Raw genomic sequence first — 41,901 nt, 5'->3', positions numbered from 1 at the left:
GGAGCAGTGAGCACCACCACCGCGCCGAAGCCCGCCCCTGCCGCCCCGCCGCGCCCGCGGGCCGCGTCCAGGGGCCGTGTCCGGGGATCGGGACGACCATGGAAGAAGGCCGGATTTCCCGGCCCGTGCCGTCCCGACTCTGTTAGATTGGTCTATACCACCCATCACTCCAGATCGGCAGGCCACGCGTGGAAGTTGTCATCGTCCCGGACGCCAAGGCAGGCGGCGAGCTCATCGCGGAGGCCATGGCCGCCCTGCTCCGCCGCAAGCCCGACGCCCTGCTGGGCGTGGCGACCGGCTCCACTCCGCTGCCCGTGTACGAGGCCCTCACGCGCAAGGTGGAGGCGGGCGAGGTGGACGCCTCCCGCGCCCGCGTCTGCCAGCTCGACGAGTACGTCGGCCTCCCCGCCGGGCACCCCGAGTCCTACCGCGCCACCGTGCTCCGCGAGGTCGTGCGGCCCCTCGGGCTGCCCGAGGCCTCCTTCATGGGCCCCGACGGCTCGGCCGAGGACCTCCCGGCCGCCTGCGAGGCCTACGACCGCGCCCTCGCCGAGGCCGGCGGTGTCGACCTCCAGCTGCTGGGCATCGGCACCGACGGGCACATCGGCTTCAACGAGCCGTGCTCCTCGCTCGCCTCGCGCACCCGCATCAAGACGCTGACCCGGCAGACCCGCGTCGACAACGCGCGCTTCTTCGACGGCGACCTGGAGCAGGTCCCGCACCACGTGATCACCCAGGGCATCGGCACCATCCTCGACGCCCGCCACCTGGTGCTGCTCGCCACCGGCGAGGGCAAGGCCGAGGCCGTCGCGCAGACCGTCGAGGGCCCGCTGTCCGCCCTGGTGCCGGCCTCCGCGCTGCAACTGCACCGGCACGCGACCGTCGTCGTGGACGAGGCCGCCGCCTCCAAGCTGAAGCTGGCCGACTACTTCCGCCACACCTACGCCGAGAAGCCCTCCTGGCAGGGCCTGTAAGCGACTGAAAGCAGCGGCGCCCCCTCGCGAGGGGGCGCCGCACCGACCGCAGGCCGGAGGCCGGGCCCCCTCCACAGGGCCCGGCCTCCGGTGTCCGTGCCGCCGCCCCGGGCCGCCGGCACCCCACGCGCCGACGGACCGGGGAGCGGCGCTCAGCCCCCCGCGATGACCTCCGCGGCGGCCCGCCCGCACACGCGGGCGGCACCGTGCGTGGCGATGTACAGCGCCCCGCGGGGCTCGGCCCGGGGCAGGCCCATCTCGACGACGACCGTGTCGGGCCGGACCGCGACGAGCCCGTCCAGCACCTCGGCCATCCACGGGTGGCGGTGGGCGTCCCGGACCACGGCGACGACCGTGCGGCCGCCGGCCGCGGCGAGGACGTCCTGGGCGGCGGCCCCTTCCGGGAAGACGCCCGAGGCGGTGTCCGGGAGCAGCTCGGCCAGCTCGCCGGCCAGGCCCCACGGCGTCTCGTCGCCCACCGCGATGTTCGCGACGGGCGCGAGGGTGGCCACGTACGGGGCCGTGAGGGGGGCGGGGGTGCCGGAGACGGTGACCGCGCGGCGGGCCGCCTCCAGGCCGATGCCGGGCGCGCCCCCCTGCGGCGCGCCCGGCACCGCACCGGCCGCGGCGCGGGCGGAGGACGTCCACCCGGCCAGGGCCCGGACCCGGGCGGCGGCGTCCGCGAGCCGCTCCTCGGGCAGCGTCCCCTCGCGGACGGCCGTGACGAGGGCGTCGCGCAGCCGCAGCACGGTGGCCTCGTCGGCGAGTCCGCCGCCGACGCAGATCGCGTCCGCGCCGGCCGCGAGGGCGAGGACGGAGCCGCGCTCGATGCCGTACGTCCCGGCGATGGCGTTCATCTCCATGCCGTCGGTGACGATGAGGCCCTCGTAGCCGAGCTCCTTGCGCAGCAGGCCGGTCAGGATCTGCGGGCTGAGCGTGGCCGGCCGGGTCGGGTCGAGGGCCGGTACGAGGATGTGGGCGCTCATCACGGCCTTGGTGCCGGCCTCGATGGCGGCCCGGAAGGGGACGAGTTCGCGGGCGGCGAGGGTGTCGAGGTCGGCGTCGATGCGCGGCAGCGCGTGGTGGGAGTCGACGTTGGTGTCGCCGTGGCCCGGGAAGTGCTTGGTGCAGGCGGCCACGCCGGTGGCCTGGAGGCCCTCCACGTAGGCGGCGGTGTGCCGGGCCGCGAGGGCGGTGTCGGCGCCGAAGGACCGGACGCCGATGACCGGGTTGTCGGGGTTGGAGTTGACGTCCGCCGAGGGGGCCCAGTTGAAGTTGACGCCGCACTCGGCGAGGCGGCGGCCCAGTTCGCGGGCGACCTCCCGGGTCAGGCCGGTGTCGTCGACGGCCCCGAGGGCCAGGTTGCCGGGGAAGGAGGAGCCTCCCCGGACCTCCAGCCGGGTGACGTCGCCGCCCTCCTCGTCGATGGCGACGAGGACGTCCGCCCGTTCGGCGCGCAGCTGCGCGGTGAGCGCCGCGAGCTGTCCGGGCGAGGCGATGTTGCGGCCGAAGAGGCCGACCGAGACCAGGCCCTCGGAGAGGCGGCGCAGCAGCCAGGCGGGCGCGGTGGTGCCCTCGAAGCCGGGCTGGAGGACGGCGAGCGCGTCGCGGGCCAGGGCGTCGTCCTGCCCGCCGGGGGCCGAGGTGCCGTGCGCAAGGACGGTCATGGCGTTTATCCCTTCACGGCGCCGGCGGTCATGCCGCCGACGGCCTTGCGCTGGAGGAAGACGAAGATGACCAGGACGGGGACCGCGAAGAGCGAGGACGCGGCCATGGTGGCGCCCCAGTCGTTGCCGAAGGCCGTCTGGAACTGGGTCAGCCACAGCGGCAGGGTCTGCGCCGCCTTGTCCTTGTTGAGGATCAGGACCATGGCGAACTCGTTCCAGGCGGTGATGAAGCCGAAGAGCGAGGTGGACATCAGGCCGGGGGCGAGCAGCGGGAAGATCACCTTGCGGAAGGCCTGGCCGCGGGTGCAGCCGTCGATCTGGGCGGCCTCCTCCAGCGTCACCGGGACGGCGGCGATGAAGCCGCGCAGGGTCCAGATGGTGAAGGGCAGCACCATCACGAAGTAGATCGCGGTGAGCAGGCCGAGGCTGTTCAGCATCTCGGCGTCCCGGGCGATCATGTACATGGCGATGACCATGACCTCCCAGGGGGCCATCTGCGCCATCATCACGCCGAGGACGAGCCCCTTGCGGCCGGCGAAGCGCATGCGGGCGATGGCGAAGCTCGCGGCGAGTGCGACGAGCAGGGCCAGCAGCACGGCGCCGACGGTGACGAGGAGGCTGTTGCCGACGTACGTCCAGAAGAGCTCGACGCCGGTGGCCTTGGTGAAGTTCTCCAGCGTCGGCGTGAAGAAGAAGACGGGGTCCTTGGCGAGGATCTCCCCCGACGGCTTGAAGGCCGAGGAGAACATCCAGTAGACGGGGAAGAGGAAGAGCGCCGCCAGGGCCAGGGCGCCCAGGTTCTTCACGACGGCCGCGGGGCGCAGCGGGCGCCGGGTGCGCAGGCGCGGGCGCTGCGGGGCGGCGGGGGCGGGCTTCGGCGCGGTGGTGGTGCTCACTGCTCCTCCTCCTGCTTCAGGATCAGGCGGAAGTAGAAGGACATGACGACGACGAGCATCACGATCGTCAGGACGGAGATGGCGGCGGCGAGCGCGTAGTGGCCCTGGCTCTGGCCCTCGACGAACGCGAAGACGGGCAGGGTCTCGGAGGCGCGGTCCGGGCCGCCGCGGTTCATCGCGTACACCTGGGTGAAGGCCTTGAAGACCCAGATGACCTCGAGGAAGGTGGTGACGAGGAAGAACGGCTTGAGGTTGGGGAAGACGACCTGCCAGAAGGTCTGCCAGCCGTTCGCGCCGTCCATGCGGGCGGCCTCGTAGAGCTCGCCGCCGACCGTGGTCAGCCCCGCGTACATGTTGAGCGCGACGAAGGGGACCGAGCCCCAGACGACCAGGACGGTGACGATCACCAGGGTGGACAGGCCGGTCTCGAACCAGTTGTGCTGCTCGTAGCCGGAGAAGCCGAGCGTGCGCATCAGCCAGTTCATGACGCCGAACTGCTCGTCGAACAGCCACTGGAAGACGGTCACGGAGGCGACGATCGGCATGGCCCAGGCCATGACGAGGGCCATCGACAGCACGAGCCGCATCCACGTGCCGAGGCGGTTCAGCAGGAGCCCGATGAGGCTGCCGACCACCATGATCAGGGCGACGTTGGCGGCGGTGAAGAGGAAGGAGCGCAGGACGACGGTCCAGAACTGCGCGTCGCCGAGCAGCTGGGTGTAGTTCTCGACGCCGTGGAACGGCGCCTTGCGCTGGATGAACTCGATCTTGTCGACCTTCTGGAACGACAGGATCACGTTCTTGGCGAGCGGGTACAGGAGCAGGACGGCCATGCTGAGCACGGCCGGCGCGACCAGGAGGTACGGCAGCCATCCCGAGGGGAGCGCCCCTCTGCGCCCGCGAGGCGCCGGGGCCGCCTCCGGGGCGCCGGCGGGCCGGTGCGGCGGCTGCGGCGCCTTCGGCCCTCCGGGCTCGCGGGGTGCGTCCTGTGGAGCGGTCGCCGCTCCCTGGGAGTGCACGGTCATGTCTTGGTTTCCTCGCGGTTGACGTGGCGACCGGCGGGCGGCCCGCCCGGTCGGCGGCGGGCGGGCGGCGCGCCTGCGTCCCTCCCTGCTCGCCCCGGGGGCGCGGCGGGCGCCGCCGGGGCGCCTGCCGCACCCCCGGGTGCGTTCACTGCTGTGCTGCGCGGGCCGTGCGGCCCGGGCGGGGTGTGGCGCCGCAGCAGGTGCTGCGGGGCGTCACTTGTTGATGCGGTTCGCGATCTCCTTGTCGGCTTCCGCGCCCGCCTTGGCCGGGTCCTCGCCCTTCAGGACCTTCGTCATGAACTCCTTGAGCGGGTTCGGCTCGGTCTCGACGTTGGCCCAGCCCGGGGTGACCGGGGTGATGCGGCCGTTGACGCCGGCCTTGCCCATGGCCTCCGCGAAGGAGCCCGGGGCCGGGGTGAAGTTCGCGGCGGCCTGGTTCGGCAGCAGCGAGCCCTTGACCTCGGCGGCGTACTTGGCCATCTGGTCCTTGCCGGTGGCCAGGGCCAGCCACTCCTTGGCGAGCTCCTTGTTCTTGGAGCGCTCGGCGACGGCGAGGTTCGAACCGCCGAGGAAGACGGTGCCGGGCTTGTCGGCGGTCTTGCCGGGGATCGGGAAGTAGCCGAAGTCGGCTTCCTTGCCCGCGTCCTTCAGCGCCTTCTCCGCGCCGCCGGCCTCCCAGCCGAGGCCGATCCAGGACGCGACCCCGCCCTTGGGGACGACGTCGGTGGACTGCTGCGGGGTGGCCTCGTCCTTGTCCTTGGGGGCGGTGGAGTAGGACTGCAGCTTCTTGTAGAACTCCATCGCGGAGGCGGCCTGCGGGGTGCCGAGCCCGCCCTTCCACTTGCCGCCGTCCTTGACGGCGAGCTCGCCGCCCTCGTCCCAGATGAGGCCGGCGAGGACGTACCAGCTCTGGCCGGGCAGGTAGATGGGCTGCGTGTTCGGGTCCGCGGCCTTCAGCTTGTCCAGGCCGGCGATCCACTCGTCGCGGGTCTTCGGCGGGGTGACGCCGGCCTTCTCGAAGGCCTTCTTGTCGTAGACGACGACGCGGTTGGCGGCGTACCACGGGGCCGAGTACAGCTTGCCCTCGTACTCCGCGGACTCCAGCATGCTCTTGGGCCAGGCGTCGGCGCCGAGGCCGCCCTTGTCCTTGGTGAGGTCGGCGAGGCCGCCGGTGACGGCGTAGCCCGCGGTCTGGGTGTTGCCGAGCTCCAGCACGTCCGGCGGGGTGTTCTCGGAGAGGGCGGTGGTCACCTTCTCCTGGATGCCCTTCCACGCCTGGACCTCGACCTTGACGGTGACACCGGGGTGCTTGGCCGAGAACTCCTTGTTGACCTCGTCGATCCAGGTCTTGGGCGCGGAACCGTCCATCACCCAGACGGTGATCTCCTTGGCGCCGCCCGCGTCGGTCTTGCCCTTGTCGTCGCCACCGTTGCCACACGCGGCGACACCGGCCATCATGCCCGCGACACCGACCGCCGCGATGAGCTTGCGCTTCACGCCACCCTCCTCAGGGATGCTGCCTGCAACTTCCCTTGCCCGCCGCGGTGACATGCACCTATTACTGCCCGTTGGGCCGGGATCTGATCCATATTGGTGTAGACCAGTAACCGGAGCTTGGCCTAGACCTTTAGGGGTGTCAAGGGTCTAATGATCGGGGGCCCGGTCCCGTTATCGGACCGACACCTGGGGGAGGGAGGAGGCCTGCCCTCCCACCCGTGTCACGATGTGACCGCACATATCGGAGGAGCCGGTGACGGCAGTGAAACTGGAGTCGGGAAGGCGGGCGGCGATGGCCACCGAAGGGGCGACCACCGAGCCGGAGGGCGGGGCGGCCACTCGTACCGCGCGCGTGCCCAAGTACTACCGACTCAAGAGGCACTTGCTCGACATGACGGAAACGCTGCCCCCCGGCACGCCCGTCCCCCCGGAGCGCACGCTGGCCGCCGAGTTCGACACCTCCCGGACCACCGTGCGCCAGGCCCTCCAGGAGCTCGTCGTCGAGGGCCGGCTGGAGCGCATCCAGGGCAAGGGCACCTTCGTCGCCAAGCCGAAGGTCTCCCAGCCCCTGCAACTCTCCTCCTACACGGAGGACATGCGCGCCCAGGGCCTGGAGCCCACCTCCCAGCTCCTCGACATCGGCTACGTCACCGCCGACGACACCCTCGCCGGCCTGTTGAAGATCACCACGGGCGGGCGGGTGCTGCGCATCGAGCGGCTGCGCCTGGCCAGCGGCGAGCCCATGGCCATCGAGACGACCCACCTGTCCGCCAAGCGCTTCCCCGCCCTGCGCCGCTCGCTGGCCAAGTACAGCTCCCTCTACACCGCCCTCGCCGAGGTGTACGGCGTCCGGCTCGCCGAGGCCGAGGAGACCATCGAGACCTCGCTGGCCACCCCGCGCGAGGCCGGACTGCTCGGCACCGACGTCGGCCTGCCCATGCTGATGCTCTCGCGGCACTCCCTGGACGCCGACGGCGAGCCGGTGGAGTGGGTGCGCTCGGTCTACCGCGGAGATCGTTACAAGTTCGTCGCCCGACTCCAGCGCCCCGCCGTCTGATCCGTAGTTGACTCTCGTTTCGCCATGCGGACGGGGGCTTACGCACACCGGGCGGCCCCCGTAGATTCCCTGCGCTCACGCAGATGATCAACGAGGGGACGAGGATCATGCCGGAACCGGAAGCGACAGGAACACCACACACCGAGGCGGGTCCGGGCGCGAGCCCGGGCTCGCCTTCCGCATCGGGCCGCATGACCCCCAAGTCGGTCGCCGTGTGGGTGCTCGTGGCCCTCGTCGGGGCCGCCGGCTGGGCCGTGCTGGCCCTCTCCCGCGGCGAGGAGGTCTCCGCCGCCTGGCTGCTCGCCGCGGCGCTCGGCTCGTACGCGATCGGCTACCGCTTCTACGCGCGGTTCATCGCGCACCGCGTGCTGAAGGTCGACAAGACCCGGGCGACCCCCGCCGAACGCCTCGACAACGGTGTCGACTTCCACCCCACCGACCGCCGGGTGCTCTTCGGCCACCACTTCGCCGCCGTCGCCGGCGCCGGCCCCCTGGTCGGCCCCGTCCTCGCCGCGCAGATGGGGTACCTGCCCGGCACGATCTGGATCGTCGCCGGCGTCATCTTCGCGGGCGCCGTCCAGGACATGGTCACCCTGTTCTTCTCCACCCGGCGCGACGGCCGCTCGCTGGGGCAGATGGCCCGGGACGAGATCGGCCCCGTCGGCGGCGCCGCCGCCCTGGTCGCCGTGTTCGCCATCATGATCATCCTGCTGGCGGTGCTCGCGCTCGTCATCGTCAACGCCCTCGCGCACTCCCCCTGGGGCGTCTTCTCCATCGGCATGACCATCCCGATCGCCCTCTTCATGGGCTTCTACCTGCGGGTGCTGCGGCCCGGGCGGGTCACCGAGGTCTCCGTCATCGGCGTCGCCCTGCTGCTGCTCGCGATCGTCGCGGGCGGCTGGGTCGCCGAGTCCTCGCTGGCGTCGGCCTTCACCCTGGAGAAGGAGACGCTGATCATCTGGATGGTCGCGTACGGCTTCGTCGCCTCCGTCCTGCCGGTGTGGATGCTGCTCGCCCCCCGCGACTACCTCTCCACCTTCATGAAGATCGGCACGATCGCGATGCTCGCCCTGGGCGTCGTCATCGCCATGCCGACCCTGCGGATGCCGTCCGTCACGGAGTTCGCCTCCCGCGGCGACGGCCCCGTCTTCGCGGGGTCGATGTTCCCGTTCGTCTTCATCACGATCGCCTGCGGCGCCCTGTCCGGCTTCCACGCCCTGGTGTCCTCCGGCACCACCCCGAAGATGATCCAGAAGGAGACCCAGGTCCGGGTCATCGGCTACGGCTCGATGCTGACCGAGTCCTTCGTGGCCGTCATGGCGATGATCTGCGCGACGATCATCGAGCCCGGACTGTTCTTCGCGGTCAACTCCCCCGCCGGCGTCGTCGGCACCACCGTCCAGAGCGCCTCGCAGGCCGTCGCCGACTTCGGCTTCGCCGTCTCGCCCGAGTACCTCGCGCAGGCCGCGAAGGACGTCGAGGAGAGCAGCCTGCTCTCCCGCACCGGCGGCGCGCCGACGTTCGCACTCGGAATGTCGGAGATCTTCTCGGCCGTCGTCGGCGGCACCGCCATGAAGGCCTTCTGGTACCACTTCGCCATCATGTTCGAGGCGCTGTTCATCCTGACCACGCTCGACGCCGGCACCCGCGTCGGCCGGTTCATGCTCCAGGACACCCTCGGCAACGTGCACAAGTCCTTCAAGGACGTCAGCTGGAAGCCCGGCGTGTGGCTGGCCAGCGCGCTCGTCGTCGGCGCCTGGGGGTACTTCCTGTGGGTCGGCGTCAAGGACCCGCTGGGCGGCATCAACCAGCTCTTCCCACTGTTCGGCATCGCGAACCAGCTGCTCGCCGCGGTGGCCCTGGCCGTCTGCACGACGCTGCTGGTGAAGTCCGGCCGGCTCAAGTGGGCGTGGGTGACCGGCGTGCCGCTCGCCTGGGACGTGGCCGTCACCCTCACCGCGAGCTACCAGAAGATCTTCTCGGACGACGTGAAGGTCGGGTTCTTCGCCCAGCGCGACAAGTACCAGGAGGGCATCGAGGCCGGGCAGGTCCTGAAGCCCGCCAAGAACATGGACGAGATGCACACCATCGTCACCAACGCCACCGTCGACGGGGTGCTGTCGGCGCTGTTCGCGCTGCTGATCCTGATCGTGCTCCTGGACGCGCTGCGGACCTGCGTCAAGGCCGTCCGCAACCCCGCCTCCGCCACGCTCTCGGAGGTCCCGTGGACCGAATCGAAGATCGTCGCGCCGGCCGGACTCATCGCGACGCGCGAGGAGCGGGCCGAACTCGCCGCGGCCGGACTGGAATCCGGCGGCGGCCGGGTGAAGGAGCCGGTGGCATGAGCGGCGGCGTCCGCGGCGCGCTGGCGAAGGCGCGCCACTACGTACGGGAGTTCTCCGGCGAGGCGGCGTACGACCGGTACGTGGCCCACGCCCGCTCCCACGACCCGGACGCCGAGGTCATGACCCGCCGCGCCTTCGAACGCGCCCGCACCGACGCCCGTGAGGCGGACCCCCGGGGCGGCTTCCGCTGCTGCTGAGGGCTGCCGCACCGGCGCACGGACAGGGGCCCCGCCATCCGGCGGGGCTCCTGCGCCTCAGACGGCCTCAGCGCACCCAGTTCTTGAGCGGCTCGGTCTGCAAGGTGATGCCGACGGGCTCGGGCAGAGCGATGTCCGATCCGTACGGTACGACGTGAAGGCTCTCGTACCGGCGGCCGTTCGGCTGGCTGTAGACGGACACCTCGCACTTGGCCCTGTCGACGAGCAGGTAGACAGGGATGCCCGTCTCCGCATAGGCCCGGGGCTTCTCGACGTGGTCACGACGATGCGTGTCCGAATCCCAGGACGTCACCTCGACGGCCATCAGGACCGGTTCGGGGTCGGCCCAGTCGCCCTGCCCTACGAAAGCGTCCTCGTGTGCGAGTACGGCGTCCGGGATCGCCCGCCCCGTCCGGTACTCCTGCGCCTTGATACCAACGCCTTGGTGCAGCCAGAGTTCGGGCTGGTGCTGGATACAGATCCGCGTGAGCCACTGGATGATGCGCCCGTGGTCCCCGTCCGGCATGGCCTTGCTCCTGATGACACCGTCGATGAATTCCAGCCGCAGCCCCTCGATCTCCCGGGCGCCTATGCGCGCGAGGGCCTCGAATTCGTCGGACAGCATGTGGGGCCGGTCGGTCATCACGGTCACGCCTCGCTCGCCTTCCTCGATGGTGCTGTTCTCCTGACGATAGCGCCGGCCACCACCCCCGTCCGGCACTCTCGGCGGAGCTGACGCCCCTCACCTACCGACTGGAGCTGTGAGGACACGCTCAGCGAAGGCAGACACAACATCTAGGGGGTCACACAGAGGGCGCCCACCACATGTATGCTCATCCTCGCTGTCGCCGCAGGGGAATCCGGTGCGAATCCGGAACTGTCCCGCAACGGTATGAAGTACACCCATCGGTGTCACCGAAGTCCGACGACCTGTCGACAGTGCGCCCGGCTCGACCGAACCGGGTGCCGACCACGTCCGGGCCTCGCGGTAGGGCCTGCGGACGACGCGCGGTGCCGCCCTTGCCGGGGCCTGCCCGCGCGCGCCCGCTCGCGCCCGCACCGCCGGTGCCCCGGAGCCGAGCGAGGGAGAGCTCCCCCCGTGACCATCGCGCCTTCCGCACCGCGCGCCGAGTCCGACCCGTCCGACCACGGAGCTGAGGCCGGGGGCCCCGGGGCCGCGCTGCTGCGCACCCTCACCGAGCTGACCGCCGACCTTCCCGACACCGACCCGGGCCGCGTCGCCGCCGCCGCGCTCCGCGGCCGCAGCGCCGCCGCCGACGAGGCCGAGCTGCGCGGGCTGGCCACCGAGGCCGCCGCCGGCCTGATCTCGGAGGACCCGGCGTACTCCCGGCTCGCCGCCCGGCTGCTGACGATCGCCGTCGCCGAGGAGGCCGCGAGCCAGGGCTCGACCTCCTTCTCCGCCTCCGTCGAGGTCGGCCACCGCGAGGGCCTGATCGCCGACCGCACCGCCGAGTTCGTCCGCCTGCACGCGAGCCGCCTCGACGCGCTCGTCGAGCACACCCTCGCCGAGGGCGCCGACGACCGCTTCGGCTTCTTCGGCCTGCGCACCCTGCACAGCCGCTACCTGCTGCGCCACCCGATCACCCGCCGGGTCATCGAGACCCCGCAGCACTTCATGCTGCGCGTCGCCTGCGGCCTAGCCTCCGACGACAGCGCCGCCGCCGTCGAGGAAGTCGCCTCCCTCTACCGGCTGATGAGCCGCCTGGACTACCTGCCGTCCTCGCCCACCCTCTTCAACTCCGGCACCCGGCACCCGCAGATGTCCTCCTGCTACCTGCTGGACTCCCCGCTGGACGAGCTCGACTCGATCTACGACCGCTACCACCAGGTGGCGCGCCTGTCGAAGCACGCCGGCGGCATCGGCCTGTCGTACTCGCGCATCCGCGCCCGCGGCTCCCTGATCCGCGGCACCAACGGCCACTCCAACGGCATCGTCCCGTTCCTGAAGACCCTCGACGCCTCCGTCGCCGCGGTGAACCAGGGCGGCCGCCGCAAGGGCGCCGCCGCCGTCTACCTGGAGACCTGGCACGCGGACATCGAGGAGTTCCTGGAGCTGCGCGACAACACCGGCGAGGACGCCCGCCGCACGCACAACCTGAACCTGGCGCACTGGATCCCCGACGAGTTCATGCGCCGCGTGAACGCCGACGGCCAGTGGTCGCTGTTCTCCCCGTCCGACGTCCCCGAGCTGGTCGACCTGTACGGCGCGGAGTTCGACGCCGCCTACACCAAGGCCGAGCAGGCCGGGCTCGCCAAGAAGACCCTGCCGGCCCGCGAGCTGTACGGCCGCATGATGCGCACCCTCGCGCAGACCGGCCAGGGCTGGATGACGTTCAAGGACGCCTCCAACCGGACCGCGAACCAGACCGCGCTGCCCGGCACCGTCGTCCACTCCTCCAACCTGTGCACCGAGATCATCGAGGTCACCAACGACGGCGAGACCGCCGTCTGCAACCTCGGCTCGGTCAACCTCGGCGCGTTCGTGCTCGCCGAGACCGGCGAGATGGACTGGGAGCGCCTGGACGAGACCGTCCGCACGGCCGTGACCTTCCTCGACCGCGTGGTGGACATCAACTTCTACCCGACGGAGCAGGCCGGCCGCTCCAACGCCAAGTGGCGCCCGGTGGGCCTGGGTGCGATGGGCCTGCAGGACGTCTTCTTCAAGCTGCGCCTGCCCTTCGACTCCGCCGAGGCGAAGGCGCTGTCCACGAAGATCGCCGAGCGCATCATGCTCGCGGCGTACGAGGCCTCCGCGGACCTCGCCGAGAAGCACGGCCCCGTCCCGGCCTGGGCGCAGACCCGTACGGCGCAGGGCGTGCTGCACCCCGACCACTACGACACCGAGCGGGCGTGGCCGGAGCGCTGGGAGGCGCTGCGCGCCCGGATCGCCGAGACCGGCATGCGCAACTCGCTGCTGCTGGCCATCGCGCCGACGGCGACGATCGCCTCGATCGCGGGCGTGTACGAGTGCATCGAGCCGCAGGTGTCGAACCTGTTCAAGCGCGAGACGCTGTCGGGTGAGTTCCTCCAGGTCAACGCCTACCTGGTGGAGGACCTGAAGAAGCTCGGCGTGTGGGACGCGCAGACCCGCGAGGCGCTGCGCGACGCGTCCGGCTCGGTTCAGGGCTTCACGTGGATCCCGGCGGACGTCCGCGAGCTGTACCGGACGGCGTGGGAGATCCCGCAGCGCGGCCTGATCGACATGGCGGCGGCCCGGACCCCGTACCTGGACCAGTCGCAGTCGCTGAACCTGTTCATGGAGACGCCGACCATCGGCAAGCTGTCGTCGATGTACGCGTACGCCTGGAAGCAGGGTCTGAAGACGACCTACTACCTGCGGTCGCGTCCGGCGACGAAGATCGCCCGGGCCGCGTCGGGCGCCGCCGTCCCGGCCGCCGCCACCCCGCTGCCGCAGGCCGTGGACGCCGAGGCACTGGCCTGCTCGCTGGAGAACCCCGAGTCCTGCGAAGCCTGCCAGTAACCCCCTCCCGCCACCCGACCACCACTCCTGGAGGACGGCGCCGCGCGCCGACTGCTATGACCGACAAGAACCTGCTCGACCCCGGCTTCGAGCTGACGCTCCGCCCGATGCGCTACCCGGACTTCTACGAGCGCTACCGGGACGCGATCAAGAACACGTGGACGGTGGAGGAGGTCGACCTCCACTCGGACGTGGCCGACCTGGCGAAGCTGACGCCCGCAGAGCAGCACATGATCGGGCGCCTGGTCGCGTTCTTCGCGACGGGCGACTCGATCGTGGCGAACAACCTGGTCCTGACGCTGTACAAGCACATCAACTCCCCGGAGGCGCGCCTGTACCTGTCGCGCCAGCTGTTCGAGGAGGCCGTGCACGTCCAGTTCTACCTGACGCTGCTGGACACCTACCTGCCCGATCCGGACGACCGGGCGGCCGCCTTCGCGGCGGTGGAGAACATCCCCTCCATCCGTGAGAAGGCGCAGTTCTGCTTCAAGTGGATGGACTCGGTCGAGAAGATCGACCGGCTGGAGACGCAGGCCGACCGCCGCCGCTTCCTGCTGAACCTGATCTGCTTCGCCGCGTGCATCGAGGGGCTGTTCTTCTACGGCGCCTTCGCGTACGTGTACTGGTTCCGCTCGCGCGGCCTGCTGCACGGCCTGGCGACCGGCACGAACTGGGTCTTCCGCGACGAGACCATGCACATGAACTTCGCGTTCGAGGTCGTGGACACGGTCCGCAAGGAGGAGCCGGAGCTCTTCGACGACGAACTGCGCACGCAGGTCACGGACATGCTGCGGGAGGCCGTCGAGGCCGAGCTCCAGTTCGGCCGCGACCTCTGCGGCGACGGCCTGCCCGGCATGAACACCGAGTCGATGCGCGAGTACCTGGAGTGCGTCGCGGACCAGCGCCTGGTGCGCCTCGGCTTCCCGCCGGTGTACGGCTCGCAGAACCCGTTCTCGTTCATGGAGCTCCAGGGCGTGCAGGAGCTGACGAACTTCTTCGAGCGCCGACCGTCGGCGTACCAGGTCGCGGTCGAGGGCACCGTCGACCTGGACGAGGACTTCTGAGGGCTGCGGTCCCCCGCGGCCGCTCCCGCACCACCACCGGATCGGCCGGCGGCTGCCTCGCGCAGCGGCCGGCCGATCCGGCGTTCCCGGGCCTGCCGGGTGGCAGGACCTTCACGGGCTTCCGGATTCCTGCCAGACTTGGTGCCGTGCTGAAGAACGTGGCCGTGGTGCTGATGCCCGGGGTGGCCCCCTTCGAGCTGGGCATCTTCTGCGAGGTGTTCGGCATCGACCGCAGCGCGGAGGGACTGCCGGCGTTCGACTTCGCGGTCTGCGCGGTGGGCGACCGCCGCACCCCCGCCGGCGACGGGCACTTCGACGTGCTGGCCCCGCACGGGGTGGAGCGCCTGGAGGAGGCGGACCTGGTCTGCGTCCCCGCCGACCGCGGCGCCGCCGCGCGCACGTACCCGGAGCCGCTGCTGGCGGCCCTGCGCCGGGCCGTGGAGCGCGGGGCTCGGGTGCTCAGCGTGTGCAGCGGTGCCTTCGTGCTGGGCGCGGCCGGGCTGCTCGACGGCCGGCGCTGCACGACGCACTGGATGCACGCCGAGGCCCTGGCCCGGCGCTTCCCGCGGGCCGTCGTCGACCCCGACGTGCTGTACGTGGACGAGGGCCCGGTGGTCACCGCCGCGGGCACGGCCTCCGGGATCGACGCCTGCCTGCACCTGCTGCGGCAGGAGCACGGCGCGGAGGCGGCGGGGGTGGTGGCCCGGCGGATGGTGGTGCCGCCGCACCGGGACGGCGGCCAGGCCCAGTACATCCGCCGCCCGCTGCCCCGCGCGTCCGGCGACGCGGTCGGCGGGGTGATCGCGTGGATGGGCGGCCACCTGGCCGAGGAGATCACCGTCGAGCAGCTCGCGGAGCGGGCCGGGATGTCCCCGCGGACCTTCGCGCGCCGCTTCCTGCAGGAGACGGGCACGACCCCCTACCAGTGGGTGCTGCGGCAGCGCGTGCTGCTGGCGCAGGAGCTGCTGGAGGCCACGGACGACACGGTGGACGCCGTCGCGGGCCGCTGCGGCTTCGGCAGTGCGGCCGCGCTGCGCCACCACTTCCTGCGGACGCTCGGCACGACGCCGAACGCCTTCCGCCGCACCTTCCGCGGCCCTGGCGGGACGGCGGGCCCGGCCGGGACGGCGGCCTGAGGCCCGGGGGCCGGCCGCCGCCGCGCCGCCGCGGACCGTCTCGGACGTCAGTCGTTCGGCACGGTCTCGTAGCGCGGGGTGCCCTCGGCCATCTGCCGCAGGGCGTCCTTCCGGTCGCGCTTGGAGAGGCGGTCGATGTACAGGTAGCCGTACAGGTGGTCCGTCTCGTGCTGGAGGCAGCGCGCGAAGTAGCCGGTGCCCCGCACCTTGATCGGGTTGCCCTGGGCGTCCTGCCCGGTGACCTCGGCGTAGTCCGGGCGGGCCAGCGAGGCGTACGCGGTCGGGACGGAGAGGCAGCCCTCGTTGGAGTCGTCGAGGACGCGGGAGCCGGCCGGCAGCTCCACGAGCCTGGGGTTGACGACGACGCCGGTGTGGCGGACGCCCTCGTCGTCCGGGCAGTCGTAGACGAAGACCTTGGCGTCCACGCCGATCTGGTTCGCGGCGAGGCCGACGCCCTCGGCGGCCTTCTGGCTGGCGAACATGTCGTCGATCAGCTTGGCCAGTTCGTCGCCGAACTCGGTGACGTCCTTGCACTCGCGGTGCAGCACCGGGTTGCCGACCACCGTGATGGGACGGGCGGTGCCGCGCTCGCGGTGGGCGAGCTCGCGCGCCTCACAGTCCTCGGTGTCCACGACGTAACCGTCGTCGTCCACCGCGATGACCTCGTTCTCCTGCTGCGCCATGTCCGCCGTAAGCCTTCCGTGGGTCGACCCGTTCACCGATTGTGCCGGTACAGCCTACGGTGCCCGGTCAGCAGACTTCTTCGAGATCCCGCCAAGCGCGGGTGTCGGGGCTGTCCGCGACCCAGCCGTCGAGGAGCCCCTGCACCAGGCCGGCGGGCGCCGCGATGCCGCACTCCCGCTCCGGCACCCACAGCGAACCCGATCCGGCCGTGCGGTGGCCGAGCGGCCCGGGGTGGCCCGGCTCGCTGTGGTCGTGCGGGTCGAGGTGCTCCCCGTCGCCCTCGCCGCTCGGCATCGCGCTCTCGGAGCAGGTCCGGCAGAGCAGCCGCACGGAGGAGGACCAGTCCTCGGCGGCGAACCCCGCGTCGGACGCGAGCTGTTCGAGCGCGTCCCGGTCGGACTCGGCGGCGGCCTCCAGCAGCACGACCCAGGTCGGCACCGGCGAGGGCGCCCACAGTTCGATCTCGTCGAAGACGGGGTAGGAGGGGCCCGCCGCGGTGATGCGCTCCCCGTTCGGCACGCCGTCGTGGAGGACGACCTCGCCCCAGCGCCGCCCCGAGGAGGGCAGCGGGATCGAGAGGACCTCGATGCGGGCCGGATCGAGCCTGCGGCCCCAGACGACCTCGGCCTCGCCCTCGGGGGAGAGCCGCACGGCCGCGCTGCCGAGCTCCATGCCGACCGGTTCGCCGCCCTTGCCGTGCGGGTCGCCGGGCACCTTCAGGCCGTACGCCTGCCAGGCCCGCCGGGCCAGCGGCCAGTCCTGGAGGGCGGTCGCCGCGATGCCGACGTTCCACCAGTCCGGGGCGCCGGCCTCCCGGTCCAGCAGGGCGACGGCCCGCAGGCCCGCGGCGCGCGCCTGCTCCCAGTCGTGCCGGAACTTGTGCAGCAGTGCCAGGTTGAACCACGACTCGGACAGCCAGGGCTCCAGGTCGGCGGCTCTGGTCAGCAGCGCACCCGCGTCCTCGTACCGACCGTCGCCGATCAGTGTGAACGCTCGGTCGGTGGCCTGCCGCCACGAGGCGGAGGGCCTGTGCCGTACCTTCCCGAAGATCCTCACGATTCCCGCCTGCCGGTCCAACGGTGCAGCCTTGCGGACACCCTCACGGACGCTCCTACTCGCATCCAACCATGCCCACTCGGACGGCCGCTCATTACCCATGGGTTACCCCGGCGGGAGGGAGGTGACTCCGTCACGTCCGGCCCGGAAAAACGGCTCGGCCCCCTGATGCGGGGGCCGATTTCCGGCGCCGCTCCGTACGCACGCCCACGGATTGGCACCTTCGGGTGAACGGTGGCGGCGGGGCCGCCCCGCGGTCAGCCGGCGGCGGGATCGGCGGTCACGTCGTGCTCGGGCACCGCCTGCCCGGAGCGGATCAGCTCGATCCGCCCCATCACCTTGGCGCGCAGGTCGCTCGGCACGTCGTCCGAGCCGCAGCACCGCTTCACCAGCTTCTTCACGGCCTTCTCCAGGCCGTACTTCTCCAGACAGGGATTGCACTCGCCGAAATGCGTCTCGAACTTCGTGCAGTCGCTGTCGGGCATCTCGTGGTCCAGGAACTCGTACAGGTGGTCCAGGACCTCGGAGCACTCCGTCTCGTGCGGCTCTCCGCAGCTCATGAGCCCGAGCCTTTCAGGTCGTTCGACTCTCCGGCGCCGGCGGGGACCAGTCCGCGCTCGCGGGCGTAGTCCTCCAGCATTCCGCGGAGTTGACGGCGGCCACGGTGCAGCCGGGACATGACCGTACCGATGGGTGTACCCATGATGTCCGCGATCTCCTTGTACGCAAAGCCCTCCACGTCGGCAAGGTAGACCGCGATGCGGAACTCCTCCGGAATGGCCTGGAGCGCCTCCTTCACGTCCGAATCGGGCAGGTGGTCGAGTGCCTGCGACTCGGCCGACCTCAGGCCCGTGGACATGTGCGACTCGGCGCGCGCCAGCTGCCAGTCCTCGATCTCCTCCGCCGCGCTGCGCTGCGGTTCGCGCTGCTTCTTGCGGTAGGAGTTGATGAAGGTGTTGGTCAGAATGCGGTAGAGCCAGGCCTTCAGGTTGGTGCCCTCACGGAACTGGTGGAAGGACGCGTACGCCTTCGCGTACGTCTCCTGGACCAGGTCCTCGGCGTCGGCCGGATTGCGCGTCATGCGCAGCGCGGCCGAGTACATCTGGTCGAGGTAGCCGAGGGCGTCCCGCTCGAAGCGCGCGTTGCGCTCGGCGGCCGTCTCCTCCGCCTGGCCTCCGTCGGTCCCAGCGACAGGACCCACCTCCTCCGACTGCGGTGCGGCTCCGAGTGCGGACCCGCTCGAATCGGAGAATAGTCGACCATCCCGGCCCTCCGCCGCCCGGAGCGGGCCGCGCCTGGGCCCGGGCAGGACCGTCCATTCGAGCCCTTCGGCCTGCGGACGGCTCTGGCTGACGACCTGGGTCATGCGCTTGCTCTCCTCCGACGCGGTCCCCTGCGTTCCGACATCCGGACAACGCCGCGGCCGGGCCGCGCATTCCCCTCCGGGGCGGGCTCTGCCGAATCCGTCAGGTCGCGGCAGCGGCGGCGTCCGGGGCCAGCCGGTCCAGCCAGTCGGCGACCCCCTCGACGACCGCCTCGAGGGCCTCCTCCTGGGTGGGTGCGCCCTTCTTCGGCACCGCGAAGCCGTGGTCGCCCCCCGGCACCTCCAGGAGCTCGTACGCCGGCGGGCCGGCCGCCGGGAACTCCTCGGGGCGTCCGAACGGGTCGCGGCCGCCCTGGACGACCAGGACGGGCAGCCCCGCCCCGGTCAGCTCCGCTGCCCGGGAGCGCTCGGGGCGGCCCGGCGGGTGCAGCGGGAACGCCAGCGCCAGCACCCCGGCCGCGCCGAGGGCGGACCCGGTGCGGCAGGCCACCCGGGCGCCCGCGCTGCGCCCGCCGGCCACGACAGGCAGGCCGGGCTCGGCCAGTGCCGGCCACAGGCCCCGCCAGCCCTCGTCGAGCACCTTGGGGGCGGCCGCGACCTTCCGGCCGGCGACCCTCCAGGGCTGCTCGACCAGGGCGACCGTGGTGCCGCGGCCGGGCAGGGCGGCGGCCAGCGCCTGCAGGTCGCGGGCCTCGATGCCGCCGCCCGCGCCGTGGCCGAGGGCCAGGACGAGCCGGGCCCCGCCCGCCGCGGGGTACCAGGTGATGCGGGCCTCGCCCGCGGGGGTATCGACGCTCCGGGTGCGCGTGCGCGTGGTCATGGCCCCATCCTGCCGCCCCGCGGCTCTAGAACAGGGTCGCCTCCTGCGGCCCGTCCAGTTCGGCCAGCAGCTCGGGGCCGTTGTTGCGGACGCTGCTGACCGCGGTGGACACCGGGTAGGCCCGCATCAGCCCTCCGGGCGGGGGTGCGAGGAGCTCCTGGAGGGCTCCGTCCGCGTCGGTGGCCGCCGGGTCCAGCCAGGCGTCCCACCGGTCGGGGGTGAGCGCGAGCGGCATCCGCGGGTGGATCTCGGAGAGCGAGCGCGGCCCGTCGGCGGGGGCCGCGGCCAGCGGGGCGGTCTCGGCCTCGGTGGTGACCACCGAGCAGGTGGCCCACCAGGCGCCGGGGTCGCCGGCGGGCACGGCAGGGTCGCGCCAGAACTCGTATATGCCGGCCATCGCGAGCACGGAGCCGTCCGCGGGGAGGACGAAGTAGGGCTGCTTGCGGGAGCGCTTCCCGAGGCCCTCGACCTCCAGCCGGCGCTCGTCGTGCCCGGTGGCCCATTCGTAGTAGCCGTCGGCGGGGACGATGCAGCGCCGCTGGGCGAAGGGGCGGCGGAAGGACGGCTTCTCGGCGAGGGTCTCCGCCCGGGCGTTGATCATCCGGGCGGCCCCCTCGGCGTTCTTGGCCCAGGAGGGCACGAGCCCCCACTTCACGACGCGCAGCTGGCGAACCGGACGCGGGTCGGCGGCGTCCTTCAGGGGGCGGTCGAGGACGATGCGGACCTGCTTGGTGGGTGCCACGTTCCAGTCGGGTGCCAGGGCCTCCTCGGGCTCCCAGCGCTCGACGCCGAAGAGCTCCGCCAGCTCCTCGGGGCTGCGACTCGCTGCATACCGTCCGCACATGGCTGCCACACTGCCATGTCACCCGACCACCACCGCAAGGAGCCCGCCACCCCATGGACAGCAGCACGACCGCCGGCCTGTGGGACCGGCTCACCGGAATGCAGGAGGCGCCGGCCACGTGGCTGGTGATCGCGACGGGCGTGGCCGCGCTGGCGCTGGTCGCGCCCGGGCCCGTGTGGCGGGTGTCCCGCAACGCGGTCACCATCGCCCACGAGGGCGGCCACGGGCTGCTGGCCCTGCTGACGGGCCGCCGCCTGGACGGGATACGGCTGCACTCGGACACCAGCGGGGTCACCGTCAGCCGCGGCAAGCCGACCGGCCCCGGCATGATCCTGACGGCGGCCGCCGGCTACACCGCGCCGTCGCTGCTCGGCCTCGGCGGGGCGGCGCTGCTCTCCGCGCACCGCATCACGCTGCTGCTGTGGGCGGCGACGGCCCTGCTGCTGGCGATGCTGGTGATGATCCGCAACGCGTACGGGGCGCTGACCATGGTGCTCACCGGCGGAACGTTCGTCCTGGTCTCCTGGCTGGCCCCGGCGCAGGTGCAGGCGGCGTTCGCCTACGCGGCCGTGTGGTTCCTGCTGCTGGGCGGGGTCCGGCCGGTCTTCGAGCTGGGTGCCAAGCGCCGGCACGGCGGGGCGCCCGATTCGGACGCGGACCAGCTGGGGCGCCTGACGCACACCCCCGCCGTGTTGTGGCTGTTCCTCTTCCACGCGGTGGCGCTGTGCTCGCTCATCGGCGGCGGGCGCTGGCTTCTCAACCTCTGAGACCCCGCCCCGGGCCGAGGCTCGAACACGATCGGGCCCCTCGGGGAGCCACTAAAGTGGTGGCCATGACCGCCACCCCCGCGCTTCCCGCCCTCTGGCCTGCCCCGCACGCAGACGGGACCGTCCACGCCACCGTCACCGTGCCCGGGTCGAAGTCGGTCACCAACCGCGCCCTGGTGCTCGCCGCGCTCGCGGCCGAGCCCGGCTGGGTGCGCCGTCCGCTGCGCTCGCGCGACTCGCAGCTCATGGCGGACGCGCTGCGCGCCATGGGCGTCGGGATCGAGGAGACGGCCTCCTCCAGCTCCGGCGACGCGGCCGGCGGCGAGGCCTGGCGGATCATCCCCGCCGCCCTGCACGGACCGGCCTCGGTGGACGTCGGCAACGCGGGCACGGTCATGCGGTTCCTGCCGCCCGTCGCGACGCTCGCCTCCGGCGACATCCGCTTCGACGGCGACCCGCGCTCCTACGAGCGCCCCCTCGGCCAGGTCATCGACGCCCTGCGCGGCCTGGGCGCCCGCATCGACGACGGCGGCCGCGGCGCGCTGCCGATGACCGTCCACGGCGGCGGCGCCCTGGAGGGCGGCCCGATCGAGCTGGACGCGAGCAACTCCTCGCAGTTCGTCTCCGCGCTGCTGCTGTCCGCGCCGCGCTTCAACCAGGGCGTGGAGGTGCGGCACACCGGCGCGACCCTGCCGTCGATGCCGCACATCCGGATGACGGTGGAGATGCTGCGCGCGGCGGGCGCCCAGGTCGACACCCCGGAGGCGGGCGGCGAGAAGAACGTGTGGCGGGTCTCGCCGGGCGCGCTGCTCGGCCGCGACCTCGTGGTGGAGCCGGACCTGTCGAACGCCCAGCCGTTCCTGGCCGCGGCCCTGATCACCGGCGGCACGGTCACCATCCCGGACTGGCCGCGCCGCACCACCCAGCCCGGTGACGAGCTGCGCCGCATCTTCACCGAGATGGGCGGTTCCTGCGAGGTGACCGACGCGGGCCTGGTCTTCACCGGCAGCGGCAAGATCCACGGCATCGACGTGGACCTCGGCGAGGTCGGCGAGCTGACCCCGGGCATCGCGGCCGTGGCGGCGCTCGCGGACTCGCCGTCCACGCTGCGCGGGGTGGCCCACCTGCGGCTGCACGAGACGGACCGGCTGGCGGCGCTGACCGCGGAGATCAACGGTCTCGGCGGCGACGTCACCGAGACCGCCGACGGCCTGCACATCCGTCCGCGGCCGCTGCACGGCGGGGTGTTCCGCACCTACGACGACCACCGGATGGCCACCGCGGGCGCGGTGATCGGCCTGGCCGTCGAGGGCGTGCAGATCGAGAACGTGGCGACGACCGCGAAGACCCTGCCCGACTTCCCCACGATGTGGGCGGACATGCTCGCGGGAGCGGGAGCGTAGGGCCCGGTCATGCGCAGGTACGGCAAGCACACCGACGAGGACGACATCCGGGCGAGGCCCAACCCGAAGGGCAACCGGCCCAGGACCAGCAAGCGGCCCAAGCACGAGGACGCGGCCGAGGGCTTCGTCCTCACCGTCGACCGCGGCCGGCTGACGTGCCTGGTGGAGGACCGCACGGTCGTCGCGATGAAGGCCCGGGAGCTGGGCCGCAAGGCGGCCGTGGTCGGCGACCGGGTGTGGCTGGTCGGCGACCTGTCGGGAGGGAAGGACACCCTCGCGCGGATCGTGCGCATCGAGGAGCGCCGGTCGGTGCTGCGGCGCACCGCGGACGACGACGACCCGTACGAGCGGGTGGTCGTCGCCAACGCCGACCAGCTGGCGATCGTCACGGCGCTGGCCGACCCGGAGCCGCGGCCGCGGATGATCGACCGCTGCCTGGTGGCCGCGTACGACGCCGGGCTGGAGCCGCTGCTGGTGCTGACCAAGTCCGACCTGACGTCTGCGGACAAGATCCTGGAGGTGTACGCCTCGTTCGGCCTGTCGTACGTGGTGACCAACCGCGAGGAGCTGGCCGCCGGCGACGCCGCCGAGCGGGTGCGCGAGCGGCTGGCGGGCCGGATCACCGCCTTCGTGGGGCACTCGGGCGTCGGCAAGACGACTTTGGTGAACTCGCTGGTCGGCGAGGGCCGCCAGCGCGCCACGGGCCACGTCAACGCGGTGACGGGCCGCGGCCGGCACACCACCACCTCGGCGCTGGCGCTGCCGCTGCCGTCCGGTGACGGCTGGGTCATCGACACCCCGGGCGTGCGTTCGTTCGGCCTGCACCACGTGGACCCGTCGCGGGTGATCCTCGCCTTCCCCGACCTGGTGCCCGGCACCGAGGACTGCCCCCGGGCGTGCAGCCACGACGAGCAGGACTGCGCGCTGGACGCGTGGGTGGAGGAGGGGCACGCCGACCCGGCGCGGCTGGATTCGCTGCGCCGGCTGCTGCGCACCCGTGAGCGCCGCGAAGGGGACTGATCGTCCGGCGGGGTTCGGCGGTGTCGGCCGGGGTTTGCCGCGGCCTCCGTCCGGTGAATGCATAAGCGCACCGAGTGACGCGATGTCACCTTGAGGCGGGGAGGCATTCGCCATGGCGTGGCTGCTGGTGGTCGTCGCCGGACTGTTGGAGACCGGTTTCGCGGTCTGCCTGAAGCTGTCGCACGGGTTCACCCGGCTGTGGCCGACGATCGCCTTCGCCGCCTTCGCGCTCGGCAGCTTCGGGCTCCTGACGATGGCCCTGAAGAAGCTGGACGTGGGTCCGGCGTACGCGGTGTGGACGGGCATCGGGGCGGCGGGCACGGCCGTCTACGGCATGGTCTTCCTCGGCGACCTCGTCTCCACCCTCAAGATCGTCTCGATTTCGCTGGTCATCCTCGGCGTCATCGGCCTCCAGCTGTCCGGATCGGCTCACTGAGCAGCCGCAGCAGCCCGAGCAGTTCCCCGAGCCCGCTCTCCCGCGCGGGCGCCACCACGTACGACAGGGCGAGGCGCACGGCGAGCTCGCACCGGTGTGCGGCGTCCGGCGCGGCGAGCAGCTCGGCGGCCCGGTCGCGCACCGCGCCGGCCAGCTCCCCCGGACCGGGCGCGGGCACGCCGGGCCGCGCCCCGCGGCCGGGCGGGGCCGGGAGGTTGCCGTCCCAGTGCCCGGTCAGCAGGGCGCGTACGAGGGGCCGGGCCGCGGCGGCTCGGACGGTCCACTCGGCGAGGGAGGCGAGGCGGTCGCCGGTGCCGGCGGCCGGGGCGCGCAGGACCCGGTCGACGCCGTCGAGGTACCAGTCGGCCTCGCGGCGTACGAGGGCGCGGCCGAGGCCCGCCTTGCCCCCGAACTCGTTGTAGAGGGTCTGCCGCGACACCCCCGCGGCGGCCGCCACGTCGACCATCCGCACGGAGGGCCAGGGGCGCCCCGAGAGCGCCGCTCCCGCCGCCTCCAGCAAGGACTCCCGGGCTGCCGGCATCTGTGCCCCTCCCCGCTCGACTCACCGCCAGAGTTGACGGGCCGACAGATCCTGTCAAGGGCGCCCCGGGGCCCGCACCGCGGACACCCCTCGCCGGTCCCCGGCCGTCCCGATAAAGTGCCGGACATGCCCTCTTATGACGATGACCTGCGCCTCGCCCTCGAACTCGCCGACGCCGCGGACGCGGTGACCATGCAGCGGTTCCGCGCCCTCGACCTGCAGGTCGAGACGAAGCCGGACATGACGCCGGTGAGCGAGGCGGACCGGGCGGCGGAGGAGGCGGTCCGGGCGGGCATCGAGGCCGCGCGGCCCGAGGACGCGATCCTGGGCGAGGAGTACGGGCTGAAGGGCAGCGGCCCGCGCCGGTGGGTGGTCGACCCGATCGACGGGACGAAGAACTACGTGCGCGGGGTCCCGGTGTGGGCGACCCTCGTCTCACTGATGGAGGAGGGCGCCGACGGCGGGTTCCGCCCCGTGGTCGGCGTGGTCTCGGCGCCCGCCCTGGGCCGGCGCTGGTGGGCGGCCGAGGGTTCGGGGGCGTACGCCGGCGGGGCGCTGGGCGGCGAGCCGCAGCGGATCGGGGTCTCGCGGGTGGGCGCCCTGCGGGACGCGTCGTTCGCGTACTCCTCGCTGGGCGGCTGGGAGGAGCAGGGCCGGCTGGAGGGGTTCCTGGAGCTGACCCGGAAGTGCTGGCGCACCCGCGGGTACGGCGACTTCTGGCCGTACATGATGGTCGCGGAGGGGTCGCTGGACCTGTGCGCGGAGCCGGAGCTCAACCTGTGGGACATGGCGGCGATCGCGGCCGTGGTGCAGGAGGCGGGCGGCCGGTTCACCAGCCTGGACGGGGTGGACGGCGTACACGGCGGCAACGCGGCGGCGTCGAACGGGCTGCTGCACGAGGAGATGCTCGGGCATCTGCGCCCCCGCGCCTGACGGCGCACGCGGGCAGCACCCGGAGAACCGGGTGCACGCCCTCTTGTTGGCCCCCTGCACGCGTGGGAATCTGAAACTCCTCCCCTTGTGCGCTTGTGAATGCCTTCTCGAAGTGCAGGCGGAGGACTTCATCCAGGAGGTGGCCCTCTTCATGCTCGTCCGTGACGCCATGAGCACCGTGATCCTCACCCTCGGCCCCGCCCACACCCTGCGGCAGGCGGCCTGCCTGATGTCCGGCCGCCGGGTCGGCGCGGCCGTCGTCCTCGACCCCGAGCACAGCGGCATCGGCATCCTGACCGAACGGGACGTCCTCAACTCCATAGGCGCGGGGCACGACCCCGACCGGGAGTCGGTGGGTGCGCACACCACGAACAACGTCGTGTTCTGCACCCCCCGCGCGACCCTCGTGGAAGCCGCCGAGGCGATGGCCAACGGCGGCTTCCGGCACCTGATCGTGCTGGAGGACGGCGGCCCGGTGGGCATCGTGTCCGTCCGCGACATCGTCCGCTGCTGGGTGCCGGCGCAGCGCGGCGCCGCCGTGCCGGCTTAGCGGCCCAGGGACCCGGCGCGGGAGCGACAGAACGACAGAACGGCAGAACGGCAGAACGGCGACGGGCCGGCGAGCCCCCGAGGGGGCTGCCGGCCCGTCGCGCGCCACGGCAGCGGCAGGTCAGCCGCGCAGGGCCTGGACCGCGGCGTCCAGCCGCTTGCCGAAGTCGCCGTCCGCCTGGCGGAAGTTGCCGATCGCCCGCTCGACGATGTCGTCGCGGGAGACCTTGGCGATGAAGCCGGCGAGGTTCTCCACGAGGCGGCCCTTCTCGTCCTCGGACATGAGGCGGTAGAGGGCGCCGGCCTGGACGAAGTCGTTGTCCTCGGCGTGCACCGGGGCGGCGTGGTTGCCGGTGGCGCCGGCGACCGGGACCGGCTGCCACAGCGGGCGGTCGATCTGGTGCGGGCCGCCGAAGCTGTTCGGCTCGTAGTTCTTCGCACCGCCGTGGCGGCCGTCGTAGAGGAGGCCGTCGCGGGAGTTGGTGCGGGCCGCGGTCGCGTGCGGGCGGTTCACCGGCAGGTGGTCGGCGTTGATGCCGACGCGGTAGCGGTGGGCGTCGCCGTAGGCGAAGAGGCGGCCCTGGAGCATCTTGTCGGGAGACGGGCCGATGCCGGGCACGAAGTGGGCCGGGGAGAAGATCGCCTGCTCGACCTCGGCGAAGATGTTCTCCGGGTTGCGGTTGAGCTCCAGCTTGCCGATCTCGATCGGCGGATAGTCCTCGTGCGGCCACACCTTGGTGAGGTCGAACGGGTTGAAGCGGTACGCCGCCGCGTCGGCCGCGGGCATGATCTGCACCTGCACGGTCCAGCTCGGGAAGTCGCCCCGCTCGATGGCCTGGCGCAGGTCGCGCTGGTGGCTGTCGGGGTCCTCGCCGGCGAGCTTGTCGGCCTCGGCCTGGGTGAGGTTCCTGATGCCCTGGTCGGTCTTGAAGTGGTACTTGACCCAGAAGACCTCGCCGGCCTCGTTGTTCCACTGGTAGGTGTGCGAGCCGTAGCCGTTCATGTGGCGGTAGGAGGCGGGGATGCCGCGGTCGCCGAACAGCCAGGTGACCTGGTGGGTGGACTCGGGCGACAGGCTCCAGAAGTCCCACACGTTGTCCGCCTCGGTGGAGCCGGTGTACGGGTCGCGCTTCTGGGTGTGGATGAAGTCCGGGAACTTGATGGCGTCCTTGATGAAGAACACCGGGGTGTTGTTGCCGACGAGGTCGTAGTTGCCCTCTTCGGTGTAGAACTTCAGCGCCCAGCCGCGCGGGTCGCGGACGGCGTCGGCGGCGCCGAGGTTGCCGGCGACGGTGGAGAAGCGCAGGAACGTCTCGGTCTGCTTGCCGACCTCGGAGAGGAACTTCGCCCGGGTCCACTGCGTGACGTCGCGGGTGACGGTGAAGGTGCCGTACGCGCCGGCGCCCCGGGCGTGGACGACGCGCTCCGGTATGCGCTCGCGGTTGAAGTGGGCGAGCTTCTCCAGCAGCAGCTGGTCCTGGACCAGGACCGGCCCGCCGAGGCCCGCGGTCTCGCTGTTCTGGTTGTCCGCGACCGGAGCCCCGGCCTCCGTGGTGAGCGGTCCCTGCGTCACGTGCGCCTCCTGCGTCATCGCGCCATGTCCTGTCCCTGGTGCGTTCTTCTTGCACACGATCCTACGATGGACTTTGTCCAAGTCAAGCAAGGATCCAACTCCGCACGGGATCGGGACTTACACCCGGTCCCCTCACTGTTAGGCTGGTGTGCATGAGTGACCTGCTGGAACGACTTCGCGCACGCGGATGGCGCATGACCGCACAGCGGCGCGTGGTGGCGGAGGTGCTCGACGGCGACCACGTGCACCTCACGGCCGACGAGGTGCACGCCCGCGCCGTGGACAAGCTGCCCGAGATCTCCCGCGCGACCGTCTACAACACCCTCGGCGAACTCGTGACCCTCGGCGAGGTCCTGGAGGTGTCCACGGACCGCCGGGCCAAGCGGTACGACCCCAACGCCCACCGGCCCCACCAGCACCTGGTGTGCGCGCAGTGCGGGGCGATCCGGGACGTGCACCCGTCGGGCAACCCGCTGGCCGACCTGCCGGACGCGGAGCGCTTCGGCTTCACGGTCTCGGCGGTCGAGGTGACCTACCGCGGCCTCTGCCCGGACTGCGCGGGCGCGTAGCCGCGCGGTCGCGGCCGCGGCCGCGGCCGCAGGGAGCGAAGAGCGCGAAGGAGGGCCGGGAGGCGGGCAGCCGCTTCCCGGCCCTCCGGCACGTGCGCCCGGGCCGGGCCGTGGCGGCCGGGCCGTGGCGGGCTTGCGAGTGCGACGTATCCGACCGCGGGAACGCCGAAGGCCCGGATCCTGAGGATCCGGGCCTTCGTCTAGTAGCGGGGACAGGATTTGAACCTGCGACCTCTGGGTTATGAGCCCAGCGAGCTACCGAGCTGCTCCACCCCGCGTCGGTAGACCCCACCGTACGTGAGGGGTCCCCGCAGATGCAAATCCATGGGGTACCCGCACCGGGGTACCGCCCGGCGGCCCGCCTGCGGGCGCGCGCGGCGCAGTCAGGCGGACAGCTCCTCGGCCAGCGCGTCGCGCAGCCGGGCGGCCCGCTGCGCGACCTCGGCCGGCCCGAGCTCCATGGCGCGCAGGCACCACTTCTGCCCCTCCGCGAGGTCGCCGTGGCGGGCGGCGAGCAGGGCCAGGCGCAGCGCGGCCCGGCCGTGGCCGGCGACGGCGGCGCGGGTCCACCACAGGGCGGCCTCCGGCTCGTCGCCCTCCCGGGCCAGCAGCAGTCCGAGGTTGAACGCGCCATTGCGGGAGCCGGCCTCCGCCGCCTCCCGGTACCAGCGGGCCGCTACCGCCGTGTCCCCGCGGGCCGCCGCCAGCATGCCGACCCGGACCTGGGCGCGCCGGTGCCCGAGCTCGGCGGCACGCTCGTACCACTCCTCGCTCTCGGTGCGCGCCGCGCCGACCGGCTCCCCCAGGGCCGGCGGCTCCGGCGGCGGGGCCAGCGACTCCAGCAGCGCGGCCAGCCGGAACGCGGCTTCGGCGCTGCCGCCGCCGGCCGCGCACCGCAGGTGCCGTTCGGCCGCGCGCTCCTCGCCGTCGCGGACGAGGGCGATGCCGACCTGGAGCGCGGCGTCGGTGTGGCCGGCGGCGGCGGCCCGCTCGTACCACTTCAGCGCGGTCCGGTCGTCGTCGCGGCCGGCGTGGAGGATCCCCAGGTTGAAGGCGGCGTCCACGCTGCCCGCCTCGGCGGCCTTGGAGAACCATGGCTCGGCCCCCGCGGCGTCGCCGACCTGGAGCAGCATGATCGCGAGCGCGTTGGCCGCCTCGCGGTGGCCCGCGTAGGCGGCTCGGCGGTACCACTGCTCGGCCTGCGCGGTCCGGTCCTGTGCCGCGCACAGCAAAGCAAGGTTGTACGCCCCGTTCTGGTCGCCCGCGTCCATCGCGACGCGGTACCACTTCTCCGCGGTCTCGGTCTCCCCGCGGGCGGCGTGCAGGGCGCCGAGCGCGTTGGCGGCGTTGCCGTCGCCGTCCTGGGCGGCGCGCTTCCACCAGGAGATGGCGCCCTCCTCGTCGCCCGCGTCGCGCAGCAGGAAGCCCAGGGCGCACGCGGCGCGGGCCTCGCCCTGCTTGGCGGAGGTCAGGTACCAGCGCCCGGCCTCCTTGAGCTCGCCGCGGGCCTCCAGCAGGGCTCCCAGGTGCAGGGCGGCGCGCCGGTGGCCGCGGGCGGCGGCCTGCCGGTACCACTGCTCGGCTTCGGCGGGGTCGCCCTTGCGCAGGTGGCGGGCCAGGCGGTAGGCGGCCTCGCGGTGGCCCTGCTCGGCGGCCTGCCGAAGCCAGCGCTCGACGCCCTTGTCGCCGCGGTGCTCCAGGAGCTCGGCGAGGCCGTACGCCCCGAGGGCGTGGCCGGATTCCGCCGCCTGCCGGAGCCAGTACTCGGCGGCGGGCTCGTCGCCGCGCTCGCGGAAGTGGCGGCCCAGGGCGTGCGCGGCGGGGGCGGAGCCGGCGACGGCGGCGACGCGCCACCAGCCGGCGGCCTCCTCGGGGTAGCCGCGCTGGAGCAGCAGGACACCCAGGTTGTTGGCGGCGGCGCGGTCCCCCTCCGCCGTCGCGCCGCGCAGGTACGGCTCGGCCCCGTCCAGGTCGCCGCGGCGCAGCAGCAGGGCTCCGAGCACGCTCATCGCTCCGGGGTCGCCGCGGTCGGCCGCCACGCGGTGGCGCGCCTCCAGTTCGGCGTCGCTCGCCCCGTCGGCCTCGGCGAAGACTTCCTCCGCGAAGCCCGCATCGGTCGGGGCGGTCTGAGCGTTAACGGCCCGAGCCTCCTCTTTGACTGCTGCACCCGATCCGGTTTCGGCCGACCTCACAAACCGCCCTGTCTCCAGCAGAGTTGACCTGTCCCCCATATATCCCATCGTCGCATCACCTGCTACCCGCGTACACCTGGTATGTCGCAGCCTGTGAGGTCACTACAGCGTTTTGTCGACATGCCCACAGAGAGACAAGTCAAACACGCTCCCACGTCAACTCACCCGTCTCAGCTACCTCATGCCCCCGCGACTGCATTCCGGACATGACGAAGGCCCGGATCCCATGGGATCCGGGCCTTCGTTTTCAGTAGCGGGGACAGGATTTGAACCTGCGACCTCTGGGTTATGAGCCCAGCGAGCTACCGAGCTGCTCCACCCCGCGTCGGTGACACCACAGTATCACGACACGGGGTCGAGCCATTACCGCGTTCAGCCGGCCGGCTTGGGGGCCTCCGTCTTCGCCTCCGCGTCGATCGCCCGCTTCAGCGCCGCCTGCAGGTCGGCCTGGGCCTTGCCGTAGGCCGCCCAGTCGCCGGCCTTCATCGCCTTGTCCGCCTCCTCGATCGCCTTCTGGGCGTCGGCGAGGGCGGCCTTGACCGTCGGGTCCTGGGGGGCGGGAGGCTGCTGCGCCGTCCCGTCGCCCGGCTGGTCCGGCGGCACCGGCGTCGTCGGCGCCTCCGCCCCGAAGACCACGTTCAGGGCCTTGTCCAGGGTGTCCTCGAAGGCCGTCTGCGTGCCGTACGTCACCAGCACCTTGCGCAGCAGCGGGTACTTCAGTCCGGAGCTGCGCACGTACACGGGCTCCACGTACAGCATCTTGCCCTCGATCGGGACGGCGAGGAGGTTGCCGTACTCCACCTCGGAGTCGCCGCCGCGCAGCAGCCGGATCGACTCGGCGATCTTCGGCTCCGACTGGAACTTGCTCTGCACCTGCTTCGGGCCGTCGACCGGCTTGCTCGTCGGCATCTTCAGGATGCGGATCTTGCCGTAGTCCTTGGAGCCCGGGTCGGCGTTGACCGACATGAAGGCGCTCAGGTTGTCCCGCTCGTTCGGCGTGAAGGTCGTCGTGAGCGAGAAGACCTGGTCCTTCTCCGCCTGGCCCGGCGTCTTCATCGACAGGTAGTACGGCGGGACCGCCGTGCCGGCCTTGGTGGTCGGGTCGTCCGGGACGGCCCAGGCCTCGCTGCCGCTGAGGAAGGTCTGCGGGTCGGTGACGTGGTAGCGGGTGAGCAGCTCGCGCTGCACCTTGAACAGGTCCTGCGGGTAGCGCAGGTGGTCCATGAGCGGCTTGGAGATCTCGGACTTCGCCTTGACCGTGCCGGGGAAGGCCTTCATCCAGGTCTTCAGGACCGGGTCCTGGGTGTCCCACTGGTAGAGGCTGACGGTGCCGTCGTAGGCGTCGACCGTGGCCTTGACCGAGTTGCGGATGTAGTTGACCTGGTTCTCCTGCGCCACCACCGCGCGCTGGCTGTTGGTCAGCGAGTCCGCGGTGCTCTGGCCCAGCGTGGTGCGCGAGGCGTACGGGTAGCCGTTCGTCGTCGTGTACGCGTCGACGATCCACTTGATCCGGCCGTCGATCACCGCCGGGTAGGGGGCGCCGTCGATCGTCAGCCACGGGGCGACGGCCTCGACCCGCTCCTTCGGGGTGCGGTTGTACAGGATCCGCGACCCGTCCCCGATGGCTCCGGAGTACAGGATCTGCGGCTCGCTGAAGGCGAGGGCGTACGCGGCGCGGTTGACCGGGTTGTCGAGGTTGACGCCCGACTTGCCCTCGTAGCTCGTCTCCTTCTCGCCCTTGTCGTCCGAGTAGTCGAGCTCCTTCTGCGGCCCGCCGACGATCGAGTACTGCGTTGTCCGCTCGCCGTAGTAGATCCGCTGCTCGAAGTCCGTGCCGAACTGGCCGCGGGAGGGCAGGTCGGACTGGGTGAAGTCCGGGGCGCCCTGGTCGCCGACGGTGGTTCCCTTGGCCGCGACCACGCCGTACCCGTGCGTGTACTTGAAGTGGTCGTTGATCCAGTTGTTCTTCGGGATGCCGCCGATGTTCAGCTCGCGCAGGCCGATGACCGTGTCCTGGCCGTTGTAGCGGTCGACGGCCAGCGTCGACGGGAAGGCGTAGTAGCCCTTGACCTGCTGGAGCTGCTGGAAGGCCGGGGAGACGATGTTCGGGTCGAGCAGGCGGATGCTCGCCGTGGTGGCGGCCTCCTGGCGCAGCTTCGCCTTGTCCTCCGCCTTCTCGGAGTCCGGGTAGTCCCTGACGTCGGACTTGTCGATGTTGTAGGCGTCCCGCGTGGCCTTGATGTTCTTCTCGACGTACGGGGACTCCTTCGCCTGCTCGTTGGGCTGGACCTGGAACTTCTGCACGATGGCCGGGTACAGCCCGCCGATCAGGATCGCGGAGAGCACCATCAGGCCGAAGCCGATCACGGGCAGCTGCCAGGTGCGGCGCCACAGCGTCGCGAAGAACAGCACCGCGCAGATCGCGGCGATCGCGACGAGGATCGTCTTCGCCGGGAGGTAGGCGTTGGCGTCGACGTAGCGCAGGCCGGTCCAGTTGTCCGCGGCCTTGAAGTCACTGGACTTCACGGCCAGGCCGTACCGGTCGAGCCAGTACGCGACCGCCTTCAGCGTGACGAAGAGGCCCAGCAGCACCGACAGGTGGCCCGTCGCCGCGGCCGTGGCGCGGGCGCCGGGGCTGGTCACGCGGAGGCCGCCGTACAGGTAGTGCACGACGACGGCGGCGATCACCGAGAGCACGGCCGCCGCGAAGCCGAAGCCGAGGAGGAAGCGGTACCAGGGCAGGTCGAAGGTGTAGAAGGAGACGTCCAGCCCGAACTGGGGGTCCTTCTTGCCGAAGGGCACCCCGTTCACGTACATCAGCCAAGTCTTCCACTGGCCCGCCGCGGACGCGCCGGCGATCATGCCGACGAGCGCGGAGATCCCCAGGAGCAGCCACTTCTTGTACGGCGCGACGCTCATCCGGTAGCGGTCGAGGCTCTGCTGCTCCATCGACATCGCGCTCAGCGGCGGGCGCAGCCGGTGGGCCAGCCAGATGTTGAAGCCGACCGCCCCTGCCATCAGCAGGCCGAAGACCGCGAACAGGCCGATCCTGGTCCACAGGGTGGTGGTGAACACGCTGGAGTACTTCACGGAGCGGAACCAGAGCCAGTCCGTCCAGAAGCCCGCGAACATGATGAACGCCATGCCGAGGACGGCCAGCACGCCCAAGGTCATCAGAAGAGTGCGGGCACGCCGGGACGGGCGGCCGACTCTCATCCGTGGCCCCGAAGGGCCTGAGCCGCGGTCCGGCATCTGGAAAGCCAAGGTGGGCACCTCGAAAGCTGAGTCTTGTTACTGGACGTTTCTTTACCTGGGCCCTTGATGGTAAAGCCCACTCCTGCAACTTACTGAGGCTTCCGTCAGTTCCCGGTATGCGCCGGAAAGGAGGCAGGATGTTGTCCATGTCCAACGTTTCCCCCTCCCCCGGCACGCCGATGGCGGCCAGCCCGCTCACCCGCGCCTGCCTCGAGATCGACGAGTACGCGGCCGGACTGGGCTGGGACCAGCCCGCCCGGCTGTTCGCCCTGGTCGACACCGACCGGCTGCGCCGGCAGGAGCCGCGCCTCGCCCACCAGCTCGGTGTCGACGCCGGCGACACCGGCCGGACCTCGCTGACCCCCGTCGAGCAGGACGAGCTGCCCGCCGGGACGCCCCTGGACAAGTTCCTGGGCACGATCGCCTGGCCCGACGCGGTCGTCGGCTGCGCCCTGACCGTGGAGCGGCTGATGCTGCCCCCGTCCGCGGAGGCCTCCGTACCGCAGGGCCTGAGCGACAAGCAGCTCGCGAAGTGGGTCGCCGCGCACCCGGAGCGGCAGGAGGTGCGCCTGACCGTGGCGGTGCTGCGCGACGGCTCGCGCGAGTCGGCGGTCCGGCTGCGCGAGAAGGACTCCTCGACCGAGGTGCTCACGGGCGCGAGCCTGGTGCCGGGACTGGCGGAAGCGCTCGCCGCGACGTTCTCCTAGGCTGCCCTTCCCGGATCCGCCTCGGGGGCGCCGGTCAGGATTCGCCGCACCGCGGCACGCCGGCCGTGTCCCCCTTGGCGATCTTCTCCAGGGACTGCACGGCGTCGCCGATGGTGGAGACCTTGACGAGGGTCAGGCCGTCGGGGATGTTGCTCGCCGCGGAGGCGCAGTTCTCCGCGGGGGTCAGGAAGTAGCGCGCGCCTGCCTTGCGGGCGCCGATCGTCTTCATCTGGATGCCGCCGATGGGCCCGACCTTGCCGGCGTCGTCGATGGTGCCGGTGCCCGCGACGAACCGGCCGCCGGTGAGGTCGCCGGGCGTGAGCTTGTCGACGATGCCGAGGGCGAACATGAGGCCCGCGCTCGGGCCGCCGACGTCGGCGAGCTTGATGTCGATCGGGAACGGGAAGGTGTGCGCGGTGCCGGCCCTGATGCCGACGATGGCGTGCCCGTCGCCCTCGGCCTTCGCCGTCGTGATCCCGACCTTGCTGGTCGCGGGCGCACGGCCCGCCTTGCGGGCCTCCTCGGCCTCGGCGGCGGGCACGACCGCGAACTCGACGGGTTCGCCGGCCTTGTGCCGGGTGACGAGCTTGGCGACGTCCCCGGGGGCGGTGACGGGGGTTCCGTCGACCGTCTTGACCTCGTCCCCGGCGTGCAGCCGGCCCTCGGAGGGGCTTCCCTTGACGACGGAGGAGACCACGACGCGGGTCGGGACGGAGATGCCGAGCTGCTTCAGCGCGGCGACCTTCGCGCTCTCCTGCGACTGGCTGAACTCCTCGGCGTTCTCCTGGGTGGACTGCTCCTCGGTCTTCCCGTTCGGGTAGAGGTTCTCGTGGGGTACGACGATGTTGTCGCCGGAGAGCCAGCCGTGGACCGCTTCGATCAGGTTCATGTCGTAGTCCGCGCCGGTGACCCGGACGGTCGTCATGTTGAGGTGGCCCGTCGTCGGGTACGTCGTGCGGTCGCCGATGCTGATGACGGGCGCGCCGCGCGATTCGCCGAGCGTGTTCACGGTCGGACCGGGGCTCATCTCCGAGTACGGCACCTTGATGAACACCCCTGCGCAGAGCAGCGCGAACAGCATGAGGGTGGCGGCGAGCATCGTCGCTGTGCGGCGTGGCATGGAATCGACAGTACGGGACGGTCCTGTGCGGCGGCCGCCCGGGCCGTTCGCCCCGGTCGGTGGGCACGGGGGGCTGCGGGCGGTGCCGGCGGGGCCTCAGGCGGAGTCGGTCGCGGAGTGCGCCGCCGCCCCGGCCCGGACGCCGTCGGGCCGGTCCATCGCCTCGCGGAAGCGGGCGTAGCCGGCGAGTTCGGATATGTCGCCTTGGGTGCGGTCGCGGGCCGCCCAGCTGCCCCATATCGCCGCGCCGATCGCGGCGAACAGCGGAATCAGCAACCACGCCAGTGACGCCATGGACGAGCCTCCCTGCCCCTGGGAATGTGCGTGTCGTTGGTGGCTTCAACGCTCCTGCCCAAGGGGGGGTTACGCAAATCGAGGGCGTGTTGCGCGGCCGAACGGGTGGGACAGTACCGCCCTGTCCGGCGGGCGCCGCGGGCGGGGTCCCGCCGGCGGCGCGGGGCGGGTCAGCAGGCGCCGACCCACTCCTCCGTGCCGTCGGAGAAGCGCTGGTGCTTCCAGATCGGCACCTCGTGCTTGAGGTCGTCGATCAGCATCCGGCAGGCCTCGAAGGCCTCGCCGCGGTGCGGGCACGACACGGCGACGACGACCGCGAGGTCGCCGACGGACAGGTCGCCGACGCGGTGGACGGCCGCCAGCGCGCGCACCGGGTACTTGGCGGCGACGCGCTCGGCGATGCGGCGCATCTCCGCCTCGGCCGAGGGGTGGCAGGAGTAGCCGAGGGACTCGACGTCCGCACCCCCGTCGTGGTTGCGCACCGTGCCGGCGAAGAGGGTCGTGCCGCCCGTCTCGTCGTCGCCGACGGCCCGGAAGACCTCGTCGACGGAGAGGGGGGTGTCGCGGATCGCGAGCAGCCGGATCGGGTCCTGGGCGGCCTGCTCGCCGGGGTGGTCGAAGTGCGGTGCCATGGGGCCATCGTGCACCACCGCTCCCACCGCGCGGTATAGCCGTTTCGACCGGCTGTGCGGACCCGGCGTATGGAGCCTCCTACAGGGCCGGCCGCGGCCGGCCCGCGGGGGCGGGCCGGGCGGGGCGCGGCAGGACGTCCCTCAGATCCCGCGGCGGCGGCGCGCCCGGCGGACGACCGCGGCCGCGCCGAGCAGGGCGACCGTCGCGCCCGCGGCGCCCGCGGCGGTGGCGTCCTTGCGGCCGAGCCGCCGGCCCGCGACCGTGTGCCGGCCCGCGACCTCCTGGAGCAGCTCGGCCAGCACCTCCTCGTTGGTCCAGCGCGGCCGCCAGCCGGCGGCGTGCAGCCGGCTGACGCTGACCACCCAGGGGTGCATGGTGTACGCGAGGTCGCCGGCCGGGGACGGCGTCAGGCCGATCCGGTGCAGCCGGGCCGCCGCGCCGAGCGCCACCGCCGAGGGCAGCTCCATGCGGCGGATGCCGCTCAGCTCCTCGACCTCCTCCTGCTCCAGCCAGCCCTCGCAGCCGACGGCGAGCTCGCCCTCGACCTTCTCCAGCGCCGCGTACTCCAGGGCGCTGACGAGGTCCTCGACGTGGCAGAACTGCCAGGTCGGGCGGGATCCGGCCACGACGAGCAGGCGCGGGGACTCGAAGTAGCGGGTCAGGGCGGTGTCGGTGCCGCCGACGAGGACGGCCGGGCGGACGACGGTCACGTTGAGGCCCGGGTGGGCGCGCGGCGCGCGGCGGCCCAGCCGCTCGATCTCCAGCAGGTCGCCGACGCCGGTGGCCTCGGCGGTCGCCCGCAGCTCGGAGTCCTCCGAGAGGGGGAGGTCGTTGTCGGGCAGCGCCCCGTAGACCATGGCGGAGGTGCAGAGCACGACCCGGTGGACGCCGGCCGCGGCGGCCGCGGTCAGGACGGTCTGGGTCCCCCGGACGTTGTACGCGGTACGGGCCGCGGGGTCCGTCTCGAGGTCGAGGTCGAGGGCGAGGTGGACGACGACGTCGCTGCCGCGGAGCTTCTCGGCGATGGCGGGGTCGCGGACGTCCAGGACGTGCCACTGGGCGGCGGCGCAGTCGCCGCGCCGCTCGTCGATGGCCACGACCTGCTTGACCTCGTCGGAGGCGGCGAGGCGGCCGACCAGGGCCGCACCGACACCGGAGGCGGCGCCGGTCACGGCGATCACCGGGCTGTTCCGGCGGGGGCCCGCGTGGTTTCGCGGCTGGCGAACGCCGGGGGCGCTGTCACCGTGCTCGGGGCGGTTCTCGGCGTCGTCGGGCTCGTGAACCTGCGGATCTGGGGAACTCACCAGGCGTCTCCAGCGGTTGTCTTCAGTAGGGACGCGCCCGTGACGCGTACCCACCAGGTGATGTCCATCCTGCCGCAGCCCAGGAGTCGGCGGAGCACCGAGCCCGGAACCGGGAGTGGTGTCTACGCTGGTTGGTGTTGTCGGACCACTTGCCCGCCGGCCCCCGCCGGCGGCCCTACGAGCCGAGGAAACCCGTGAGCGACACCCCATTCGGATTCGGCCTTCCGCCGGAGGAGCCGGAGGACGGCGACGAAGGCAAGAAGAAGGGCGGGCAGGGCGGCCCGAATCCGTTCGGGTTCGGCGGTTTCGGCCTGCCCGGCGGTCCCGGCGGCCCGGGCGCCGGGGACAACCCCTTCGCGGCCATGTTCGGTGCGATGAACCCAGCCGACCTCGGCGCGGCCTTCCAGCAGCTGGGCCAGATGCTCAGCTACGAGGGCGGCCCCGTGAACTGGGACATGGCCAAGGACGTCGCCCGCCGGACCGTCGCCCAGGGCACCGCGGACGGGGTGAAGGACACCAGCGTCGGCATCGCGGAGCGCTCCGCGGTGGAGGAGGCCGTGCGTCTCGCCGACCACTGGCTGGACGACGTGACCTCGCTGCCCTCCGGCGCCGCGACGGCCGTGGCGTGGAGCCGGGCCGAGTGGGTCGAGGCGACCCTGCCGGTGTGGAAGGAGCTCGTCGACCCGGTCGCCGAGCGGGTCGGTGCGGCCATGGGCGGCGTGCTGCCGGAGGAGATGCAGGCCATGGCGGGCCCGCTGCTCGGCATGATGCGCTCCATGGGCGGGGCCATGTTCGGGCAGCAGATCGGCCAGGCCGTGGGCGTCCTCGCCGGTGAGGTCGTCGGCTCGACCGACATCGGCCTGCCGCTGGGCCCGGCGGGGAAGGCGGCCCTGCTGCCGCTGAACATCGAGGGCTTCGGCAAGGACCTCGGCGTCCCGTCGGAGGAGGTGCGGCTGTACCTCGCGCTGCGCGAGGCGGCGCACGCCCGGCTCTTCGCGCACGTGCCGTGGCTGCGCTCGCACCTGTTCGGCGCGGTCGAGGGGTACGCCCGCGGGATCAAGGTCGACACCTCCAAGCTGGAGGACGTCGTCGGGCAGATCGACCCGACCAACCCGGAGCAGCTGCAGGAGGCTCTCCAGGGCGGCATGTTCCAGCCCCAGGACACCCCCGAGCAGAAGGCCGCGCTGGCCCGTCTGGAGACGGCGCTCGCGCTGGTGGAGGGCTGGGTGGACGCCGTGGTCCACGCGGCGGCCAAGCCCCGGCTCTCCTCGGCGGACGCCATGCGCGAGACCATGCGCCGCCGCCGCGCCTCGGGCGGCCCCGCGGAGCAGACCTTCGCGACGCTGATCGGGCTGGAGCTGCGGCCGCGGCGGCTGCGGGACGCCTCCCGGCTGTGGGCCTCGCTGACCGACGCCCGCGGCGTCGACGGCCGCGACGGCCTGTGGGAGCACCCGGACATGCTGCCCACGGCCACCGACCTCGACGACCCGGACGGCTTCGTGCACCGCGAGCACCTGGACTTCTCCGAGCTCGACAAGATGCTCGGCGAGGCCGCCGAGCAGCGCGGCCGGGACGGCGAGGGCGGCCGGGGCGGCGAGGGCGGGCAGGGCGGCCCGGGCGGCCGGGACGGCGAGGACGGCGGCAAGGGCGAAGGAGCGAAGTGAGCCTTTACGAGGACGCGGTCCTGACCCTCAAGGGCTACGAGGGCGGCGACGGGGAGCAGCGCGCCCTGCGCGACGTCTACCTGGAGCACCTCGCGGCGCACCCGGACGGAATGTACAAGCCGTGCCAGGCGGGGCACGTCACCGGCAGCGCGCTGGTGGTCGACCCGTCGCGCGGCCGGGTGCTGCTGACCCTGCACCGCAAGCTCGGCATGTGGCTGCAGATGGGCGGCCACTGCGAGCCGGGCGACGCGACGCTGGAGGCGGCCGCGCTGCGCGAGGCCGTCGAGGAGTCCGGCATCGGCTCCGGCCTGGCGCTGCTGCCGGGCGGGCCGGTGCGGCTCGACCGGCACCCCATCCCGGCGCCCTGCAACTGGCACCTGGACGTGCAGTACGCGGCGCTCGCGCCCGACGGCGTCGAGGCGGAGATCAGCGACGAGTCGCTCGACCTGCGCTGGTTCCCGTACGCGCAGGTGGGCGCTGTGGCCGACGCGTCGGTCGTGCGGCTGGTGGAGGCGACGCTGGCGCGGCTCTGACCGGCCGGATGTGAACGGAGGCGAGGGGCGGCCCGCGGAGTGCGGGCCGCCCCTCGTGCCGTACGGCGGGGCCGCGGTGCGGCCGGAGCGGTGCGGCCGGGAGCGGTCAGTTCCAGGCGTTGTTCTGGTTCTGGCCGCGCGCCCCCTGCTGGCCCATGCCGAACTGGGCGGCGGCGCCCTGTCCGAGCTGGGCGTTCTGCGGGGGCAGCACCTCGCTGGGCTGCACCAGGGCGAAGCCGGTGCCGAGGAAGCTGAGCTCCCAGCCCTCCCCGGTGTTGCCACGGCGGCGCCACACCCCGCTGGAGTGGGTCTGGGCCTGCATCTGCACGCGCAGCGAGGTGGACCAGGCGACGACGGCGTCGGCGTCGGCGTTGACGTACTTGTCGGGCGTGACCTGGAGCATCAGCGGCTGCCCGGAGGTCATCAGGGCGACCTTGCCGCGGCCCGAGATGTTCAGCTGGTACTTGCCGGAGCCGGAGATGCCGTACTGGCTGTCCACCGCGATGACCTCGGTGTGCAGGGCGGAGTCCAGGGCGAGGACGTAGCTGCTGTCGACGGTGAGGCCCTCGTGGTCGACGTCGACGACGTGGACGTACTGGGCCAGGTTCGCGAGGTAGACGGTGCCCTGGCCGGAGCAGCGCATCAGGTCGAGGCCCTCGCCGGTGTTGCGGCGGGCGTTGCGCTGGTTGCCGCTCTGGTACTCGCCGTCGAAGTCGATCAGGCCCTGGTAGGCGACCATGGCGCCCTTGCGGGCCAGGACGTCGTCGGTGCCGGTCAGGGAGACCCGCAGCAGCTGCGGGTTCTGGACGGCGTAGCGGTCCTGGGACTGCTGCTCGGCGTGTGCGAAAAGTGAGCTCTGCATGGTGGTGTCCGCTCCCCCTCAGCCCCGGGTCCGGAGCCGGTCGGTGCTGTCCTCGCTGGGCTGTACGACGACGATGCCCTGGCCGGAGAAGGCCATCTGGTAGGCCTCCCCGCTGCCCCGGCCGATCATCGACGAGGCCTTGAAGCTGCGCTTGCCCTTCACCTTGAGGTTCGGGGACCAGGCGACGAGCGCGTCCGGGTCGACGTACGTCTCGTCCTCGCCGCGGCCGCAGTCGACGACGATCGGGGTGCCGCGGGAGGTGATCGCGACCCAGCCGGTCCCGGCGACCTGCACGTTGAACAGGCCCTGGCCGGCGAACTTGGCCATGCCCTTGACGCGCTCGACGCCCCACTGGAGGTGGGCGTCGAAGGCGAGGAGGTTGGTGCCGTTGACCGAGAGGGCGTCGTTGTCGAGGTTGACGACGACGACGTCCGCGCCGTAGTCGGCGAGGTAGAGCAGGCCGTCGCCGCTGCACTTCATCACGGGCGCGCCCTCGCCGGTCAGCCACTGCGAGGCCATCTGGCGCAGGGCCGGCGGGTTGGGCTCGTACTGGATGAAGCCCTCGTAGGCGACCATCGACCCGGTGCGGGCGAAGAGGTCCTGGCCGGTCTGCATGGCGACCTTGAGCATGGACCGGCCGTGGTTCTCCATGCGGGCCGTGACGGGGGTGGGGGCGTAGCCCGCGAGCTGCTGGTTCATTGCGTTCATGACGGGCTCCCTCAGACCTCGTACGGCTGGACGACGATGAAGTTGCCGGGTGCGCCGCGGAACTGGAGGTTCACGGTCTCCCCGCTGTGTCCGGGGTAGGCGTTGCGCCGCAGTCGGACCTGGCTGGAGACGATCACCTGGGAGGCGGCCGACCAGGCCACGATCGCGTTGCTGTCGGCGAAGGTGGTCGGGGTGACGGGGAGCACGACGGGTGTGCCGTGCGTCTTGACGACCACGGTGCCGGTGCCCTGGAAGAGCATGGTGAAGAGGGCGCCGCCGGGGATTCCGTGGCCCTCGATGCGGCGGACCTCGTGGTGCAGCGACTCGTCGAAGGCGAGGACGTTCTCCGCGGAGACGCAGATGCCGTCGCCCTGGAGCTCGACGGTGTGCAGGTGGGCGCCGTTCTCGGCGAGGAAGACCTGGCCGCGGCCGGTGCAGCGCATCAGCTGCATCTCCTGGCCGGTGGCGTTGCCGACGACGCGGCCGGCGAAGCCGGCGCCCTTGTAGCTGAAGTCGACCTTGCCCTGGTACAGGACCATGCTGCCCTGGCGGGCGAGGACGGGCTGGCCGCCCATGGCGAGGTCGACCCGGACGAGCTGCTGGTTCTGCGCGGTCCAGCGGGCGCCGGTGGGCGCCGTTCTCGGCGAGGAAGACCTGGCCGCGGCCGGTGCAGCGCATCAGCTGCATCTCCTGGCCGGTGGCGTTGCCGACGACGCGGCCGGCGAAGCCGGCGCCCTTGTAGCTGAAGTC

General features: G+C 72.3%; 38 protein-coding genes, 2 tRNA genes, 1 pseudogene and 1 riboswitch. Of the genes and pseudogenes, 17 read left to right on the top strand and 24 right to left on the bottom strand.

Annotated features, from left to right (window positions below; all coding sequences use genetic code 11):
* Positions 1 to 188 precede the first annotated feature (188 nt).
* Complete coding sequence (nagB, locus tag EF903_RS04460; protein ID WP_125541262.1) at positions 189 to 974, top strand: glucosamine-6-phosphate deaminase; 786 nt, start codon at positions 189 to 191, stop codon at positions 972 to 974.
* A gap of 152 nt (positions 975 to 1,126) precedes the next feature.
* Here the strand turns inward: nagB and EF903_RS04455 are convergent, their stop codons facing one another.
* The 4 genes from EF903_RS04455 to EF903_RS04440 all read right to left on the bottom strand — a co-directional run bounded on the left by EF903_RS04455 (position 1,127) and on the right by EF903_RS04440 (position 6,059).
* Complete coding sequence (locus EF903_RS04455) at positions 1,127 to 2,641, bottom strand: glycoside hydrolase family 3 protein (RefSeq protein WP_125541261.1); 1,515 nt, start codon at positions 2,639 to 2,641, stop codon at positions 1,127 to 1,129.
* A 5-nt stretch (positions 2,642 to 2,646) separates the two neighbouring features.
* A complete protein-coding gene (locus EF903_RS04450) occupies positions 2,647 to 3,465 on the bottom strand; it encodes a carbohydrate ABC transporter permease (RefSeq protein ID WP_260614797.1) in 819 nt (272 codons plus the stop codon).
* 68 nt (positions 3,466 to 3,533) lie between these two features.
* Complete coding sequence (locus tag EF903_RS04445) at positions 3,534 to 4,562, bottom strand: carbohydrate ABC transporter permease (RefSeq protein WP_125541260.1); 1,029 nt, start codon at positions 4,560 to 4,562, stop codon at positions 3,534 to 3,536.
* Between the two features lie 213 nt (positions 4,563 to 4,775).
* Positions 4,776 to 6,059 (bottom strand): extracellular solute-binding protein, encoded by a 1,284-nt coding sequence (locus EF903_RS04440; RefSeq protein WP_125541259.1) that lies wholly within the window; start codon positions 6,057 to 6,059, stop codon positions 4,776 to 4,778.
* A 292-nt stretch (positions 6,060 to 6,351) separates the two neighbouring features.
* Between EF903_RS04440 and EF903_RS04435 the strand changes: the two genes are divergently transcribed.
* The 3 genes from EF903_RS04435 (at position 6,352) to EF903_RS04425 (ending at position 9,658) form a co-directional block, all read left to right on the top strand.
* Complete coding sequence (locus tag EF903_RS04435; RefSeq protein WP_125541265.1) at positions 6,352 to 7,116, top strand: GntR family transcriptional regulator; 765 nt, start codon at positions 6,352 to 6,354, stop codon at positions 7,114 to 7,116.
* Positions 7,117 to 7,307: 191 nt separating this feature from the next.
* On the top strand, positions 7,308 to 9,461 hold the full coding sequence (locus EF903_RS04430; protein ID WP_125541258.1) for a carbon starvation CstA family protein: 2,154 nt from the start codon (positions 7,308 to 7,310) through the stop codon (positions 9,459 to 9,461).
* Complete coding sequence (locus EF903_RS04425; RefSeq protein ID WP_125541257.1) at positions 9,458 to 9,658, top strand: YbdD/YjiX family protein; 201 nt, start codon at positions 9,458 to 9,460, stop codon at positions 9,656 to 9,658. The genes EF903_RS04430 and EF903_RS04425 overlap by 4 nt, the downstream gene beginning before the upstream one ends.
* A 67-nt stretch (positions 9,659 to 9,725) precedes the next feature.
* On the opposite strand, the gene EF903_RS04420 is transcribed toward EF903_RS04425, so the two are convergent.
* A complete protein-coding gene (locus EF903_RS04420; protein ID WP_125541256.1) occupies positions 9,726 to 10,310 on the bottom strand; it encodes a Uma2 family endonuclease in 585 nt (194 codons plus the stop codon).
* A gap of 202 nt (positions 10,311 to 10,512) precedes the next feature.
* Positions 10,513 to 10,589, top strand: a riboswitch (cobalamin riboswitch).
* A gap of 168 nt (positions 10,590 to 10,757) precedes the next feature.
* Here EF903_RS04420 and EF903_RS04415 point away from each other — a divergent pair.
* The 3 genes from EF903_RS04415 (at position 10,758) to EF903_RS04405 (ending at position 15,360) form a co-directional block, all read left to right on the top strand.
* Complete coding sequence (locus EF903_RS04415) at positions 10,758 to 13,160, top strand: ribonucleoside-diphosphate reductase subunit alpha (RefSeq protein ID WP_125541255.1); 2,403 nt, start codon at positions 10,758 to 10,760, stop codon at positions 13,158 to 13,160.
* 56 nt (positions 13,161 to 13,216) lie between these two features.
* The gene (locus EF903_RS04410; RefSeq protein ID WP_125541254.1) at positions 13,217 to 14,224 is read left to right on the top strand and encodes a ribonucleotide-diphosphate reductase subunit beta; all 1,008 of its coding nucleotides are present in this window, start codon (positions 13,217 to 13,219) and stop codon (positions 14,222 to 14,224) included.
* Between the two features lie 146 nt (positions 14,225 to 14,370).
* The gene (locus tag EF903_RS04405; RefSeq protein WP_125541253.1) at positions 14,371 to 15,360 is read left to right on the top strand and encodes a helix-turn-helix domain-containing protein; all 990 of its coding nucleotides are present in this window, start codon (positions 14,371 to 14,373) and stop codon (positions 15,358 to 15,360) included.
* A gap of 47 nt (positions 15,361 to 15,407) precedes the next feature.
* Here the strand turns inward: EF903_RS04405 and def are convergent, their stop codons facing one another.
* The 6 genes from def to EF903_RS04375 form a co-directional block, all read right to left on the bottom strand.
* The gene (gene def / locus EF903_RS04400; RefSeq protein WP_114054090.1) at positions 15,408 to 16,043 is read right to left on the bottom strand and encodes a peptide deformylase; all 636 of its coding nucleotides are present in this window, start codon (positions 16,041 to 16,043) and stop codon (positions 15,408 to 15,410) included.
* A 67-nt stretch (positions 16,044 to 16,110) separates the two neighbouring features.
* Positions 16,111 to 17,100 (bottom strand): hypothetical protein, encoded by a 990-nt coding sequence (locus EF903_RS04395; protein ID WP_125541252.1) that lies wholly within the window; start codon positions 17,098 to 17,100, stop codon positions 16,111 to 16,113.
* Between the two features lie 257 nt (positions 17,101 to 17,357).
* Positions 17,358 to 17,660, bottom strand: coding sequence for a mycothiol system anti-sigma-R factor (gene rsrA, locus EF903_RS04390; RefSeq protein ID WP_125541251.1), 303 nt, complete (start codon positions 17,658 to 17,660; stop codon positions 17,358 to 17,360).
* The gene (locus tag EF903_RS04385) at positions 17,657 to 18,301 is read right to left on the bottom strand and encodes a sigma-70 family RNA polymerase sigma factor (protein ID WP_174250349.1); all 645 of its coding nucleotides are present in this window, start codon (positions 18,299 to 18,301) and stop codon (positions 17,657 to 17,659) included. The genes rsrA and EF903_RS04385 overlap by 4 nt, the downstream gene beginning before the upstream one ends.
* Before the next feature lie 265 nt (positions 18,302 to 18,566).
* Complete coding sequence (locus tag EF903_RS04380) at positions 18,567 to 19,244, bottom strand: alpha/beta family hydrolase (RefSeq protein WP_125541249.1); 678 nt, start codon at positions 19,242 to 19,244, stop codon at positions 18,567 to 18,569.
* A 25-nt stretch (positions 19,245 to 19,269) separates the two neighbouring features.
* On the bottom strand, positions 19,270 to 20,088 hold the full coding sequence (locus EF903_RS04375; RefSeq protein ID WP_125541248.1) for an SOS response-associated peptidase: 819 nt from the start codon (positions 20,086 to 20,088) through the stop codon (positions 19,270 to 19,272).
* Between the two features lie 53 nt (positions 20,089 to 20,141).
* Between EF903_RS04375 and EF903_RS04370 the strand changes: the two genes are divergently transcribed.
* The 4 genes from EF903_RS04370 to EF903_RS04355 all read left to right on the top strand — a co-directional run bounded on the left by EF903_RS04370 (position 20,142) and on the right by EF903_RS04355 (position 23,714).
* Positions 20,142 to 20,855, top strand: a complete 714-nt coding sequence (locus tag EF903_RS04370) for a M50 family metallopeptidase (RefSeq protein WP_125541247.1) — start codon at positions 20,142 to 20,144, stop codon at positions 20,853 to 20,855.
* A 65-nt stretch (positions 20,856 to 20,920) separates the two neighbouring features.
* Positions 20,921 to 22,258 carry a 3-phosphoshikimate 1-carboxyvinyltransferase gene (gene aroA, locus EF903_RS04365; RefSeq protein ID WP_125541246.1) on the top strand — a complete coding sequence of 446 codons (1,338 nt, stop codon included), beginning with the start codon at positions 20,921 to 20,923 and terminating at the stop codon, positions 22,256 to 22,258.
* Between the two features lie 9 nt (positions 22,259 to 22,267).
* Complete coding sequence (gene rsgA, locus EF903_RS04360; RefSeq protein WP_125541245.1) at positions 22,268 to 23,278, top strand: ribosome small subunit-dependent GTPase A; 1,011 nt, start codon at positions 22,268 to 22,270, stop codon at positions 23,276 to 23,278.
* Between the two features lie 112 nt (positions 23,279 to 23,390).
* Positions 23,391 to 23,714: a multidrug efflux SMR transporter gene (locus EF903_RS04355; protein ID WP_125541244.1), complete on the top strand. Its 324-nt coding sequence runs from the start codon at positions 23,391 to 23,393 to the stop codon at positions 23,712 to 23,714.
* Here EF903_RS04355 and EF903_RS04350 read toward each other — a convergent pair.
* On the bottom strand, positions 23,680 to 24,255 hold the full coding sequence (locus EF903_RS04350; RefSeq protein ID WP_125541243.1) for a TetR/AcrR family transcriptional regulator: 576 nt from the start codon (positions 24,253 to 24,255) through the stop codon (positions 23,680 to 23,682). The genes EF903_RS04355 and EF903_RS04350 overlap by 35 nt on opposite strands.
* Before the next feature lie 126 nt (positions 24,256 to 24,381).
* Between EF903_RS04350 and hisN the strand changes: the two genes are divergently transcribed.
* Together hisN and EF903_RS04340 are read left to right on the top strand one after the other, a co-directional pair.
* Positions 24,382 to 25,188 (top strand): histidinol-phosphatase, encoded by an 807-nt coding sequence (gene hisN, locus EF903_RS04345; protein ID WP_125541242.1) that lies wholly within the window; start codon positions 24,382 to 24,384, stop codon positions 25,186 to 25,188.
* 151 nt (positions 25,189 to 25,339) lie between these two features.
* Positions 25,340 to 25,738 (top strand): cyclic nucleotide-binding/CBS domain-containing protein, encoded by a 399-nt coding sequence (locus EF903_RS04340; protein ID WP_125541264.1) that lies wholly within the window; start codon positions 25,340 to 25,342, stop codon positions 25,736 to 25,738.
* 120 nt (positions 25,739 to 25,858) lie between these two features.
* Here EF903_RS04340 and EF903_RS04335 read toward each other — a convergent pair whose 3' ends face one another.
* On the bottom strand, positions 25,859 to 27,328 hold the full coding sequence (locus tag EF903_RS04335) for a catalase (RefSeq protein WP_125541241.1): 1,470 nt from the start codon (positions 27,326 to 27,328) through the stop codon (positions 25,859 to 25,861).
* A 134-nt stretch (positions 27,329 to 27,462) separates the two neighbouring features.
* Here EF903_RS04335 and EF903_RS04330 point away from each other — a divergent pair, with 134 nt between their 5' ends.
* Positions 27,463 to 27,879, top strand: coding sequence for a Fur family transcriptional regulator (locus tag EF903_RS04330; protein WP_125541240.1), 417 nt, complete (start codon positions 27,463 to 27,465; stop codon positions 27,877 to 27,879).
* 204 nt (positions 27,880 to 28,083) lie between these two features.
* Here the strand turns inward: EF903_RS04330 and EF903_RS04325 are convergent.
* The 4 genes from EF903_RS04325 to EF903_RS04310 form a co-directional block, all read right to left on the bottom strand.
* Positions 28,084 to 28,157 (bottom strand) — tRNA-Met (locus EF903_RS04325).
* 105 nt (positions 28,158 to 28,262) lie between these two features.
* The gene (locus EF903_RS04320) at positions 28,263 to 30,110 is read right to left on the bottom strand and encodes a tetratricopeptide repeat protein (protein ID WP_390335516.1); all 1,848 of its coding nucleotides are present in this window, start codon (positions 30,108 to 30,110) and stop codon (positions 28,263 to 28,265) included.
* A gap of 212 nt (positions 30,111 to 30,322) precedes the next feature.
* Positions 30,323 to 30,396: transfer RNA gene (locus tag EF903_RS04315), tRNA-Met, on the bottom strand.
* A gap of 47 nt (positions 30,397 to 30,443) precedes the next feature.
* Entirely contained in the window at positions 30,444 to 33,323 is a 2,880-nt protein-coding gene (locus tag EF903_RS04310) for a UPF0182 family protein (RefSeq protein ID WP_260614796.1), read from the bottom strand.
* A gap of 140 nt (positions 33,324 to 33,463) precedes the next feature.
* Between EF903_RS04310 and EF903_RS04305 the strand changes: the two genes are divergently transcribed.
* Positions 33,464 to 34,033 (top strand): PPA1309 family protein, encoded by a 570-nt coding sequence (locus EF903_RS04305; RefSeq protein ID WP_185902513.1) that lies wholly within the window; start codon positions 33,464 to 33,466, stop codon positions 34,031 to 34,033.
* 34 nt (positions 34,034 to 34,067) lie between these two features.
* Here the strand turns inward: EF903_RS04305 and EF903_RS04300 are convergent, their stop codons facing one another.
* From EF903_RS04300 to EF903_RS04285, 4 genes are all read right to left on the bottom strand, one after another.
* Positions 34,068 to 35,153 (bottom strand): PDZ domain-containing protein, encoded by a 1,086-nt coding sequence (locus EF903_RS04300; RefSeq protein ID WP_125541236.1) that lies wholly within the window; start codon positions 35,151 to 35,153, stop codon positions 34,068 to 34,070.
* 96 nt (positions 35,154 to 35,249) lie between these two features.
* Positions 35,250 to 35,447: a hypothetical protein gene (locus tag EF903_RS04295; protein WP_125541235.1), complete on the bottom strand. Its 198-nt coding sequence runs from the start codon at positions 35,445 to 35,447 to the stop codon at positions 35,250 to 35,252.
* A gap of 170 nt (positions 35,448 to 35,617) precedes the next feature.
* Positions 35,618 to 36,079, bottom strand: a complete 462-nt coding sequence (locus EF903_RS04290) for a molybdenum cofactor biosynthesis protein MoaE (protein ID WP_125541234.1) — start codon at positions 36,077 to 36,079, stop codon at positions 35,618 to 35,620.
* A 141-nt stretch (positions 36,080 to 36,220) separates the two neighbouring features.
* A complete protein-coding gene (locus EF903_RS04285) occupies positions 36,221 to 37,384 on the bottom strand; it encodes an SDR family oxidoreductase (protein ID WP_125541233.1) in 1,164 nt (387 codons plus the stop codon).
* 194 nt (positions 37,385 to 37,578) lie between these two features.
* On the opposite strand from EF903_RS04285, the gene EF903_RS04280 reads away from it, so the two are divergent.
* Together EF903_RS04280 and EF903_RS04275 are read left to right on the top strand one after the other, a co-directional pair.
* Positions 37,579 to 39,048: a zinc-dependent metalloprotease gene (locus tag EF903_RS04280; protein WP_125541232.1), complete on the top strand. Its 1,470-nt coding sequence runs from the start codon at positions 37,579 to 37,581 to the stop codon at positions 39,046 to 39,048.
* Entirely contained in the window at positions 39,045 to 39,581 is a 537-nt protein-coding gene (locus tag EF903_RS04275; protein ID WP_125541231.1) for an NUDIX hydrolase, read from the top strand. Before EF903_RS04280 ends, EF903_RS04275 begins: the two co-directional genes overlap by 4 nt.
* Positions 39,582 to 39,687: 106 nt before the next feature.
* On the opposite strand, the gene EF903_RS04270 is transcribed toward EF903_RS04275, so the two are convergent.
* The 3 genes and pseudogenes from EF903_RS04270 to EF903_RS04260 all read right to left on the bottom strand — a co-directional run.
* Positions 39,688 to 40,443 (bottom strand): AIM24 family protein, encoded by a 756-nt coding sequence (locus EF903_RS04270; RefSeq protein WP_125541230.1) that lies wholly within the window; start codon positions 40,441 to 40,443, stop codon positions 39,688 to 39,690.
* A gap of 18 nt (positions 40,444 to 40,461) precedes the next feature.
* Positions 40,462 to 41,142 (bottom strand): AIM24 family protein, encoded by a 681-nt coding sequence (locus EF903_RS04265; protein ID WP_125541263.1) that lies wholly within the window; start codon positions 41,140 to 41,142, stop codon positions 40,462 to 40,464.
* Between the two features lie 20 nt (positions 41,143 to 41,162).
* Positions 41,163 to 41,792, bottom strand: a pseudogene (locus EF903_RS04260) (AIM24 family protein); the annotation flags it as partial.
* Positions 41,793 to 41,901: the final 109 nt, after the last annotated feature.

This window comes from Streptomyces sp. WAC05292 (assembly GCF_003949955.1).
GTDB classification, from domain to species: Bacteria; Actinomycetota; Actinomycetes; order Streptomycetales; family Streptomycetaceae; genus Streptomyces; species Streptomyces globosus.
Note: the sequence above shows the minus strand (reverse complement) of the source record. Positions and strands in the feature narration are given on the sequence as shown.

Coding starts and splice junctions, on each gene's coding strand:
- EF903_RS04300 (WP_125541236.1), bottom strand. CDS start 35,153: ATGCCACGCCGCACAGCGACGATGCTCGCCGCCACCCTCATGCTGTTC.
- EF903_RS04355 (WP_125541244.1), top strand. CDS start 23,391: ATGGCGTGGCTGCTGGTGGTCGTCGCCGGACTGTTGGAGACCGGTTTC.
- EF903_RS04410 (WP_125541254.1), top strand. CDS start 13,217: ATGACCGACAAGAACCTGCTCGACCCCGGCTTCGAGCTGACGCTCCGC.
- EF903_RS04425 (WP_125541257.1), top strand. CDS start 9,458: ATGAGCGGCGGCGTCCGCGGCGCGCTGGCGAAGGCGCGCCACTACGTA.
- EF903_RS04330 (WP_125541240.1), top strand. CDS start 27,463: ATGAGTGACCTGCTGGAACGACTTCGCGCACGCGGATGGCGCATGACC.
- EF903_RS04455 (WP_125541261.1), bottom strand. CDS start 2,641: ATGACCGTCCTTGCGCACGGCACCTCGGCCCCCGGCGGGCAGGACGAC.
- EF903_RS04310 (WP_260614796.1), bottom strand. CDS start 33,323: ATGCCGGACCGCGGCTCAGGCCCTTCGGGGCCACGGATGAGAGTCGGC.
- EF903_RS04265 (WP_125541263.1), bottom strand. CDS start 41,142: ATGAACCAGCAGCTCGCGGGCTACGCCCCCACCCCCGTCACGGCCCGC.
- EF903_RS04290 (WP_125541234.1), bottom strand. CDS start 36,079: ATGGCACCGCACTTCGACCACCCCGGCGAGCAGGCCGCCCAGGACCCG.
- rsrA (WP_125541251.1), bottom strand. CDS start 17,660: ATGAGCTGCGGAGAGCCGCACGAGACGGAGTGCTCCGAGGTCCTGGAC.
- aroA (WP_125541246.1), top strand. CDS start 20,921: ATGACCGCCACCCCCGCGCTTCCCGCCCTCTGGCCTGCCCCGCACGCA.
- EF903_RS04350 (WP_125541243.1), bottom strand. CDS start 24,255: ATGCCGGCAGCCCGGGAGTCCTTGCTGGAGGCGGCGGGAGCGGCGCTC.
- EF903_RS04270 (WP_125541230.1), bottom strand. CDS start 40,443: ATGCAGAGCTCACTTTTCGCACACGCCGAGCAGCAGTCCCAGGACCGC.
- rsgA (WP_125541245.1), top strand. CDS start 22,268: ATGCGCAGGTACGGCAAGCACACCGACGAGGACGACATCCGGGCGAGG.
- EF903_RS04295 (WP_125541235.1), bottom strand. CDS start 35,447: ATGGCGTCACTGGCGTGGTTGCTGATTCCGCTGTTCGCCGCGATCGGC.
- EF903_RS04370 (WP_125541247.1), top strand. CDS start 20,142: ATGGACAGCAGCACGACCGCCGGCCTGTGGGACCGGCTCACCGGAATG.
- def (WP_114054090.1), bottom strand. CDS start 16,043: ATGGCGCAGCAGGAGAACGAGGTCATCGCGGTGGACGACGACGGTTAC.
- EF903_RS04430 (WP_125541258.1), top strand. CDS start 7,308: ATGACCCCCAAGTCGGTCGCCGTGTGGGTGCTCGTGGCCCTCGTCGGG.
- EF903_RS04445 (WP_125541260.1), bottom strand. CDS start 4,562: ATGACCGTGCACTCCCAGGGAGCGGCGACCGCTCCACAGGACGCACCC.
- EF903_RS04340 (WP_125541264.1), top strand. CDS start 25,340: ATGCTCGTCCGTGACGCCATGAGCACCGTGATCCTCACCCTCGGCCCC.
- EF903_RS04320 (WP_390335516.1), bottom strand. CDS start 30,110: ATGGGGGACAGGTCAACTCTGCTGGAGACAGGGCGGTTTGTGAGGTCG.
- hisN (WP_125541242.1), top strand. CDS start 24,382: ATGCCCTCTTATGACGATGACCTGCGCCTCGCCCTCGAACTCGCCGAC.
- EF903_RS04335 (WP_125541241.1), bottom strand. CDS start 27,328: ATGACGCAGGAGGCGCACGTGACGCAGGGACCGCTCACCACGGAGGCC.
- EF903_RS04380 (WP_125541249.1), bottom strand. CDS start 19,244: ATGACCACGCGCACGCGCACCCGGAGCGTCGATACCCCCGCGGGCGAG.
- EF903_RS04435 (WP_125541265.1), top strand. CDS start 6,352: ATGGCCACCGAAGGGGCGACCACCGAGCCGGAGGGCGGGGCGGCCACT.
- EF903_RS04375 (WP_125541248.1), bottom strand. CDS start 20,088: ATGTGCGGACGGTATGCAGCGAGTCGCAGCCCCGAGGAGCTGGCGGAG.
- EF903_RS04305 (WP_185902513.1), top strand. CDS start 33,464: ATGTTGTCCATGTCCAACGTTTCCCCCTCCCCCGGCACGCCGATGGCG.